The 56202-nt window shown below is 63.7% G+C and carries 55 protein-coding genes (1 of these 55 cut by a window edge); 31 read left to right on the top strand and 24 right to left on the bottom strand.

The features are described from left to right. A protein-coding gene (locus FJV77_RS16190) for a TetR/AcrR family transcriptional regulator C-terminal domain-containing protein (RefSeq protein WP_246691279.1) crosses the window boundary here: on the bottom strand, positions 1 to 125 show its start. It extends 484 nt beyond the left edge of the window; 125 of the gene's 609 nt are visible here — the first part of the coding sequence; it begins with the start codon at positions 123 to 125; its stop codon lies beyond the left edge, outside the window. A 282-nt stretch (positions 126 to 407) separates the two neighbouring features. Between FJV77_RS16190 and FJV77_RS16185 the strand changes: the two genes are divergently transcribed. The 3 genes from FJV77_RS16185 to FJV77_RS16175 all read left to right on the top strand — a co-directional run bounded on the left by FJV77_RS16185 (position 408) and on the right by FJV77_RS16175 (position 2476). After that, a complete protein-coding gene (locus tag FJV77_RS16185; RefSeq protein ID WP_246691278.1) occupies positions 408 to 731 on the top strand; it encodes a carboxymuconolactone decarboxylase family protein in 324 nt (107 codons plus the stop codon). Between the two features lie 108 nt (positions 732 to 839). Continuing rightward, positions 840 to 1307: a hypothetical protein gene (locus FJV77_RS16180; RefSeq protein WP_142867781.1), complete on the top strand. Its 468-nt coding sequence runs from the start codon at positions 840 to 842 to the stop codon at positions 1305 to 1307. 5 nt (positions 1308 to 1312) lie between these two features. Next, complete coding sequence (locus tag FJV77_RS16175; RefSeq protein ID WP_142867780.1) at positions 1313 to 2476, top strand: hypothetical protein; 1164 nt, start codon at positions 1313 to 1315, stop codon at positions 2474 to 2476. Between the two features lie 21 nt (positions 2477 to 2497). Here FJV77_RS16175 and FJV77_RS16170 read toward each other — a convergent pair whose 3' ends face one another. From FJV77_RS16170 to FJV77_RS16135, 8 genes are all read right to left on the bottom strand, one after another. Next, a complete protein-coding gene (locus FJV77_RS16170) occupies positions 2498 to 3502 on the bottom strand; it encodes a Rieske (2Fe-2S) protein (protein ID WP_142867779.1) in 1005 nt (334 codons plus the stop codon). After that, positions 3499 to 4647: a GNAT family N-acetyltransferase gene (locus FJV77_RS16165; protein ID WP_246691277.1), complete on the bottom strand. Its 1149-nt coding sequence runs from the start codon at positions 4645 to 4647 to the stop codon at positions 3499 to 3501. The genes FJV77_RS16170 and FJV77_RS16165 overlap by 4 nt, the downstream gene beginning before the upstream one ends. Continuing rightward, a complete protein-coding gene (locus tag FJV77_RS16160; protein ID WP_142867777.1) occupies positions 4644 to 5900 on the bottom strand; it encodes a F390 synthetase-related protein in 1257 nt (418 codons plus the stop codon). Before FJV77_RS16160 ends, FJV77_RS16165 begins: the two co-directional genes overlap by 4 nt. Continuing rightward, positions 5897 to 6721, bottom strand: a complete 825-nt coding sequence (locus FJV77_RS16155) for an MBL fold metallo-hydrolase (RefSeq protein WP_142867776.1) — start codon at positions 6719 to 6721, stop codon at positions 5897 to 5899. The genes FJV77_RS16160 and FJV77_RS16155 overlap by 4 nt, the downstream gene beginning before the upstream one ends. Then, on the bottom strand, positions 6718 to 7710 hold the full coding sequence (locus tag FJV77_RS16150; RefSeq protein WP_142867775.1) for an NAD(P)-dependent oxidoreductase: 993 nt from the start codon (positions 7708 to 7710) through the stop codon (positions 6718 to 6720). The genes FJV77_RS16155 and FJV77_RS16150 overlap by 4 nt, the downstream gene beginning before the upstream one ends. Positions 7711 to 7712: 2 nt before the next feature. After that, complete coding sequence (locus tag FJV77_RS16145) at positions 7713 to 8702, bottom strand: 3-oxoacyl-[acyl-carrier-protein] synthase III C-terminal domain-containing protein (protein WP_142867774.1); 990 nt, start codon at positions 8700 to 8702, stop codon at positions 7713 to 7715. A 94-nt stretch (positions 8703 to 8796) separates the two neighbouring features. Further along, complete coding sequence (locus FJV77_RS16140) at positions 8797 to 9246, bottom strand: DNA polymerase III subunit chi (RefSeq protein ID WP_142867773.1); 450 nt, start codon at positions 9244 to 9246, stop codon at positions 8797 to 8799. Between the two features lie 8 nt (positions 9247 to 9254). Next, positions 9255 to 10745, bottom strand: a complete 1491-nt coding sequence (locus FJV77_RS16135) for a leucyl aminopeptidase (RefSeq protein WP_142867772.1) — start codon at positions 10743 to 10745, stop codon at positions 9255 to 9257. Between the two features lie 373 nt (positions 10746 to 11118). Between FJV77_RS16135 and lptF the strand changes: the two genes are divergently transcribed. The 8 genes from lptF to FJV77_RS16095 all read left to right on the top strand — a co-directional run bounded on the left by lptF (position 11119) and on the right by FJV77_RS16095 (position 19634). After that, positions 11119 to 12318, top strand: coding sequence for an LPS export ABC transporter permease LptF (gene lptF, locus FJV77_RS16130; RefSeq protein ID WP_142867771.1), 1200 nt, complete (start codon positions 11119 to 11121; stop codon positions 12316 to 12318). 2 nt (positions 12319 to 12320) lie between these two features. Next, complete coding sequence (lptG, locus tag FJV77_RS16125; protein WP_142867770.1) at positions 12321 to 13403, top strand: LPS export ABC transporter permease LptG; 1083 nt, start codon at positions 12321 to 12323, stop codon at positions 13401 to 13403. Beyond that, positions 13403 to 15847: an LPS-assembly protein LptD gene (locus FJV77_RS16120; protein WP_185970336.1), complete on the top strand. Its 2445-nt coding sequence runs from the start codon at positions 13403 to 13405 to the stop codon at positions 15845 to 15847. The genes lptG and FJV77_RS16120 overlap by 1 nt, the downstream gene beginning before the upstream one ends. A gap of 76 nt (positions 15848 to 15923) precedes the next feature. After that, positions 15924 to 16853, top strand: coding sequence for a peptidylprolyl isomerase (locus FJV77_RS16115; RefSeq protein ID WP_185970335.1), 930 nt, complete (start codon positions 15924 to 15926; stop codon positions 16851 to 16853). 13 nt (positions 16854 to 16866) lie between these two features. Further along, on the top strand, positions 16867 to 17895 hold the full coding sequence (gene pdxA / locus FJV77_RS16110) for a 4-hydroxythreonine-4-phosphate dehydrogenase PdxA (protein ID WP_142867767.1): 1029 nt from the start codon (positions 16867 to 16869) through the stop codon (positions 17893 to 17895). After that, complete coding sequence (gene rsmA / locus FJV77_RS16105; RefSeq protein WP_142867766.1) at positions 17892 to 18731, top strand: 16S rRNA (adenine(1518)-N(6)/adenine(1519)-N(6))-dimethyltransferase RsmA; 840 nt, start codon at positions 17892 to 17894, stop codon at positions 18729 to 18731. The genes pdxA and rsmA overlap by 4 nt, the downstream gene beginning before the upstream one ends. Before the next feature lie 112 nt (positions 18732 to 18843). After that, entirely contained in the window at positions 18844 to 19047 is a 204-nt protein-coding gene (locus tag FJV77_RS16100; RefSeq protein ID WP_142867765.1) for a hypothetical protein, read from the top strand. An 8-nt stretch (positions 19048 to 19055) separates the two neighbouring features. Continuing rightward, positions 19056 to 19634 carry a Fic family protein gene (locus tag FJV77_RS16095; RefSeq protein WP_142867764.1) on the top strand — a complete coding sequence of 193 codons (579 nt, stop codon included), beginning with the start codon at positions 19056 to 19058 and terminating at the stop codon, positions 19632 to 19634. A gap of 20 nt (positions 19635 to 19654) precedes the next feature. Here the strand turns inward: FJV77_RS16095 and gmk are convergent, their stop codons facing one another. From gmk to fabD, 7 genes are all read right to left on the bottom strand, one after another. Beyond that, positions 19655 to 20329 carry a guanylate kinase gene (gene gmk, locus FJV77_RS16090; protein ID WP_246691276.1) on the bottom strand — a complete coding sequence of 225 codons (675 nt, stop codon included), beginning with the start codon at positions 20327 to 20329 and terminating at the stop codon, positions 19655 to 19657. A gap of 6 nt (positions 20330 to 20335) precedes the next feature. Beyond that, positions 20336 to 21226 (bottom strand): YicC/YloC family endoribonuclease, encoded by an 891-nt coding sequence (locus FJV77_RS16085; RefSeq protein WP_142867763.1) that lies wholly within the window; start codon positions 21224 to 21226, stop codon positions 20336 to 20338. A 256-nt stretch (positions 21227 to 21482) separates the two neighbouring features. Beyond that, positions 21483 to 22709: an endolytic transglycosylase MltG gene (mltG, locus tag FJV77_RS16080; protein WP_142867762.1), complete on the bottom strand. Its 1227-nt coding sequence runs from the start codon at positions 22707 to 22709 to the stop codon at positions 21483 to 21485. A 202-nt stretch (positions 22710 to 22911) separates the two neighbouring features. Next, entirely contained in the window at positions 22912 to 24174 is a 1263-nt protein-coding gene (gene fabF / locus FJV77_RS16075) for a beta-ketoacyl-ACP synthase II (protein ID WP_112560796.1), read from the bottom strand. A 34-nt stretch (positions 24175 to 24208) separates the two neighbouring features. Next, positions 24209 to 24445: an acyl carrier protein gene (locus FJV77_RS16070; protein WP_006203723.1), complete on the bottom strand. Its 237-nt coding sequence runs from the start codon at positions 24443 to 24445 to the stop codon at positions 24209 to 24211. 221 nt (positions 24446 to 24666) lie between these two features. After that, complete coding sequence (gene fabG, locus FJV77_RS16065; protein WP_142867761.1) at positions 24667 to 25404, bottom strand: 3-oxoacyl-[acyl-carrier-protein] reductase; 738 nt, start codon at positions 25402 to 25404, stop codon at positions 24667 to 24669. Between the two features lie 60 nt (positions 25405 to 25464). After that, complete coding sequence (gene fabD, locus FJV77_RS16060; RefSeq protein WP_142867760.1) at positions 25465 to 26412, bottom strand: ACP S-malonyltransferase; 948 nt, start codon at positions 26410 to 26412, stop codon at positions 25465 to 25467. Positions 26413 to 26693: 281 nt separating this feature from the next. Between fabD and FJV77_RS16055 the strand changes: the two genes are divergently transcribed. The 14 genes from FJV77_RS16055 to FJV77_RS15990 all read left to right on the top strand — a co-directional run bounded on the left by FJV77_RS16055 (position 26694) and on the right by FJV77_RS15990 (position 41541). Next, positions 26694 to 28619, top strand: a complete 1926-nt coding sequence (locus FJV77_RS16055; RefSeq protein ID WP_142867759.1) for an LTA synthase family protein — start codon at positions 26694 to 26696, stop codon at positions 28617 to 28619. Between the two features lie 454 nt (positions 28620 to 29073). Next, entirely contained in the window at positions 29074 to 29574 is a 501-nt protein-coding gene (gene rpsF, locus FJV77_RS16050) for a 30S ribosomal protein S6 (protein ID WP_112560792.1), read from the top strand. Further along, a complete protein-coding gene (gene rpsR, locus FJV77_RS16045) occupies positions 29574 to 29822 on the top strand; it encodes a 30S ribosomal protein S18 (protein ID WP_006203718.1) in 249 nt (82 codons plus the stop codon). Before rpsF ends, rpsR begins: the two co-directional genes overlap by 1 nt. Positions 29823 to 30091: 269 nt before the next feature. Then, positions 30092 to 30676, top strand: a complete 585-nt coding sequence (gene rplI / locus FJV77_RS16040; protein ID WP_142867758.1) for a 50S ribosomal protein L9 — start codon at positions 30092 to 30094, stop codon at positions 30674 to 30676. Positions 30677 to 30852: 176 nt separating this feature from the next. Continuing rightward, entirely contained in the window at positions 30853 to 32202 is a 1350-nt protein-coding gene (locus FJV77_RS16035) for a cyclopropane-fatty-acyl-phospholipid synthase family protein (protein WP_142867757.1), read from the top strand. A gap of 163 nt (positions 32203 to 32365) precedes the next feature. Beyond that, positions 32366 to 33340, top strand: a complete 975-nt coding sequence (locus FJV77_RS16030) for a small ribosomal subunit Rsm22 family protein (protein ID WP_142867756.1) — start codon at positions 32366 to 32368, stop codon at positions 33338 to 33340. Continuing rightward, a complete protein-coding gene (locus FJV77_RS16025) occupies positions 33229 to 33903 on the top strand; it encodes an ATP-binding protein (RefSeq protein WP_348643824.1) in 675 nt (224 codons plus the stop codon). Before FJV77_RS16030 ends, FJV77_RS16025 begins: the two co-directional genes overlap by 112 nt. Before the next feature lie 289 nt (positions 33904 to 34192). After that, positions 34193 to 35683 carry a replicative DNA helicase gene (locus FJV77_RS16020; protein WP_142867755.1) on the top strand — a complete coding sequence of 497 codons (1491 nt, stop codon included), beginning with the start codon at positions 34193 to 34195 and terminating at the stop codon, positions 35681 to 35683. A gap of 126 nt (positions 35684 to 35809) precedes the next feature. Then, positions 35810 to 37228, top strand: coding sequence for a DNA repair protein RadA (gene radA / locus FJV77_RS16015; RefSeq protein WP_142867754.1), 1419 nt, complete (start codon positions 35810 to 35812; stop codon positions 37226 to 37228). A gap of 48 nt (positions 37229 to 37276) precedes the next feature. Then, positions 37277 to 37948 (top strand): CvpA family protein, encoded by a 672-nt coding sequence (locus tag FJV77_RS16010; RefSeq protein WP_142867753.1) that lies wholly within the window; start codon positions 37277 to 37279, stop codon positions 37946 to 37948. 130 nt (positions 37949 to 38078) lie between these two features. Continuing rightward, positions 38079 to 39560 (top strand): amidophosphoribosyltransferase, encoded by a 1482-nt coding sequence (gene purF, locus FJV77_RS16005; protein ID WP_112397309.1) that lies wholly within the window; start codon positions 38079 to 38081, stop codon positions 39558 to 39560. 30 nt (positions 39561 to 39590) lie between these two features. Then, positions 39591 to 40346: an SDR family NAD(P)-dependent oxidoreductase gene (locus FJV77_RS16000; RefSeq protein WP_142867752.1), complete on the top strand. Its 756-nt coding sequence runs from the start codon at positions 39591 to 39593 to the stop codon at positions 40344 to 40346. 79 nt (positions 40347 to 40425) lie between these two features. After that, positions 40426 to 41055 carry a hypothetical protein gene (locus tag FJV77_RS15995; protein WP_142867751.1) on the top strand — a complete coding sequence of 210 codons (630 nt, stop codon included), beginning with the start codon at positions 40426 to 40428 and terminating at the stop codon, positions 41053 to 41055. 264 nt (positions 41056 to 41319) lie between these two features. Next, a complete protein-coding gene (locus FJV77_RS15990) occupies positions 41320 to 41541 on the top strand; it encodes a hypothetical protein (protein ID WP_023689120.1) in 222 nt (73 codons plus the stop codon). Positions 41542 to 41696: 155 nt separating this feature from the next. Here FJV77_RS15990 and FJV77_RS15985 read toward each other — a convergent pair whose 3' ends face one another. Further along, the gene (locus FJV77_RS15985) at positions 41697 to 42203 is read right to left on the bottom strand and encodes an OsmC family protein (protein WP_142867750.1); all 507 of its coding nucleotides are present in this window, start codon (positions 42201 to 42203) and stop codon (positions 41697 to 41699) included. A gap of 138 nt (positions 42204 to 42341) precedes the next feature. Between FJV77_RS15985 and FJV77_RS15980 the strand changes: the two genes are divergently transcribed. Further along, positions 42342 to 43847 carry an alpha/beta hydrolase gene (locus FJV77_RS15980; RefSeq protein ID WP_142867749.1) on the top strand — a complete coding sequence of 502 codons (1506 nt, stop codon included), beginning with the start codon at positions 42342 to 42344 and terminating at the stop codon, positions 43845 to 43847. A 10-nt stretch (positions 43848 to 43857) separates the two neighbouring features. Here FJV77_RS15980 and FJV77_RS15975 read toward each other — a convergent pair whose 3' ends face one another. Then, positions 43858 to 44289: a nuclear transport factor 2 family protein gene (locus FJV77_RS15975; RefSeq protein WP_142867748.1), complete on the bottom strand. Its 432-nt coding sequence runs from the start codon at positions 44287 to 44289 to the stop codon at positions 43858 to 43860. Positions 44290 to 44672: 383 nt separating this feature from the next. Between FJV77_RS15975 and FJV77_RS15970 the strand changes: the two genes are divergently transcribed. Continuing rightward, complete coding sequence (locus FJV77_RS15970) at positions 44673 to 45563, top strand: DMT family transporter (protein WP_142867845.1); 891 nt, start codon at positions 44673 to 44675, stop codon at positions 45561 to 45563. 132 nt (positions 45564 to 45695) lie between these two features. Here FJV77_RS15970 and FJV77_RS15965 read toward each other — a convergent pair whose 3' ends face one another. Then, positions 45696 to 46559 carry a LysR substrate-binding domain-containing protein gene (locus FJV77_RS15965; RefSeq protein ID WP_142867747.1) on the bottom strand — a complete coding sequence of 288 codons (864 nt, stop codon included), beginning with the start codon at positions 46557 to 46559 and terminating at the stop codon, positions 45696 to 45698. 113 nt (positions 46560 to 46672) lie between these two features. On the opposite strand from FJV77_RS15965, the gene FJV77_RS15960 reads away from it, so the two are divergent. Both FJV77_RS15960 and FJV77_RS15955 read left to right on the top strand, forming a co-directional pair. After that, positions 46673 to 47080: a 4-oxalocrotonate tautomerase family protein gene (locus FJV77_RS15960; protein WP_142867746.1), complete on the top strand. Its 408-nt coding sequence runs from the start codon at positions 46673 to 46675 to the stop codon at positions 47078 to 47080. Between the two features lie 304 nt (positions 47081 to 47384). Further along, positions 47385 to 49607 (top strand): AMP-binding protein, encoded by a 2223-nt coding sequence (locus tag FJV77_RS15955; protein ID WP_142867745.1) that lies wholly within the window; start codon positions 47385 to 47387, stop codon positions 49605 to 49607. A 156-nt stretch (positions 49608 to 49763) separates the two neighbouring features. Here FJV77_RS15955 and FJV77_RS15950 read toward each other — a convergent pair whose 3' ends face one another. Together FJV77_RS15950 and FJV77_RS15945 are read right to left on the bottom strand one after the other, a co-directional pair. Next, on the bottom strand, positions 49764 to 50579 hold the full coding sequence (locus FJV77_RS15950; protein ID WP_142867744.1) for a phosphatidylcholine/phosphatidylserine synthase: 816 nt from the start codon (positions 50577 to 50579) through the stop codon (positions 49764 to 49766). Between the two features lie 3 nt (positions 50580 to 50582). Next, positions 50583 to 51281, bottom strand: a complete 699-nt coding sequence (locus tag FJV77_RS15945) for a phosphatidylserine decarboxylase (protein ID WP_142867743.1) — start codon at positions 51279 to 51281, stop codon at positions 50583 to 50585. Between the two features lie 203 nt (positions 51282 to 51484). Here FJV77_RS15945 and FJV77_RS15940 point away from each other — a divergent pair, with 203 nt between their 5' ends. Both FJV77_RS15940 and FJV77_RS15935 read left to right on the top strand, forming a co-directional pair. Beyond that, positions 51485 to 52225: a lysozyme inhibitor LprI family protein gene (locus FJV77_RS15940; RefSeq protein ID WP_185970334.1), complete on the top strand. Its 741-nt coding sequence runs from the start codon at positions 51485 to 51487 to the stop codon at positions 52223 to 52225. Positions 52226 to 52318: 93 nt separating this feature from the next. Further along, positions 52319 to 53173 carry an SMP-30/gluconolactonase/LRE family protein gene (locus FJV77_RS15935; RefSeq protein WP_142867741.1) on the top strand — a complete coding sequence of 285 codons (855 nt, stop codon included), beginning with the start codon at positions 52319 to 52321 and terminating at the stop codon, positions 53171 to 53173. An 86-nt stretch (positions 53174 to 53259) separates the two neighbouring features. On the opposite strand, the gene FJV77_RS15930 is transcribed toward FJV77_RS15935, so the two are convergent. From FJV77_RS15930 to FJV77_RS15920, 3 genes are all read right to left on the bottom strand, one after another. After that, a complete protein-coding gene (locus tag FJV77_RS15930; protein ID WP_142867740.1) occupies positions 53260 to 53607 on the bottom strand; it encodes an antibiotic biosynthesis monooxygenase in 348 nt (115 codons plus the stop codon). A 265-nt stretch (positions 53608 to 53872) separates the two neighbouring features. Then, positions 53873 to 55753 carry an ABC transporter ATP-binding protein/permease gene (locus tag FJV77_RS15925; RefSeq protein ID WP_142867739.1) on the bottom strand — a complete coding sequence of 627 codons (1881 nt, stop codon included), beginning with the start codon at positions 55751 to 55753 and terminating at the stop codon, positions 53873 to 53875. Positions 55754 to 55777: 24 nt separating this feature from the next. Beyond that, complete coding sequence (locus tag FJV77_RS15920) at positions 55778 to 56113, bottom strand: metalloregulator ArsR/SmtB family transcription factor (protein ID WP_142867738.1); 336 nt, start codon at positions 56111 to 56113, stop codon at positions 55778 to 55780. Between the last annotated feature and the right edge of the window lie 89 nt (positions 56114 to 56202).

The following is a 56202-nucleotide window of genomic DNA, read 5'->3' as shown; positions in this document are numbered from 1 at the left end:
GCCAGCGAGGGGAAGTGATGATAGATGCTCATCGCCTCGCAACCGAGCTCGGCAGCGAGCTTGCGCATCGAAAAACCGGCAAGCCCTTCCCGCTCGATCACTTCGAAGGCGGCGTCCTCGATCATTTCACGGGACAGCCGGCCGCGTGCTCGCTTTTTTTTTATCGATAAGTCCATGGCGCTGCTTGACAACTTACACTGTAAGGTTCACCGTCCGCATCACCTTACACCGTAAGGCTACCAAACACCAGAGGAGAAAAACATGTCTGCCTATCGCACGCTTTCATCTACCCATTCCCTCGTTCGCCCGCTGCTCGCGGCCGCCGCTGCGCGCTGACCCTGACGCTGGCCGCGGTACCCGCTCGTGCCGATGACTATGACGCGACCATCAAGGACATCCAGTCGACCATGGGCGGCGTGCCGAGCTTCGTGAAGCAATTCCCGAAGGCTGGTCTGCCCGGCGCGTGGGCCGAGGTCAAGGCCATCGAGCTCAGCGACAAGACGGCGCTGCCGCCGAAGGTCAAGTCGCTGATCTCACTTGCGGTGGCGGCGCAGATTCCGTGCACTTACTGCGTCTGGTCGGACACCCAGGACGCCAAGCGCGCCGGCGCGACCGACGAGGAGATCCAGGAAGCCGTGGCGATGGCGGCTCTGACCCGCCACTGGAGCACCATCTTTAACGGCATGCAGGTCGATTTCGATACGTTCAAGAAGGAGATGGGTGGGGAGTGATATTGACTTGGCGATGGTTCGCATCAGCGGACCATCCCCCGCGCCCGTAAGCAGCGGGCCCTCAGGCCAGCGGCACGGCAAGGTTTGACTTCATGAGACAGCAGCCACATGTTCGCGGCAGAAGCAGAGATCATTCGCAGTGCCGAACATATCCCGTCTCGTACAGAGCCTGACTGCACTCCTGTTGGCGATGTGCGGCAGCGCGGACGCCTTTGCCAGTGGCGACTTTCTCAATGTTTCCGTCACATGCCCAAGCCAAGCAGGCAACGGCGTCCTGGAAAAGATCAGCGAAAACCCCGAAGGCAACCAGTCGCGCGCCACATTCGTCTACAAGAACGGGCGGCTGGAAAAAATCACGATTGCGCATTCGGAAGACGGGACGGTTTCAAGGATCTGTTTTCGCTCGATCGCGCCTCAAGCGAGGCAACGAAAGAAGCGCCGGCTTTTCATGGCTTTGAGGGTGCCGGCAACGAGTTGTTTCGTTTCTACTGCTTGGCCGAGCCAGAAGCGAAGGCGCGCTACCGTGAACTCCTGCGCGCCAATCGCGAAATACTCCGTCAAGACAAGGGCGGCTGATACGGGTGGCGGGGGCAGACAGCACCGTGCTGGTCACCGGCGCCCGCGCGCCGGTGGCCTTGCATCTGGCGCGATTGCTTCATGGCGCCGGGCGGCGGGTGATCCTGGCCGACAGCCCGGCCCGACCGATCGCTGCGGCGAGCACGGCATGCGCCGCCTACCATCGCCTGCCGCCGCCGCGATTTGCTGGCGAAGCCTATGCACAATCCGTGGAAGCGCTTGTGAGTGCGGAAGGCATCGAACTCGTTATCCCGACTTGCGAGGAATTGTTTTATCTCGGCCAACTCTGGCGCGACCGCACCATGCCGGCCCGCCTGTTCGCGCCCGATATGGCGATGCTTTCCCGCGTCCACGACAAACATGCTTTCATCCGGCTGGCGCAAAGCCTCGGCCTCGACGTGCCGGAGACGATTCTGCTGCAAAGCGATGCCGATCTCGAAAGCGTGCACGGCCATTCGCGCGAACTGGTGTTCAAACCGGTGTGGTCGCGTTTTGCCCGTGACGTGCTGCTGCGGCCATCGCCAGACGAACTCACGGTCATACGCCCCTCGCCCGCCGCGCCCTGGGTGGCGCAGCGCTTTATCGCCGGTGAGGAGATCAGCGCCTATGCGGTGGCGATCGAAGGTAAGCTCAAGGCGCTGGCGTTCTACCGGTCGCTCTATCGCGCCGGCAAAGGTGCCGGTATCTGCTTCGAGCCGGTCGAGGATCCGGCTGCCCGGCGCTTTGTCGAGACCTTCGTCGCCGGCACGGCCTGGACAGGCCAGATCTCCTTCGACCTGATGCGCGAGAAGGACGGCACGGTGATGCCGCTGGAGTGCAATCCGCGCGCCGTGAGCGGCCTGCATTTCTTCCGCGATGCGCGGCGCTTTGCCGACGCTGTGCTGGACGACGGTCCGGAGGTGAAGCCTGATGTCGCCAGGCTGCAGACGGTGCGGCTGGCGATGTGGATCTACGGACTGCCGGCGGCGCTGCGATCGGGCGGTCTTGGCCGCTTCCGCCAAACGATGCGCGAGGCCGATGAATTGCTCGACTGGCCGGGCGACCCCGCGCCCAGAAAAGCGCAATGGCGTGCACTGGCCGAGATTGCCGGCACCGCACTGCGCCAGCGCATCAGCCTGCAGGCCGCGTCGACGCGCGACATCGAGTGGAACGGGCCGGATCAGACGTAGAAGAAGAGATCTCGTAGTTTCTTAGAGCTCGATCTGATACACCCGCGGCTCCGCTGCCGCCGACGGCATCTTGCCATCCATGATGGCCGCTATATCTCGGCGCAGGAAATCCAGCGGGCCGATCGCCGGCTGAACCTGCGGCGGTATCAGGGTATTGTCACTGGCCGATTTCAGCACCCGGCGATCCTGCTGTAGCGCAAAGGCAAAGAGCGGCCGGAAGGCCAGCGCCTTGAGCTCTCCGAACAGGCCTTGGCGCGGACCGATGAGCCAGCCGACACCCTCGACGGTCCGCTCGTCGGCCTGGCGCAAATGGAAGGTGGTCGCCAGCGCCAGACCAACCTTGCCCCAATATTCCAGTTCGACAATGCCCGGATGGCGATAACGGCCGATGGTCCTGGCGCGCTCGCCTTCCAGCAGCCGGCTGACCAGCCCCTGCTGGCGGTCCTCGCCGGTGTAACAGCTTTCGACCCAGCCCTCGCCGCCGGTCACCTCGACGCGCACGAGATGGCGTTTTGCCGTTAGACCGCGCAGTACGCCCTTGTGCGTGAAGTGGGTGTGGGTGGCGTCGAGAATGTTCTCGGCCGCGTCGAGCACCGTCGATTGCGCCGAACTGCGCACCCGCTTCACCACGACATCCTTGCCCTGCATGCAGTGGAGATAGGGCTCGACTTCGGGCGTGCCTGACGAGACGAAGACGACGCCGTCGCGTTCGATCGCGGCGTAGCGGCGGACGCGATAGTGCGGCATATCACCGACATGGCCGGGGATGGCGGTGCATCGCCCTTCCCCATTGTAGCGCCAGCCATGGTAGGGGCATTCGATCTCACCGCCAATGACCTTGCCGGTCGACAGTTCGACCAGGCGGTGAGCACAGCGGTCGAACAGGGCAGCGATCCCTTGCGCCGAGCGGAACAGCACCAGCGGCGCGCCGTCGAACAGGATGCGCTTCGGCTTGGCTTTGATGTCGGCGGACCGCATCACCGCCTGCCAATAGTCTTTGTCTTTTTGCAGCCGTGCTTCGCTCAAAGTTCAAATCTCCTGAGCAGGGGAATGCCGATCTTCGCGAGCACAAATTCCATGATCCGCACTGCCATGCGTTGGCGGCGCGGCAGATGGCCGGCATAAATGGCGTTGTATTCCACCGTCGCTACGGCGCCGCGCAAGCGTTTGAAGGCGGCCGCACCGGCGCTCATGTTGAAAAACAGGCCATGCGCGGCGGCATGGTCCTGCGCCAGCGCCATCATCATGCGGTAAAGGCCCTCACTCACCGGCAGGCCGGTGTCGTAGCCGACGATCGGCTGCGTCAGTGTGCTGCCGTTTTTCGACAGCGCGGTAACGGCGACCAGTTCACCCCCGGGACGGCGCAGACCCGCCAGCTTGAGGATGCCGCGACGGTGCATCTCGCTGATATAGTGTGCGGTGTAATGCGGGTTGAGCGGCGTGTATTTGTCGAGATAGAGCATGCGATAAAGCGCTTCGCTGCGCGCATAGTCGGCTTCGGCAAAGTCGGCAGCGCCGACCCTCTCGAACGCCGTCGTGCGCAACCGCTTGCGGTCGCGCTTCATGTCGTTGGTCATGGCCGAACCGCGGTTGGCGAAGATGTAAATCTGCCGCGCCGCCAGCATACGGAACCCTTCCGCCTTCAGCGCCGCGATGGTCGAGGGATCGGCGATCTCGTTCAGCGAACGGATGAGAACAGCGCGGTCGGGAAAACGCGCGGTGAGATCGTCGCGGATCGCAGCGACCGTCTTGCGGTCGAGCAACGGCACCGGATTGGTCGAATAGAGCCAGTTGTTGACCTGCACCTGATGGTCGAGGCCGCTGGCCCTGACCAGCGGTGCGCATAGGCCGATCAGCATCCGGATCGCCTTTTGCAGCAAAGGCGAGGAGACGAAATTGCGGGTCTCGTCGATGGCATAGTCGATATAGGCGCTGGACGGGCAGCAGATATAGCAATTCGGCGCTTCGCTTCTGTCGTTCAGCGTCAGGGGAAAGGAGCGGCCGGCGATCTCGAAGGTCTCGACCGATACCGTCAAATTGCCGATGAGATCGCGCACGGGCACCTCGTTGAAGAGCCGCACGAAGGCCTCGACCTCGCGCGGGTTGTTCTCCACCCGGTCCAGTTGCCCAAGTCCCAACAGGGTGGGCTCTGATGCGGCAGGCCGGTTCACGGCCCAGCTCCCAGCCGGGATTCAACCCGGCGCAGCTTGCGGCCTGTCTCCAGCGGCAGGTCCCTACGCATAAGGCTGACCAAAGCTGTCACCTGTCGCGCCGCCAGCAAATTGCGCACGGCCTGATGCGCGGCACCGGCGGCTTCGTCGGCAAGCCCGGGCGCAAAGCTGAGCTCGATCGTGTCGGGCGCGGTCTGCACCAGGCGGAAATCGTCGATGCGCCTGTCCGCCTTGAGCACGGCATTGCGCAGGATGTCGGGCGTCACAAGAATCTTCCCATGCGGCGACGCCAGCCGGAAAGCATCGTCCATGCGGCCGACGATCTCATCCACGGTGCGCAGCGGCGAGCCGCAGCGGCATGGTGTTTCGGAGAGCCGCAACAGATCGTTCATCCGGTAGCGCGCCATGATCTGGGTCTGGCGGCGAAAGGCGGTGACCAGCGGCATGACCAGCCCGTCGCCCGCCGGCTCGAACTCGAAGTACACTGAATCCTCTGCCAGATGCAGCCCGCCCTTTCGGCACGTGACGGCGAACAGCCCTTCCGTCGCCATGTAAATCTGATCGAGCGGTAGACGGAAGAATGTTTCGATGACCGGGCGGTCGACAGGATCGAGCGTCTCGGCGGCGCTAAAGACCCGCTGTGGCTTGAGCCGAAAGTTCTCGGCCGCGAAATGCCGCAGCATCTTTGGCGGCGCGATGATCACCGTCGGTGCAAAATCCTCAAGCGCTGCGCGCCAGCTCTCCGGCCCGCGCGTCAGGTCGAAGAAGCCGAGATCGATGCGCCGCGATTTGCGGGCGCTTTCATAAAGCCCGGTGTTTTGCGGCAAGATCACCGCCACACGCTGCCGGCGCCAGAGTAGATCGGGCACGGCCTTGGCCAGGATCGTGCCCAGCCAGCGGTATTTCTCCGCTTCCGAAATAACGAACAGGCCGCGATTGCCCGACGTGCCGGTGCTGGCGCCGACCGTCAGATCGCCGATGCGGCCATCGCCAGCCTGCGCTTTCCAGGCCTCGGCGACCGTGACGCCGCGGATGTTGAAGCGCTCGAAATTGGCCATCAGCGTCGCCTTGTCGGTCACCGGCAGGTCATCGAGATGACGTGGCGCCTTGCCGTAGAACGGGGCACGCGGCAGGTCGCGCTCGAGAAAGCGGCGCAAGGCCTGCGCCTGCCAGCGCTCGAAATTCGCGCGGCTCTTGCGCGAGACCCATTGCGTCAGCGCAAACGTACGAACCGCTTCGGCCGGCCCGTTCATGCGCCCTCTCCGGCCAGATCGTACGCCGTCATCGCCGGATCATGGCAAAGCATGACCTCGCCGCCGGTTGCCAGAAACCGGCGCAACATCGCGCTGGTCGGGTCGAGCGCGGCGGCATCTTCGGCCAGCAAGGCAGCCGGCAGACCGGGCGTCCGGTTTTCGACAAGGGCTGCGATCAGCCATTGCGCATCGACGGCGTAGAGCAGCGGCCGCTCCATATTTTGAAACAACAGTCCGAACTGGCCATCGGCATGGCCGGGCAGATCGACGGCGATAACGCTGCCGTCGCCGAACAGGTCGGCACCGCCGGGCACATCACCACGTGGCTCGACACGCCGCTTCGACGACAGTCCGTCGAGCCGTGCCTCGAAATCCGGCGGAAACAGTTCCTTGAAAACGCCGTGGCGCAGATTCTGTCGAGCTGTCTTGGCCTTGGCGCGCGCCCAGGCGGCGTCTTTGGCGATGAAGCGGGCATGGGGAAACAGCGACAGGCCCGACATGTGATCGGCATGGAAATGCGTAACAATGACGGTTCGCACATCCTGCGGCGACAGGCCGAAGCGCGCCAGAACCGGCAGCGGCTGCGCGGCTTCGTTGAGTTCGGGCCGGAGGATCGCACTGTAGAGACGCAGCGCCGTGCTGCGCTCGCTCCCTTGGGTCACATGCGGCGTGTAACCGGTGTCGATCAGCACTGGACCCGCCTGCGGATGTAGGATCAGCCCGTAGCGGACACGCAGTCTGACCTTCGCCCAGCTGCCGCCGCGCAGGATCAGGCGCTCGGCCGCACTGACCCAGGCGCTGTTTGCGAAGACGATCCTCACGCAGCCCCCTCCGCCGCCTTGCCGAATGTGCGGTCGAGCCCTTCCTCGAACGACACTTTCGGCGCCCAGCCGAGGATGCGGCGGGCCTTGGCAATGTCGAGGCTCTGGGCGTAGGCGAACAGGCCAAGACCGTAGCGCGTCACCGGCGGCTCGGGCCGGCCGGGCAGAAGTTCAGCCACCGTCTCCGCCAACCCGGCTGCCAGCATTGCGGGCAAAAGCGGCATTTTGCGCCAGCGTGGCTGCACACCGGCGCGGGCGCAGGCCGCCTCGGCAATGCGGCGCACCGGCACCACCTCGCCGCTGGAGACGTTGAAGATGTGACCCTCGGCAGTGCAGCCTGCGGACAGAGCGGCAAGCACAGCATCGACGACGTCATCGATGTAAGTGAGATCGATGCGCGCCTGGCCGTCGCGGAACAGCGGCAGCGGGCGCTGCCGCGCCACCTGCAGCAGGCGCGGCAGCAGCGTGCGGTCGCCCCGGCCGTAGAGGCCGCGAGGACGCAGCAGCACCGGGCCGATTTCAGGCGAGGCCAGAACGATTTCCTCAGCCTGTCGCTTGGTGCGTGCATAGTGATTGACCGGCGGCGGCAGGCCAGCGTCTTCGCTGACACTGAGCTGGTCGCGATAGGCGAAACAGACCGACGGACTGGAGATATGGACGAGGCGGCGCACCCCTTGCCGGCGGGCAAAATCGACGAGGTTCTGGGTAGCTGCGACATTGGCGGTCTTGAAATCCGCAAGTCGGCCAAAGGGCGCAGAAAGCGCCGCGCAATGGACGATCGCATCGAGGCCTCCGAGATCGTGTTCGGCAGCGGCATCGAACGGTTTGGACAGATCGAGGCGAATGATCTCGTGACCGGCGGCTTCGAGCGCCGCACAACGCTCGGCATCGCGGCCAAGGCCGAACGCCGGTGTGCCCATTGCCGCCAGCCGCGCCAGGACATGCGAGCCGAGGAAACCGCTGGCGCCGGTGACGAGCACGCGTCCCATGGTCAGGCTTCCAGCGCCATGCCGCCGAACGACACGCCGGCCGAGGTGCCGAGGAACAGCACTTTAGCGCTCGGCCCGACGCGCCGCTCACGGCGCGCGACATCGAGCGCGAAGGGAATGGAAGCGGCAATCTGGTTGCCGTGGCGCGCCGCGATATCGATCAGCTTCTCCGGCGCAAAGCCGGTCTGGCGGGCCATGTGGGCGAGCGCTAAGGGGCTCGCCTGATGCGGCACGACGACATCGACATCGTCCCGCCGCCAGCCGGCACGATCGAGCAATTCGGCAACGAAGCCGTTGAAATGACGCGCCGTCACGCGAAACAACTCCTTGCCGTCCATGTGGAAGAGACTGTGGCGGGCAAATTCCTCCGGCTGACGGTGAAAGTCGAAACGCGTGCCGCCGGAGGCGATGCTGCAGGCTTCATAGGCTGAGGGATAGGTGCGCATCAGATTGGCCGCCACCCTGCCCTCGCCAGGCGCTGCCTGCTGCAGCACCGCGGCCGCCGCGCCATCACCAAACAAGGCCGCGATTTCCGGCTGATCCTGCCACGGCAGAGCGCGCGAGGCGATCTCGGAAGAAAACACCAGCGCGGTGCGGCATTGCCCGGCCTCGATCAGCCGCGATGCGGTCTCGAAAGCGGTGAGGAAGCCGAGGCAGGAGCTGTTGACGTCGAAGGCGGCGGCCGATCCATCCGCCAGGCCGAGACGCTGCATGACCAGCGGCGCGGTCGATGGCAGCGGCTGGTAAGGCACGCCGCAACCGCCGATCACCAGGTCAACGTTGCTGGCATCGATGCCGGCATCGGTGAGTGCGAGGCGCGCCGCCGCACAGGCGAGATCGACCTGCGATTCGGCCTCGCAGACATAGCGCTCAATGACGCCGGTGGCAGCTTCGAGATGGCCATCGCCAAGCCCCAGCCGCGCGTCGAGACTGCGCGACGTCACGCATTGAGCGGGCACGGCTCGCCCGGTTCCGATGATCTTGACCCGCATTCTCAGCCCGCCGCGTGAGTTGCGCTTTTTTGCAATCCCTAGATTAGACCGTTCGGCTAGAACAGCGTCGTTTTCAAGACCATAGGCGAAGCGCTCAAGCCTTGCGCTCCCAGCGCCGGTCTGGCGTCTGCTGCCAATAGGTGACCGCGTGGCCGGCCTCCTTCAACATCTTCCAATGCGTGCGGGCGCCTTCGACCTGGGCCGCGTCATGGCCGTCGAACAGGAACACGGCGCGTTCGTAGCCGGCGAGATCGGCGGGTGCTGCGCCATCGACGAGGAAGCGGATCTGCGCCTGGTTCGGATTGGCTTCGCTCGTGGTCAGGAGGATCGGCTGCTCGGCCGGATAGGCTTCGCGGTCGGTCGCATGGGCCAGGAACGAATCGTCCCTGAATGTCCACAGATGCTGGTCGAGCGCGTCGCGCCGCTCCTCGGTGCCGGTCTGCACCACGGCGCGCCAACCGCGATCGACGCTGCGCTCGAGCAGGCCGGGGAGCGCATCCTCCAGCGTCGATTCGGTCAGGTGGTAGAAAAGGACGTCTGCCATATCCGGCTCTATCCCTCGTAATTGTCGCGCACCAGGCGGTCGAGCAGCCTGACGCCGAAACCCGAGCCCCAGGACTGGTTGATCTCGCTCGGCGGTGAGCCCATCGCGGTGCCGGCGATGTCGAGATGCGCCCACGGCGTTTCCTTGACGAAGCGCTGCAGGAACTGCGCCGCTATGATGGCGCCGCCATAGCGGCCGCCAATGTTCTTCATGTCGGCGCTCTTGGAATCGATCAGCTTGTCGTATTCGGGCCCAAGCGGCATGCGCCACAGCCGCTCCTGCGTCGCCTGGCCGGCCGTTGTCAACCTGTCCGACAGTTCGTCATTGTTGGAGAACAGGCCGGCATAGTGCTGGCCAAGCGCGACCATGATGGCGCCGGTCAGCGTCGCCAGATTGACCATGAATTTCGGCTGGAAACGGTCGTTGCAGTACCACAGCGCATCGGCCAGCACGAGGCGGCCTTCGGCATCGGTGTTGAGCACCTCGATGGTCTGGCCCGACATGGAGGTGACGATGTCGCCGGGGCGCTGGGCGTGGCCGTCGACGGCATTTTCCACCAGCCCGATGATGCCGACGACATTGGCCTTTGCCTTGCGCGCCGCCAACGCCTGGATGAGCCCTGTGACCGCCGCCGCACCGCCCATGTCGCCCTTCATGTCTTCCATGCCGGAAGCCGGCTTCATGGAATTGCCGCCGGTGTCGAAGGTGACGCCCTTGCCGACGAAGGCGACCGGCGCATCCTTGGCCTTGCCGCCCTTCCATTGCATGACAGCCATGCGGGCGCCGCGCGGCGAGCCTTGGGCGACACCGAGCAGCGAGCCCATGCCGAGCTTCTTCATTTCCTTCTCGGTGAGGATCTCGACCTCGACGCCAAGTGCTTCCAGTTCCTTGGCGCGGGCGGCGAATTCGACCGGGCCGAGTGCATTGGCCGGTTCGTTGACCAGATCGCGCGCGAGAAGCACGCCATCAATCACCGCCACTTCGTCGGCGAAGGCCTTTTTCGCGGCGGCCGGATCGGCGGTGTGGATGGTGACCTTGACCGGTTTCTTCGGCTCGGCGTCGTCCTTGTCCTTCCTGGTCTTGTATTTGTCGAAGGCGTAGCTGCGCAGGACGATGCCGGCAGCCAGGTTCGCCGCTTGCTTGGCGCCAATTTTTGCGCCCGGCACATCGAGAATGATGGCCACTTCGGTCGCCTTGCGCAGGGACGCCGCAATGGTGCCGCCAAGCTTCAGCCAGGCAAAGTCATCGAGACCGGCAACCTTGCCGGCGCCGATCGCCACCAGCCGGTCGAGCGATGTCCCCTGCGGCGCCAGCACTTCGACGACACCGGCAAATTTTCCGGAAAAATCCGCCACCGGAAACGCCCGCGCCAGCGTTCCATCCGGATCGCAGGCCTTTGCCGGCTCGCCAAGACCGCCATCGTCGGCCGCCAGCACGAAGACGCTGCCCTTTTTAGGCGCGGCAAATTTGGCGAAGGCGATCAATGGTCTCAAAGTCATCAGGTCCTGCTTTCGGAAACGGCTCAGATTTTCTGGGAGAATGCGTTTTCAGGGGAGATGCGCGACATTTGGTCGTTTTCCTTCATTTGGCAAGACTTTGCCGGAATCGGGGCCCATATGCGCTGTGGAATCGATGACGATTCGTCGCGGCACGGCCCCGCTCTCCTGCCGCAACCTGTTGTTAACCATCGATGTTCTCGCTTTCTTATCCATTGCCGCCGACACTCCGGCCCGCGGGACGGGCGATGTGGGACGGGAAACGGATCGATCCGCCTGAAAGAAATGGCCAAACACACCCAGTTGTACAGGCGCAGCCGGACTACTACCTTGTCTGCGGGCATGATGCCGTTCGGCAAATCGAGAAAAGCCTTACATGAAGGTCGTTGAACGCTACATCATGCGTCGCGCGCTGGCGGTGTTTCTCGCTGCGTTGATCTGGACGCTGGCCATTGTCTGGACGACGCAGGTGCTCGCCCGCATCGATCTCGTTACCGACAGCGGCCAGTCGGCGCTGACTTTCTTCGAGGTCGCGGCCCTCATCATCCCCACGATCATCCCGATCGTGGTGCCGTTCGCCCTGGTGGTGGCGGTCGCCCAGACGCTCAGCGTCATGAATTCCGATTCCGAGCTGGCCGTCATCAACGCCGCCGGCGCCTCGCGCTGGACGATCGTGCGGCCGGTCCTGCTGGTCGCGCTGGCGGCCAGCGTGTTTTCCTTCGCTGTCGACAATGGCGTCGAACCCTATGCCAGGCAGAAGAACCGCCAGCTGATCGCATCCTCGCGCGCCGATCTTTTGTCGCTGATCATCCAGGAAGGCACGTTCCGCAAGATCGACGACGGGCTGTTCCTGCAGGTCGGCGAGCGGCTGCCGGACAACCGGCTTGGCGGCATCTTCGTCGCCGATTCGCGCGAGGAAGGCGCCAATCTGATCTATTATGCCAAGAGCGGCAGCATCGTCGAAAAGGGTGACGAGAAGGTGCTGATGATGAATGACGGCGTCATTCATCGCAAGACGCTGACCGGCGACCTCTCGGTCATCCGCTTCACCTCCTACGCCTTCGATCTGTCAGCCTTCATGTCGGCGGCGAACGATATCCTGCTCCTGCCCAAGGACCGAACGACGCAGTACCTGCTCAACCCGGACGCCAACGACAAGATCTTCCAGCGCAGGCCCGGCGCCTACAAGGCCGAGCTCGACCAGCGCTTTTCCGAATGGTCGTACTCGCTGGTTTTCGCGCTGATCGCGTTGGCCGTGGCAGGCGACGCCCGCTCACACCGCGAGGCGCGCATCCATCCGCTGATCACAGCCATTGCCATTGCGCTGTTCGTGCGCTGGTTGGGCTTTTTTGCCGCCGGGAAAGCCGACAAGATCCCGCAATATGCCTACATGGTCTATGGCGTGCCGATCGTCGCCTCGGCGGTCGCCATCTGGTTCATCGTCACCTCGCGAAGCATGGAACTGCCCGGCAGCTGGGCCGACTGGCTGACGAATTTCGCCGGCCGCGTCAGCGATGGCTGGACGGCGCTGAAGCTGCGCCTCACCCGGCGCTACACATCCGGCCAGGGAGCCTGACGATGGGCTGGACCTTGGGCCGCTACTTCTTCTTTCGCTACGTGTCGATCACGATCTGGTTCTTCGTCGGCCTTCTGGCGCTGGTGTTCCTGATCGACTTCACCGAACTGTCCGGCCGCATCACCGGCCTGCCGGGCTTTACCTACGGCACGGCGGTCGCCATCTCGGCGCTGAGGATGCCGATGATCATGCTGCAGACGGTGCCGTTTGTCGGCCTGTTTTCGGCGATGGCGACGCTGGTGTCGCTCAACCGCAAGTATGAGCTGGTGATTGCGCGTTCGGCCGGCGTGTCGGCCTGGCAGTTCCTGTTGCCCTGCTGCATCGGTGCGTTGTTATTCGGCGCGCTGTCGGTCGGCGTGCTCAATCCGATCGCCGCGCACGGCTTTTCCTGGTCGGAGCAGATGGAAAACCAGCTGCGGTCCGGCAATTCGAACGCCGTGGCGGCCGATGCCACGCCGTGGATCCGCCAGAAAACCGCCGCCGGTGACACCATCATCGGCGCCCGCGCCATCCTCAACCAGGGCCTGGAAATGGCCGACGCGGTGTTCTTCGTTCTCGATCCGAAAGGCAATATCGTCGAGCGCAAGGACGCGGCGCGGGCTTTCCTGCGCGACGGCTACTGGGAATTGCAGGACGTCAAGGTGTTCAAGGACGGCAACATCCGCTCGGAAACGACGGACCAGTTGCCGACCAACCTCAAGCCGGAGTTCGTGCAGGAAAGGCTGGCGCGCCCCGAAACCATCCCGTTTTACGAGCTTCCCGGCAAGATTGAGGTTGCCCGCTCCTTCGGCCTCAAGGCAAATGCCTTCGCCATGCAGTTCGATTCGCTGGTGGCGTTACCGTTCCTGCTTGTGGCCATGACGCTGATTGCGGCAACAGTTTCAATGCGATTTGCGAGGATGGGGCAGTCGGCAACGATGATTCTGGGTGGCGTCCTCGCCGGGTTTCTGCTTTATGTCGTTTCGGTATTGGTCAAGGCATTCGGCGTGGCGGGATTCGTGCCCACAGCCGTGGCTGCATGGGTTCCGGTTGTCGTGGCTATGTTCTTTGGGGTGACATTCCTGCTGTACAAGGAAGACGGCTAGTGAGGGAGGCGGCTTTGCGCAGCCATAGGCAGGCCGGTTTGGCGCGTCTTTATTCGGCGAGCGCCTTGGCATGCCTGCTCGCTTGCGGCGTGCCAATGGCTCCTGCGCTGGCGCAGGACGTCACCGACGTGGCAACGAAGGTTCCCTCCGGCACCCAGATGCTGTTGGCGGCCGACACGCTCGTCTATAACAACGACAACCAGACGGTCACCGCCATCGGCGGCGTGCAGATCGACTATGGCGGCAACAAGCTCGTCGCCCAGCGCGTCGTGTATGATCGCAACACCAAGCGGCTCGTCGCCAGCGGCAATGTCGAGATCGTCAACAGCGACGGCACCAAGATCAACTCGCAGCATATCGATATTACCGACGATTTCGCCGACGGTTTCGTCAACGCGTTGCGCGTCGAAACCCCTGAAAAGGCCTATTTCGCCGCCGAAAGCGCTGAACGCATGGGCGGCGTGCTGACGACGTTCCACAACGGCGTCTATACCGCCTGCGAGCCTTGCGAGGACAAACCGGACAAGGCGCCGACCTGGCGGATCAAAGCCAGGAAGATCATCTGGAACGGCGAAAAGAAGACGGTTCGCTTCGAGAACGCGAATTTCGAATTCTTCGGCTTCCCGCTGGCCTATCTGCCGGCATTCGAGATCGCCGACCCGACGGTCAAACGCAAAAGCGGCTTCCTGATCCCCAGCATCGCCTTCAACAACGATCTCGGCGTTGGCGTCAAAGTCCCCTACTATTTCGCACTGTCGCCAACCTACGACCTCACCGTCACCGGCAGCGGCTATACCAAGCAGGGTTTCCTCGGCGAGGCCGAGTGGCGCCAGCGCTTCAACAATGGCCAGTACACGCTGAAGATCGCCGGCATCCGTCAGGAGAATCCGGACGAATTCATCGATGCCTCCGCCTTCCCCACAAGCGCTGGCCACAATGTCAATTCGGGCGATGTCGGCGATCCCAACAAGTTCCGCGGCATGATGGGCACCAAAGGCCAGTTCGCCATCAATCCGCGCTGGGACTTCGGTTGGGACATCCTGCTGCAGAGCGACAAGAATTTCTCGCGTACCTATACGATCGAGGGCTACAATGACGCCGTGCATCAATCGTCGGTCTACCTGACCGGCCTCAACGGTCGCAATTATTTCGATGTGCGCGCCATGCGCTTCCAGGTTCAGGAAAACGCACTGGACAACAACATCGCGTCGCGCAGCGACAAGCAGCCCTGGGTGCTGCCGTCGCTCGACTATGCCTATATCCCCGACATGTCGGTAGCCGGCGGCCAGCTGTCGTTCAACGTCAATGCGCGGGTGATCCGCCGTGACGATCTCGATCAGGCCTATTTTACCCCCTACGTGCCGGCCTCGGGCGTCCAGCGCGTGCGCGGCATCGAGGGCGAATCCGGTCGCGTCACCGCCGAGGCCGAATGGAAGCGTACCTTCACCACCGATGGTGGATTGCAGCTGACGCCGCTTCTGGCTCTGCAGGGCGACGTCGACTATCTCAATGCATCCTCAGGTTCGCTCGCTGCCATTAATGCGATGGCCGCCGATCCTCGAATAGACACCACCGCCGACATGCGGTCTTCCTTTGCCCGTTACATGGCGACTGCCGGACTTGAAATGCGCTGGCCGGTGCTGTTTTCGATGACCGGTTCCAGCCATATCGTCGAGCCGATGGCGCAGGTCTTCATGCGCCCGAACGAGCAATATGTCGGCGGCCTGGCCGTTCCCAACGAGGATGCACAGAGCTTCGTCTTCGACGCCACGACGCTGTTCGAGCGCGACAAGTTCTCCGGCTACGACCGCGTCGAAGGCGGCAGCCGCGCCAATGTCGGGTTCCGCTATTCGGGCGCCTATGACAATGGCTGGGGCACCAACGCCATCTTTGGCCAATCCTACCAGCTGGGCGGACGCAATTCGTTCGATTCACCGGATCTGGTCAATGCGGGTGCCGAATCCGGGCTCGATACCTCGACCTCCGACTATGTCGGTCTTATCGGGTTCAGCAGCCCGAGCGGCTTCTCCGGTTCGTTCAGCGGCCGCTTCGACGAGCAGAGCTTCGAAGTTCGCCGCGCCGAGGTGAAGGCCGCCTATTCCGGCCTGCCGGTTTCGCTGAGCGCCAAATACGCCTTCATCCAGGCGCAGCCGCTCTACGGTTTCACCACCGATCGCCACGAAGTCACGCTCGGCGCCTCGACGCACCTGGCCGAAAACTGGCGCGTCTTCGGCACAGGCACCTACGACCTGCAGCAAAGCGTGCTGGTCAAGGACGGCGTCGGCTTTGCCTACAACGATTCCTGCTTCACCTATCTGATGACGTTCTCGGAATCGCGCGACATCAACACCAGGGAAGTGTCGCAGAATGTCGGCTTCAACCTGTCGTTCCGCACGCTCGGCGATTTCGGCTCGTCACAAAGCTCGATCGACACCATCCAGTAGAGCCGGCTGACGACATCGTTTTGCCGCATAAAGCGGGCACGGGTTTCGGTCATCCAAAACCGGGCTTAGAATTGGGATGCTTTCGATGAGGAAATACCTGTTTTCGGCAGGATTCGCGCTCCTGATAGCGGCGACCTCGATCTCAGTCACCATGATGACGCCGCCGGCCTTCGCCAGTGAAATCAAGTATGTCGTCAACAACATACCGATCACCAGCGGCGACATTGCGCACCGGGCTGCCTTCCTGAAACTGCAGCGCAAGAAGGGCGACGCAGGCCAGGAGATGATCGACCAGACGCTGCGCACGGCCGAGGCCAGGCGCCTCGGCATCCGCATCACCGACGCCCAGGTCGAGGCCGCCTATCAGCGCTTTGCCTCGACCAACAAGATGCAGCTTAAGCAGCTCGACGGTGTCATGGCCCAGTCCGGCGTGACCAAGGAGCATTTCAAGGAATTCATCCGCGCCCAGATGGCGTGGAACCAGGCGCTGAGCGCACGCTATAGCGGCGGTGGCGGACAGATGAGCGAACAGGACCTGGTCAAGCACATGCTCGAAAAAGGCGGCGCCAAGCCGAGCGCCACCGAGTATATGCTGCAGCAGGTGATCTTCGTGGTGCCGAAGGCCGAGCGCGGCGCCACACTCGCCAAGCGCAAGCGTGAGGCCGAGGCCATGCGCGCCCGCTTCAACGGCTGCGCCACCACGCGTGAATTCGCCAAGGGCCTCATTGACGTCACCGTTCGCGATCTCCCCCGGGTGCTGGCGCCGCAACTGCCGCCGGACTGGGCCGAGCAGATCAAGGCCACCAAGCTGGGCGGCGCCACCGCTGTGCGCGAGACCGATCGCGGCATCGAATTCATCGGAATCTGCTCGTCACGCGAGGTTTCCGACGACAAGGCTGCCCAGATGGTGTTCCAGAGCGAAAGCACCGGCGACAAGAACGCCGACGAACTCTCGGCCAAATATGTCGAGGAACTGAAGGCGAAAGCCAAGATCGTCACGCGCTGAAACCGGCCTGGCCGTGCGTGAGACAGAGCTTCCGCTGGCACTGAGCGTCGGCGATCCGTCCGGCGTCGGGCCGGAAATCGCGATTGCCGCGTGGCAGAGCGCCCACGAGTCGGGTGCAGCACCTTTCTATCTTCTCGCCGACCCGGCGCTGATCGCCGCGCGAGCGCGCCGGATCGGCGCCGAGGTGACAATCGCGGAGACGGTGCCGGCGCAAGCAGCTGATGTCTTTCAACACGCTTTGCCCGTGGCGCCGCTGGCGGCCCGCTTCACCGACGATCCCGGCCGGCCTAACCCGGCCAATGCCGTCGGCACCATCGAGGCCATCGACCGCGCCGTCGCCGACTGCCTTGCCGGCCATGCGGCCGCGGTCGTCACCTGTCCGATCGCCAAAAAGCCGCTTTACGATGCCGGCTTCGGCTTCCCCGGCCACACTGAATATCTGGCGCATCTGGCCTCTCTCCATACCGGTGGCGCGGTGACGCCGGTGATGCTGCTCGCCGGCCCCGAATTGCGCACCGTTCCGGTCACCATCCACATTGCGCTTGCCGAGGTGCCGAAGGCGCTGACGACGGAGCTGATCGTTGCGATCTCGCGCATCACCGCTGCCGATCTTGCAAGCCGCTTCGGCATCGCCAGGCCGAGGCTGGCGCTAGCCGGGCTCAATCCGCATGCCGGCGAAGCCGGGGCTATGGGGACAGAAGACGAGCGCATCATCCGCCCGGCGGTCGAGATCCTGTGCGCGCAAGGCATCGACGCTTTCGGGCCTCTGCCGGCCGATACGATGTTTCATGCGCGCGCCCGTGCCGGCTACGACGTGGCGATCTGCATGTATCACGATCAGGCGTTGATCCCGGCCAAGGCGCTGGCCTTCGACGAGGCGGTCAACGTCACGCTTGGCCTGCCGTTCATCCGCACTTCGCCCGATCACGGCACAGCCTTCGACATCGCCGGCAAAGGCATCGCACGTCCCGACAGCCTGATCGCGGCGCTGAAGCTGGCCCGCCGGCTGGCCGATACCGGGACAAAGGTCGCAGCCGCATGAGCATCGATGGGCTGCCGCCGCTGCGTGAGGTGATCGAGCGCCATGGGCTGCAGGCGAAGAAAGCGCTTGGCCAGAATTTCCTGCTAGACCTCAATCTGACCGGCAAGATCGCGCGCGCCGCCGGCAACCTTGGCGACAGCACGGTGATCGAGGTCGGCCCCGGCCCCGGCGGGCTGACCAGGGCGCTGCTCTCTGCCGGTGCCCGGCGCGTCATCGCCATCGAACGCGACGAACGCTGCCTGGCGGCGCTTGCCGAGGTCTCCAACCACTATCCGGGCCGACTTGAGGTGATCAGCGGTGACGCGTTGAAGACGGATTTTGCCACTCTTGCCAGCGCCGCGTCGCAAGGCGGCGGCCCGGTGAGGATTGCCGCCAACCTGCCCTACAATATCGGCACCGAGCTGTTGATCCGTTGGCTGACCGTCACCGACTGGCCGCCCTTCTATCAATCGATGACGCTGATGTTCCAGCGCGAGGTGGCCGAGCGCATTGTCGCCGGCGCCGGCAGCGACGCCTATGGCCGGCTCGGCGTGCTGGCGGGCTGGCGAACCGAAGCGAGGATTGCCTTCGACGTGCCACCGCAAGCGTTCACGCCACCGCCCAAGGTGACCTCCTCGGTGGTGCATCTGGTGCCGCGTGCCAGTCCGCTGGCGGCCGACGTGAAAAAACTCGGCCGCGTCACCGAAGCCGCCTTCGGCCAGCGCCGGAAGATGCTGCGGCAGAGCGTGAAGAGCCTGGGGGGTGAGGCACTGCTTATGCGCGCCAACATCGATCCGACCCGGCGGGCGGAGACGCTCAGCGTCGAGGAATTCGTGCGGCTGACGAACGCGGTGTGAAGCGGTGGCGTTGGCCGCAACTACAGCGCTGGCGACATAAAAGCTCTCCCTCTCCGAAGGAGCGTTGAGCGTCGGCATTGCCCCAAAATGGTCGACCTGATAGAGTGATCGCATGAAAAAGAGCCCTGCAGTCGCCCGCTCGACCGAGATTGGCCAGTTCGTCCTGACCAGCGACAAAGGCGAAAAAATAAGCGCCGTCGAAGGCCTCAAATTATCGCAACGCATGGGTGCCATTCTAAGGGATAGCCGCGCTCGTGGCCTGAGCGGCGATGAGCGTAGGACACTGATCAGGGAACAGGCGTCCAGCAAGAAATAGGGATCGCAGTGGTCTATGCCGCTGAAAATGATCCGCTGTGCTACCCAGGAACCACCGTTCTCCGCAACAGGCTAAATATCGAGGATCAAGCCGAACTCGATGAATTCGAGTTGGCGCTCTTCCTCACCAGAGCCGATGAACGCATTCCAGCTGGCAGGCTGGACTACGCGCATTATAGAGCCGTCCATCGCCACCTGTTCCAGGATATCTACGATTGGGCGGGCGAGGTCCGCGCCATTCGTATCGGCAAGGGTGGAAACTGGTTCTGCTACCCCGAATACATCGATCAGGAGATGGCCAGGATCTTCAAAGAGCTTGCCGATGCCAATTGTCTTCGCGGACTCGGCATCGAAGACTTCGCCGTTCGTGCGGCGCATGTCTTGGCCGAGATCAATGCCGTGCACCCGTTCCGCGAAGGCAACGGCCGCACGCAACTTACCTTCCTGGCAATGTTGACTGAAAATGCGGGATTCTCATTCGATGCGGATGTGCTCGAGCGCGAGCGTGTGCTGAACGCCATGATCGGGAGCTTTGCAGGCGACGAAGCGCCGCTGGCCAGACTCATAGAAGATATCGCCCGTGGGTGATGGATTCCCGCGATCGTGTTTCACACCGTCTTCTCGTCCAGCAGCCCCGATACGAAGTCGAACAGACCAGGCCGACGGTCGCGCCTTAGCCGCTCTGCCGTGACGATACCGCGCACTTCGGCGAAGGCGCGGTCCAAGTCGTCGTTGACGATGACGAAGTCGTATTCCTTCCAGTGCTCGATCTCGTTGCGGGCGTTCTTGAGCCTGGTCTCGATCACCTGCTCCTGGTCCTCGGCGCGGCGCTTCAGCCGCGCCTTCAATTCCTTCATCGACGGCGGCAGGATGAAGATCGAGACGATGTCGGCGCGCATTTTCTCCTTGAGCTGCTGGGCGCCTTGCCAGTCGATGTCAAACAGCATGTCGCGCCCTTGCGCCAACGCCAGTTCGGCCGGCTCGCGCGGCGTGGCGTAGCAATTGCCGTGCACCTCGGCCCATTCCAGCAGCGCGTCGGAATCGCGCAGCCGCTCGAACTCGCGCATGGTGCGGAAGTGGTAGTGGACGCCTTCGATCTCCGAGCCGCGGCGTGGCCTGGTGGTGACCGAGACCGACAGTTCCAGGCTGCCGTCGCTTTCCAGCAGGTTGCGCGCGATCGTCGACTTGCCGGCGCCGGACGGCGACGACAGGACCAGCATCAGCCCGCGTCGGCGAATGCGGGACCCCAGATCCCTGGCAACCATCGGCTCCTTGGCACCCATTTTGGGTTACTCCAGATTCTGGACCTGTTCGCGAAATTGGTCGACCACCGCCTTGAGCTCCAGCCCGATGGCGGTGACAGTGGCTGCGTTCGACTTCGAACACAGCGTATTCGATTCGCGGTTGAATTCCTGCGCCAGAAAATCGAGCTTGCGGCCGATGGCGCCGCCATTTGCCAGCAGCGCCCGGCCCGACGCTACATGTGTCTTCAGCCGGTCTATTTCTTCGCGGATATCAGCCTTGGTGGCCAGAAACGCCGCTTCCATGTGCAGCCGGGTGGCATCGAGATTGGCCGACGCATCCATCAGCAGCCGCACCTGTTCGGCGATCCGTTCGCGGATCGCCGCCGGTTCGCGCGACGGATCGGCTTCGGCCTTGAGCGTCAGCGTCTGGATGGCGTCGATATGGCCGGAAAGCAGCGAGCGCAGCGCTTCGCCTTCGCTTTGGCGCGCCTGCTCGAGACCGGTAAGCACCGCCCCGAGCGCCGCCAGGATCGCCGTGTCGAGCGCTGCTCGAACCTCCTCGGTTTCGCTGGTTTCGGGGACATCGAGCACGCCGCGCAGGGAAAGCAGGCCGTCGGCAGTCGCCGGGGCAACACCGAACTGCTCCTGCAGCCGCTTGGCCAACCCGGCCAGATCCCGGAGGAAGACTTCGTTGACCACCGGCTGCACTTGCTGGCCGGCAGCGCGGCCGACGGTCAGCGTCGCCTGGAAATTGCCGCGCGAAAACCGCTTCTGCAGCGTCTGCCGCACCGCCGGCTCGAGCCGCTCGAAACCTTGCGGCAGCCGCAGCCTGACCTCGACGCTCTTGCCGTTGACCGACTTGACCTCCCAGGCGATCGAGGCGCCATCGTGCTCGGCGACGGCGCGTGCAAATCCCGTCATGCTCTGCAAATTCATGATGCGGCTCGTGTCTCCCTGGTGTTCCGATTCTGAAATCCCACTCGCGTTCGATATCACGGGCAGCGCGAATGTCAGAATCGCAATACCGGCAAGGTGTTGATTTCCGGTGTCGTTTTGATCTCGCAGTGCTGAAATCTGCAGAGCCATCGAAGCAAGGCCAAAGACGCTTCGAACCGCGCTGGGCGCTCAAAGCATCAGCGCGTCGCCCATGTCCGCAAGGCGCAAGGTCACTCCGCCAAAAAGCGCCGGCCTGCTACTGGGCGGCACCCGCATCGCCACTGGCGTCACCGCTGTCGTCGCCATCCGCCGGCGCATCGGTCTGGCCCGGGGTCTTGGCGCCCTTGGCGGCGTCTTCAGCCTGCTTTTTCTGCATCGCCCGGTAGCGGGCAACGTTCTCATTGTGCTCGGCAAGCGTCGTGGCAAAGACATGGCCACCCGTGCCGTCGGCGACAAAGTAGAGATCGTCGGTCTTCGACGGGTTGGCGACGGCTTCGAGTGCGGCGCGGCCCGGATTGGCGATCGGCGTCGGCGGCAGGCCGTTGATCAGATAGGTGTTGTAAGGCGTCTGCTTCTCAATGTCCGACTGGTAGATCGGCCGGTCGGCGGGTTTGCCCTTGCCGCCGAACAGGCCATAAATGATCGTCGGATCCGATTGCAGCCGCATGCCCTTGGCCAGACGGTTGAGGAAGACGGCGGCAACGCGCGAGCGCTCGTCACCCCGGCCGGTTTCCTTTTCGACGATCGAGGCCAAGGTGACGAAGTCGTCGACATTGGCCAGAGGCAAGTCGGGCGCGCGCCGCTGCCAGACTTCGTCGACCAGCTCTTTCTGGTCGGCGAGCAGCTTGTCGACCATCTGCTGACGCGTGGCGCCGCGGGTGAAGCGCAACGTATCGGTGGCAAGGCTGCCCTCGGCCGGCGTGGTCGCCGGCATGTCGCCGGTCAGCGCATCCTGCTCGGCGACGCGCTGCAGCGCCTGCTCGACCGTCAGGCCCTCGGGAATGGTCAGCGAATACATCACCGACTTGCCGCTCTTCAGAAGCTCCATGATGTCGCGCATGGAGGCGTGCGGCTTGACTTCGTATTCGCCGGCCTTCAGCGCTGAATCATTGCCATAGACGCGCACGCCAATGCGGAAGATGCGGGCGTCGCTGATCAATCCACGCCGTTCAAGCTGGTCGGCGATATCCTGGACGCCGGTGCTTGGTTTGACCAGGAAGGTGTCGCCAGCGACCGACGGGCCTGGTTCGTTGAAGGCCTGCTTGCCGAAATAGAGCGAGACGCCGGCGGCGAGGATCATCAACATCACCGCGGAGATGACGAAGTTCATGAACACCACGACCTGGCTGCGCGAGGCGCGCGAGCGCTTCGGCGGCGGTGTGCCGGCTTCCGGCCGCAAGGCCTCAGCCGCAGTCTTCGGCACGATCGGGCCGGTCTGCTGGTTTTGTCCGAATTGTCCGCTGCCGCCCGGATTGGTGTTCATAAGCGCCCTACCATCTGATCTCTTAGAGCGACCACGCGTCCGGTTGGACGCACAGCGTGCCCTAACATTTCAAGCCTACGCATCGTGCTTTTGAAAAAAGCGCCTTCGGATTCAGGCCGATGCGACGAATCCCCAGCGGCAGAGTAGGCTCGAATATGGCAAAATTGACGACAGACCGCTGGCGCGCCGGTCGATACCGCAATCAGCCTATATAGCGCTGGAAGACCAGCGAAGCGTTGGTGCCGCCGAAGCCGAAGGAGTTGGACAGCGCCACGTCGACCTGGCGATGCCGTGGCGTGTTGGGTACAAGATCGATCGCGGTTTCGCGTTCCGGGTTATCTAGATTGATGGTGGCGGGAGCGATGTTGTCGCGGATGGCGAGGATCGAAAAGATCGCCTCAGCGGCCCCCGCGGCGCCCAGGAGATGGCCGATCGACGACTTGGTCGACGACATCGAGATCTTGGAGGCGGCGTTGCCGACCAGCCGCTCGACGGCGCCGAGCTCGATCGTATCGGCCATGGTCGAGGTGCCGTGCGCATTGATGTAGTCGATATCGGCGGGCGTCAGCTTGGCCCGGTTCAGCGCCGCCGTCATGCAGCGGAAGGCACCGTCGCCATCTTCGGCAGGTGCGGTGATGTGATAGGCGTCGCCGGTCAGGCCGTAGCCGGTGACCTCGGCATAGATCTTGGCGCCGCGCGCCTTGGCGTGTTCGAGCTCTTCCAGCACGACCACGCCGGCGCCCTCGCCCATGACGAAGCCGTCACGGTCGCGGTCATAGGGACGCGAGGCCTTTTCAGGCGTATCGTTGCGGTCGGTGGACAGCGCCCGGCAAGCGGCGAAGCCGGCAAGCGAAAGCCTGGTCACCGGCGATTCGGCACCGCCGGCCAGCATCACGTCGGCATCGCCGAAGATGATCAGCCGGGCGGCATCGCCAATGGCGTGCGCGCCGGTCGAGCAGGCGGTGACGACGGCGTGATTGGGACCCTTCAGCCCGTGCCGGATCGACACCTGACCGGACACCAGGTTGATGATGTTTCCAGGAATGAAGAACGGGCTGATGCGGCGCGGGCCGCGCTCGTGCAAGATCAGCGCGTTTTCGGCGATGCCTTCGAGGCCGCCAATGCCGGAGCCGATCATGACTCCTGTGGCGCATCGCTCGGCTTCTGTGCCGGGCTCCCAGCCGGAATCCTTCAACGCTTCGTCGGCGGCCGCAATCCCGTAAAGGATGAAGTCGCCGATCTTGCGCAGCTCCTTGGGTTCAAGCACGGCTTCGGGATTGAGCGTGCCGTTGGTGCCGTCACCGCGCGGAATGACGTGGGCGATCTTGCAGGCAAGATCTTCCACTTCAAACTCGGTGACGCGCTTGGCGGCGCTGCGGCCGGTCAGCAGTTCCTTCCAGCTGTGCTCGAAGCCCATACCGAACGGCGAAACCAGGCCAAGGCCCGTGACGACGACACGCCTCATCGCAGGTCCTCCCCGGTGATGACTGCGGATAGCGTCAGGCCGAAGCCTTGTCGATGTACTTCACCGCATCGCCGACGGTCAGGATGGTCTCGGCCGCATCGTCCGGAATCTCGACGCCAAACTCTTCTTCGAACGCCATGACGAGTTCGACCGTGTCGAGGCTGTCCGCGCCCAGATCATCGATGAAGCTCGCCTGCTCGGTCACCTTGTCGGCATCGACGCCAAGATGTTCGATGACGATCTTCTTGACGCGCTCTGCGGTGTCACTCATTTGGGGCATCCTCGTCTTTTGTTTGTCTGTCTTCGTTAGCGGGCAGAATGCCGCTAATCAAGCTGAAAGATGGTCCTGCCGGAAACGCAACGGCGCCGGACCGGTTTTTGCCCGAACCGCCGGGTTGCGGGCCGCATTACACGAAAATTGGCTAAGGTCCAAGGCGAAATGGTCTCTTTTCACAAGCCGGCCACGTCTTCTTATTACCCGGCCATGTCCCGTCAAATCATCGCCATGCCGCCGTTGACATGGATGGTCTGGCCGGTGACGTAGCCGGCTTCATTGGAGGCGAGGTAGGCGACGGCGGAGGCCACTTCAACACTCGTGCCCATGCGGCGTGTCGGAATCGCCGCCATGATCGCGTCTTTCTGCTTGTCGTTGAGTTTGTCGGTCATCGCCGATTCGATGAAGCCCGGGGCGACGCAGTTGACGGTGATGTTGCGGGTGGCGATCTCCTGCGCCAAGGACTTGGAAAAGCCGATCATGCCGGCCTTGGAGGCGCAATAATTGGTCTGGCCTGGGTTGCCGGTAACGCCGACCACCGAGGTGATGTTGATGATGCGGCCATGGCGGCGGCGCATCATCGGATGGGTGAGTTCGCGGGTCAGCCGGAACACCGCGGTGAGGTTGACCTCGAGCACACTATCCCAATCGGCATCCGACATGCGCACGAACAGGCCGTCCTTGGTAATGCCGGCATTGTTGACCAGGATATCGACGCCTTCGAGCTCGGCTTCCGCCTTCTGGCCAAGCGCCTTGACCTCGTCGCGGTTCGACAAATTTGCTGGAAACAGTTTTACCCGGTCGCCGAGCTCGGCTGCCAAGGTCTCCAATTTCTCGATGCGGGTGCCGTGCAGGCCGACAATGGCGCCTTGCGCGTGCAGCACCCGGGCGATCGCCTCGCCAATGCCTCCCGATGCGCCAGTGACGAGCGCCTTGCGGCCGGTCAGTTCGAACATTTTTGTCTCCTGATCTTAAGAGAACACCCTTCCCACGGGAGGGGTCAAATCGCCAGTGGATTATGAAAGCGCGGCCAACGCCGCCTCGACGTCGGCCGGGGTACCGACGGCTGATGTGGCGATGTCGCGGTTGATGCGCCGCGCCAGGCCCGACAGCACCTTGCCGGCGCCGATCTCGTAGAGTGTGGCGACGCCGTTGGCGCCGGACCACTCCACCGTTTCGCGCCAACGCACACGGCCGGTGATCTGCTCGACCAAGCGCCGTGTGATCTCGTCGGGATCGCTGGTCGGGGTCACGGTGACGTTGGAAACGACTGGAACCACCGGCGCATGCTTGGCTACCCCGGCCAGCGCCTCGCGCATGACATTGGCCGCCGGCGCCATCAGCGCCGAGTGGAAGGGGGCGGAGACCTGCAGCATCAGCGCCCGTTTGGCGCCCTTCTCGGTGCACAGTTTTGCGGCGAGTTCCACCGCCGCCTTGGCGCCGGAGATCACCAGCTGGCCACCGCCGTTGTCGTTGGCGATCTGGCAGACCTTGCCGGAGCCTGTTGCGGCCGCGGTGCAAGCGGCTTCGACATCGGGCTGTTCCAGTCCGATGATCGCCGCCATCGCACCCTCGCCGGCCGGCACCGCCGCCTGCATGGCATTGCCGCGAATGCGCAGCAGCCGGGCGGCATCGGCGACCGAGACGAAGCCGGCGGCGGCAAGGGCGGAATATTCGCCGAGCGAATGGCCGGCGACATAGGCGACCTTGTCCTTCAACGAAAAACCGCGCGCTTCCAGCGCCCGCACCGCAGCCAGCGACACTGCCATCAGTGCCGGTTGGGCATTGGCGGTCAAGGTCAGCGTCTCTTCAGGGCCTTCCCAGATCAATGTCGACAGCTTTTCGCCCAGCGCGTCATCGACTTCCTCGAAGACCCTGCGCGCCTCGGGGAAGGCGTCGGCGAGGTCCTTGCCCATGCCGACAGCCTGGCTGCCTTGTCCCGGAAAGGTGAATGCAACGGCCATTTGGGCTCTCTCCAGCGGCTGATTTTTCCTGCCTGTGACGCAAGGCGGACCGCCAAGTCAAGCCCGCGAGCAGCATTTCGGCCCTCGTTCCACCCGGAAGCTGACCCCGAGTCCCTGTTCTGAAAGGCTTTTTGCCGATCACTCCTGATGAAAACCGCTCACGAATCGTTTGCTGGCTCTTCTTATTTCCGCCACAGGCGCTAGCTTTTGCATGACAGTTCTATGACAGAACGGTGACGCGAGTGGAAAAACGCGTTGCTTGGGCCGGGGGAAGAAGAGAAGTGGCAAGGATCAGGAAGGGCGCGGCAGTACCCGCGCCACAGTTCTTGGAAGACGATCCGTCCACCGGCTACCTGCCGGGGCGCAGATGGCCTGTCATCCGCTACGGTCTGGTCACGCTGCTTGCCTCCGCCGTCCTGGTGTTCGCCATCGAATGGATCGTGCGCGGCGACTTTTTCGGCACGGTCGACTTCTTCCTGCAACCCTTCAAGCCGGGCTGGACCACCATCATCGTCTTTGCGCTGGTGCTGATCGGACTGGACGCCGTGCTTGGCCGCAGCCACCAAAGCCTGATGATCGTGGCGCCGCTGACGCTGGCGCTGGCCTTTGTCGGGCACCAGAAGTCGCATTATCTCGGCGATCCGCTCTACCCGACCGATTTCCTCTATTCGCGCCAGATCATGGCATTGATGCCGCTGCTGGTGCGCGAGCGCCCCTGGACGGCGCTCGCCATGGCGGTCGGCATCGTCGCCGGCCTGTCGTTGCTGGTCTATGGCTGGCGGCGGTGGCGCCGCAAGGTGCCGATCCTCAGCCGCAAGGGGCGCCTGGCGCGGTTGACGCTGGCAGTGCCGCTGCTCGCCTTCTTCGTCTCGATCATGGATTACGCCACCTTCTCGTGGACCCGCGACCGGCTGCAGATCATCCCGATCATGTGGGACCAGAAGGAGAACTACGCCTCCAACGGGTTTGCGCTGGCTTTCGCGCTCAACGTGCCGATGGCGCATGTCTCTGCACCGGCCGGCTATTCCGACAAGGCGATCGATGCGATCGACAGACCTGATGTGACGGCCTCGGTGCCGGATGAGAAACCCGACATCATCGTGGTGATGAGCGAATCCTTCTGGGATCCGACCAAGCTGCCCGGCGTCACCATCACGCCGGACCCGATCCCCAATGTGCGGGCTTTGCGCTCCGGCTATATGTTCTCGCCGGAATTCGGCGGCATGACCGCCAACATCGAATTCGAGGCGCTGACCGGCTTTTCCAATGCCTTCCTGCCGGCGGGCTCGATCCCCTATCAGCAATATGTGCGCACGCCGACGCCGTCGCTGGCGACCTTCCTGAAAAGCGAAGGCTACCGCGCGCGCGCCATCCATCCCGGCACCAACTGGTTCTGGAACCGCGGCGCGGTCTATGCCGATTTCGGCTTCAACGATTTCCGCTCGGAAGAGACGCTGCCACCGTTGGAAAAGCGCGGGCCGCTGGCCTCCGACGCGGCAATGACCGACGAGATCATCGCAGAGGCCGACGCCAGCGAGGACCCGGTGTTCTTCTTCGCCGTCAGCCTGCAGAACCACGGCCCCTACGAGCCGTACCGCTATTACAACCCGACCCACAAGGTCGCGGCTCCCATCAGCACATGGGCGCGGGAATCGCTGCTCAGCTACGCCGAGGGTTCGGCCGATGCCGACCGTGGCCTCGAACGGCTGATCGAATGGGCGAAGAAGCGCGAGCGGCCGACGGTCATTGCCTTTTTCGGCGACCATCTGCCGCCGCTCGGTCCCGTCTATGTCGAGACCGGCTTCCTCAAAGACAATGTCGCGCCGCGCAGGGAGGCTACGCCGGAGGCAGCACTCGAGCACCACCAGACGCCGCTGATCATCTGGTCGAACCGCACCGGTCCGGCGCAGGATATGGGCGCGGTCAGCCCAGCCTTCCTGCCCTATCACATCCTGACCACGGCCGGGATCACGCACCCCTACTACACCGGCTTCCTCGGCGCGCTGCGCGAACGCTATCGCGTCGTCGACCGCAATCTTCTGCTGACGCCGTCAGGCGAAGCGACGCCCGACTGGGCGCGGCAGAAGGACGTCGATCCGGCGATCAACGATTTCCGCCTGCTCCAATACGACATGATGTTCGGCAAGCGAAAGGCCGCGCCCGACTTCTTCCCCGAAACGGTGGACAAGGTCGCCCATACAAGTTGATCCCGGGTGCTTTTCAACCCTCGACAAATCGCCGCCATTCCAGCTGACCAAAACACCCCGTACTTCTGCATTCGCCGGCCCTGTAGCCATGCTGTCCGTTTCATTCGCAGCCTCCATCGGACTGCTCATAAAACCGGACAACTCATGTGCTACCTAACCCGGACAACTCATGTGCTTACGACACAACGGCGTCCTACCCTTGCCTTCCAGCCAAATTGCTGTATAGACGCCCGCAATCTGCCGGTCCTTGCTGGGGGCTGAACGGAGGGCCGTTGTTTTCCTTGGGAAAGCGGCGTGTGAAGCCAGAAGCGCTTCCGCCTCCCGTGTCTCCGCTCTCGACCGTCTCGAAATGCTCCTTTCTTCCCCGCCCCTTTGGGACCAGCGGGTCAGAGAAGTTGCAGAGGCTTTTGCCGCGAGGATCCGGGAGAGAAACGAAGAAAGGCACTGAACCACTATGGCTCTATACGAACATGTGTTCCTTGCCCGGCAGGACCTCTCGCAGCAGCAGGTCGATGCGCTTGTCGAACAGTACAAGGGCGTCATCTCCGCAAATGGCGGGTCCGTCGGCCGGGTCGAGAACTGGGGACTGAAGTCCCTCACCTACCGGGTCAACAAGAACCGGAAGGCTTATTACACGCTTATGGACCTCACCTGCCCGCCGGCAGCGCTCAACGAGATGGAGCGCCAGATGGGTCTGTCCGAAGACGTGCTGCGTTTCCTGACCGTCAAGGTCGAAGCGCATGAGGAAGGCCCGTCGGCCATGATGCAGAAGCGCGAAGAGCGTTCGGAACGCGGTGGCTTCGGCGACCGCGACCGTGGCGATCGTGGTCCGCGCTCGTTTGGCGATCGTGATCGCGGCGATCGTGGCGATCGTCCGCCGCGCTCATTTGGCGACGCCGGTGGCGATCGTGGTCCGCGCCGTCCGCGCGAAGGCGTTGAAGGGGGTGCAGAATAATGGTCGACATCAATCAGATCCCGACCCGGCGCCCATTCCATCGCCGCCGCAAGACCTGCCCGTTCTCCGGCGCCAACGCGCCCAAGATCGACTACAAGGACGTGCGTCTGCTGCAGCGCTACATTTCCGAGCGCGGCAAGATCGTGCCGTCGCGCATCACCGCCGTCAGCCAGAAGAAGCAGCGCGAACTCGCCAAGGCGATCAAGCGCGCCCGCTTCCTCGGCCTGCTGCCCTACGTGGTTCGCTAAGACTTTCGAGCGGGCGGTTCGCCGCCCGCTCTATTCTCCCACGGCGACGGGCGCCGCAGGGAGTATTTTGATGATGGATGTCGTTGTCCCAAAACCGGGACCCACTTTTGGGCGACATGCATTGAAATCCCGAGTTGAGGTGAAAAGCCTCTAACTGCCGCGACAGGCAGGACAGCGACACCGGCGCCAAGGCGCTCAGAGCTTCCTGACCTGTTCCACTCAATTCGGCGCCGACCTTGTGATCGGTGCCCAGACGAAGGAACAAAACCATGGAAGTCATTCTTCTCGAACGCGTTTCCCGCCTCGGCCAGATGGGCGATACCGTCAAGGTCAAGGACGGCTTTGCCCGCAACTTCCTCTTGCCGCAGGGCAAGGCGCTGCGCGCCAACGAAGCCAACAAGAAGAAGTTCGAAGGCCAGCGCGCCCAGCTCGAAGCCCGCAACCTCGAGCGCAAGTCGGAAGCCAGCCAGGTTGCCGAAAAGCTCGACGGCAAGAGCTTCATCGCCGTGCGTTCGGCCGGCGAGACCGGCCAGCTCTACGGTTCGGTGTCGACCCGCGACATCGCCGATCTGCTGACGGCGGAAGGCTTCTCGGTCAACCGCAACCAAATCCAGCTCAACCAGCCGATCAAGACCATCGGCGTCACCAATGTGGCGATCGCGCTGCATCCGGAAGTCGAGGTCACCATCAGCCTCAACATCGCCCGCACAGCCGATGAAGCCGAGCGTCAGGCCAAGGGCGAAACGCTGACCACCGCCGAAGCCATCTATGGCGACGACATCAACGACAATGCGCGGCCGGAGAACTTCTTCGACCCGAATACCGAGTTCGAAGGCGGCGAAGACAACGCCTGATCGCCTAGCGACAAGCGAAGGAGCAGCGCTCCCAATCACATTGTCGTCATCCAGCCTTTGTGGACCAATGCCCGGGCCTCTCGCCCGGGCATTTTTGTACCAAATGGAACTTTTCGAACCCCTATATATTGTTGCAGAGTTAACCCGCCAGTCTGACCGTGAGGGGACATTTGGTGATGAATATTCTGTTGAAGCGCGTTCTCGACCGCCTGGTGCGTACGGGCAATCTCAAGGTCAGCGGGCCGAAGGGCTCGACCGTGGTTTTCGGCGACGGCAGCGGCGAGCCGGTGCACATGCACATCAAGACCAGGCACGCCGAACGCGCCATCACCTTCGATCCGATGCTGGCGGTGCCGGAAGCCTACATGGACGGCGAACTCGATGTCCTCGAGGGCGGCGTGCTGGGCGTCATGCGCATCGCCTTCCAGAATATGGGCAGCGGCGGCATCGACGCCACCTGGTCGAAGGCGATCGAAGGCCTGCGCCACGCCTTCCGCCGCTTGCAGCAGATCAACACCGCCTCGCGCTCGCGCCGCAACGTACAGCGCCACTATGACCTGTCGGGCGATCTCTATCGCCTCTTCCTGGACGAGGACATGCAGTATTCCTGCGCCTATTTCGAACAGCCGGACATGACGCTTGAAGAAGCGCAGGCCGCCAAGAAGCGTCACATCGCCGCCAAGCTCAGGCTGAAGGCCGGCCAGACCGTGCTCGATATCGGCTCGGGCTGGGGCGGGCTTGGCCTCTACCTCGCCAGGGCCTTCGATGTCGACGTTCAGGGCGTCACGCTGTCGACCGAGCAACACGGCGTCGCCACGGACCGGGCCCATGCGCTGGGCCTGCAGGACCGGGTGCATTTCGACCTGAAGGACTACCGCGAACTCAACGAGCGTTTCGACCGCATCGTCTCGGTCGGCATGTTCGAGCATGTCGGCGTCAACCACTTCCGCACCTTCTTCGAGAAGTCGGCGACGCTGCTGAAGCCGGATGGCGTCATGCTCTTGCACACGATCGGCCGCTCCGGCGTGCCGTGGGCGACCAGCGCCTTCGTCCGCAAATACATCTTCCCTGGCGGCTACATCCCGTCGCTGTCGGAAGTGATGCCGGCGATCGAGAAGTCGGGGCTGGTGGTTACCGACGTCGAGATCCTGCGGTTGCACTACGCCGATACGCTGAAGCATTGGGGCCAGCGCTTTGCCGCCAACCGCGACAAGGCCAAGGCGATCTATGACGAGCGCTTCTGCCGCATGTGGGAGTTCTATCTCGCCGCCTCGGAAGCCGCCTTCCGCTGGCAGGATCTGGTGATCTTCCAGATCCAGATCGCCAAGAAGAACGACACGCTGCCGATGACGCGCGACTACATGGCCAAATGCGAGAAGGCGCTGGAAATGCGCGATATGGGACATCGCAAGGAAACCGCAGCCGCCGAGCCTGCCGTTGCCAAGCCTGTCGCCGCCAAGTCCGTTGCTGTCAGGTCCGCTGCCGCCAAACCGGCACGCCGCCGCAAGGTGTCGGATCGGGAATAACGCCTCGATTGCGCATTGCCGCTTGCCATTGCCGGCTCCGGCACTGAAAAAGGTCTCGTTTTCGCGAGACCTTTTTCATGACCTCTATCCTCACTATCGCAGCCGCCGTTGCCGGGGTCGCCGGCGCCTCGGTCATACTGCTCGCGCCGCGCGGAGCCTGAGCGTGGAACTGCCATCACCGCTCAGACAAGGCGTCGAGCGCCTGCTCGAAACGATACCGCTGCCGGCGTTGCGCCAGGCGGCGAAGACGCTATCCGACCGCTACCGTGCCGAACTGCGCGACGGCCGCCTGCACATGGCCGAGGAGATGGCGGTAAAAGCCTATCTGGCGACGCGGCTGCCGGCGACCTATGCGGTCGCGCGCGCCAGCCTCGACGCGCTCGCCGACGCACGACCCGATTTCCAGCCAAAAACCCTGCTCGATGTCGGCGCCGGCCCTGGCACGGTGCTTTGGGCCACCACGGACCTCTGGCCAGACCTCGAACAGGCGGTACTGTTTGAGGCCAGCGCCGCGGTGCGCAAGGTCGGCCAGTCGCTCGCTCTTGATACCATTGTCGCGAGCACCGACTGGCGCGCCGGCGACGTCACCATCGACCTTGCCGATCTCCAGCCTGCCGATCTCGTCACCTGCGCCTATGTGCTGGACGAGATCGCGCCTGCATCGCTTCCGAAGCTTGTCGGCCGGCTCTGGCAGTTGACCGCCGACACGCTGCTGATTGTCGAGCCGGGCACGCCGGCCGGCTGGCAGCGCATTCTTGCGGTGCGCCGGCGATTGCTGGAGGCCGGCGCGCATGTGCTGGCGCCTTGCCCGCATGAAGCGCCCTGCCCACTTGAGCCGCCCGACTGGTGCCATTTTTCGCGCCGCGTCGCCCGCTCGCGCCTGCATCGCCTGGCCAAGGATGCCGAAGTGCCCTGGGAGGACGAGAAGTTCATCTACGTCGCGGCGTCGCGGCAGCCCGGGGCCTCCCGCGCCGCGCGCGTCATTGCGCCGCCGAAAGCCAGCTCCGGCAAGGTGCTGCTCAAATTGTGCCGGCCGGACGGCAGCGCCAGCGAGACGCTTTTCACCAAGCGCGACGGCGAGCTGTTCAAGGCTGCGCGGCGTCTGGACTGGGGCGATACATTTGGCACAGCCGACTGACCCCAGCGGACAAAATCACCGACCTGTCGCGCTGGCAGGGAAACACCGGGCCGGATATTCTCCTTGATATGGATCAGGGTCCGCCACCGGTTTTGCATCTTCTTTGCGGAAAGATCGCCGCGGGGAAGTCGACACTTGCCAAGCGCATTGCAGCGCGGCCGGCGACTTTGCTCATCAGCGAAGATCACTGGACCTCGCATCTGTTTTCCGATGAGCTGAAGACAATCGACGACTACGACCGCCTTTCAACGAAGCTGCGCGCTGCGATGGCGCCGCACATTGTCGATATCCTGCGGCAGAACCTTTCGGTCGTTCTGGACTTTCCGGCGAACACAGTCGGCCAGCGCGACTGGATGCGTTCGCTCATTGCCCAGGCCGGCGTGGCCCACGAGCTGCATCTGCTCGATCTGCCCGATACGGTCTGCAAGCAAAGGCTTCTGGAGCGAAACAGGCGTGGTGAACACCCGTTCCAGGTCAGCGAAGCGGACTACGATCTGTTCACGAGCTATTTCGTTCCTCCGGAACCCAACGAAGGCTTCAACATCGTTGTCCACACATCCTGACCGAGCAATCGAGTGCGGCCGGTTTCACAGATCTGATCAACCGAACGGCAGGAATCCTCCGCGCACCAGGCTCAGCCGATTGTTCTTGCTCCGTTCCCTTCACTCCCGTAGAATCATCGCTTGTCGAGTCAATCGGAATCAGAGCACGGGAATTCTGTCCTGTGGACGGTTTGCCGTACCCTGTGGACAGCGGGCATCAACGCCGATTGGACGCAACTGATGCATATAAGTCAGCATCGGATCTTTCGCGTTCTGGTATCGAGAAGCCGGGATCGAAATCGGGGACATCATGGCAGAGGCAGCACGAAAATTCGGCGTGGCGGAGCAACCGCTTTATCGTGAGGCGCCGAACAACATCGAGGCCGAGCAGGCGCTGCTAGGCGCCATCCTCGTCAACAACGATGCCTTCTACCGCGTCTCCGACTTCCTCAAGGCCGGCCATTTCTATGAGCCGCTGCACAGGAAGATCTTCGAGGTCGCGGCCGAACTCATCCGCATGGGCAAGGTGGCGACGCCGATCACGCTGAAAACCTTCCTGCCGGCCGACGAGAAGGTCGGCGACATGACGGTGGCGCAATATGTGGTTCGGCTGGCGGTCGAAGCCGTCACCGTCGTCAACGCCACCGACTATGGCCGTGCCATCTATGATCTGGCCACGCGCCGCGCGCTGATCACCGTCGGCGAAGACATGGTCAACATCGCCTATGACGCGCCGGTCGACATGGCGCCGTCCGAGCAGATCGAGGATGCCGAGCGGCGGCTGTTCGAGCTGGCCGAAACCGGCCGTTACGACGGCGGCTTCGAGAGCTTCACCGACGCCGTCAAGACCGCCGTCGACATGGCCAACGCCGCCTATATGCGCGACGGCCATCTGTCGGGCCTCGCCACAGGCATGCGCGATCTCGACCGCCGCATGGGTGGCCTGCAGGCGTCGGATCTGATCATCATTGCCGGCCGTCCGGGCATGGGCAAGACATCGCTCGCCACCAACATCGCCTTCAACATTGCCGAGATGTATGTGCCGGCGCAGCAGGCTGACGGCTCGTTCAAGGCAGCCAATGGCGGCGTCGTCGGCTTCTTCTCGCTGGAAATGTCGTCTGAACAGCTGGCTACCCGTATCATTTCCGAGCAGACGGAAATTTCGTCGTCAAAAATCCGCCGCGGCGAGATTTCGGAGATGGATTTCGAGAAACTGGTCGCCTGCTCGCAGACCATGCAGAAAATCCCGCTGTTCATCGACCAGACTGGCGGTATTTCCATTGCCCAGCTGTCCGCTCGCGCGCGCCGCCTAAAACGCCAGCGCGGCCTCGACCTCATCGTCATCGACTATATCCAGCTGATGCAGGGTTCATCCGCCAAGGCCTCGCAGAACCGCGTGCAGGAAATCACCGAGATCACCACCGGCCTCAAGGCGCTGGCCAAGGAACTCTCAGTGCCGATCATCGCGCTGTCGCAGCTGTCGCGTCAGGTCGAAAGCCGCGAAGACAAGCGCCCGCAGCTCTCCGACCTGCGTGAATCCGGCTCGATCGAGCAGGATGCCGACGTGGTGATCTTCGTCTATCGCGAGGAATATTATCTGAAGAACCGCGAACCCAAGCCCGGCACCGACGAATACATCAAGTGGGAACACGACATGAACGAGATGCGCGGCAAGGCAGAAGTCATCGTCGCCAAGCAGCGCCACGGCCCGACGGGCTCGGTCAGCCTTGCCTTCCATGGCGAATTCACCCGCTTCTCCGACCTCGCCGAAGAGCACCATATTGCGGAGAGGTTTGAGTAGCCGCTTGTCAGAAGTCGCATCAAAGATCTGGAAGGGCAGCTCTCCACGGCGCCCCCCTCTGTCCTGCCAGACAGAGGGGGGCGCTGTCCCGCTAACCTGTCTTTCTTTGATCGCCGGCCGCGCCTGATGGCTAAATCCCGCGTCCAGTTCATCTGCCAGAATTGCGGATCGGTGCATCAGCGCTGGGCCGGCAAATGCGATGCTTGCGGCGAGTGGAATACCCTCGTCGAGGAAGGCACGTCGGGCGGCATTGGTTCGGGGCCGGCCAACACGCGCAATGCCCGCAAGGGTCGCGCCGTGGTGCTGACCAGTCTGTCCGGCGACATTGAGGATGCGCCGCGCATCATTTCGGGCATTGGCGAGCTCGATCGCGCCACCGGCGGCGGGTTCGTGCGCGGCTCGGCGCTGCTGGTCGGCGGCGATCCGGGCATCGGCAAATCGACGCTGCTCACCCAGGCCGCAGCAGCACTGGCGTCAAAAGGCCACCGCATCGTCTATGTCTCGGGCGAAGAGGCCGTCGCCCAGATCAGGCTGCGCGCGCAACGGCTTGGGGTCGCCGACACACCCGTCGAACTTGCCGCCGAGACCAATGTCGAGGACATCCTGGCAACAATCGCCGACGGCAGAAGGCCGGACCTCGTCATCCTCGATTCCATCCAGACGCTGTGGACCGACATGGCCGATTCGGCGCCCGGCACCGTCACCCAGGTGCGCGCCGCCGCCCAGGCGATGATCCGCTATGCCAAATCCACGGGTGCAGCCATCGTGCTGGTCGGCCATGTCACCAAAGAAGGCCAGATCGCGGGCCCGCGCGTCGTCGAGCACATGGTCGACGCCGTGCTCTATTTCGAAGGCGAAGGCGGCCATCATTACCGCATCCTGCGCACGGTGAAGAACCGCTTTGGGCCGACCGACGAGATCGGCGTCTTCGAAATGTCGGACAAAGGCCTGCGCGAAGTCGCCAATCCGTCGGAGCTGTTTCTTGGCGAACGCCATGCGAAGTCACCGGGCGCCGCTGTTTTCGCCGGGATGGAAGGCACGCGGCCGGTGCTGGTCGAGATCCAGGCGCTGGTGGCGCCGTCCTCGCTGGGCACGCCGCGCCGCGCCGTCGTCGGTTGGGACGGCGCGCGGCTGTCGATGATTTTGGCCGTGCTCGAAGCCCATTGCGGCGTCCGCTTTGGCACCCACGATGTCTATCTCAACGTCGCCGGCGGCTACCGGATTTCCGAGCCGGCTGCAGATCTGGCGGTCGCCGCTGCACTGGTTTCGTCGCTCACCGGTCTTGCCCTTCCCGCCGATTGCGTCTATTTCGGCGAAATCAGCCTGTCGGGCGCAGTGAGGCCGGTTGCGCATGCGCAACAGCGCCTTAAGGAGGCCGAAAAGCTGGGTTTTGGAAGTGCGGTTCTGCCCTTGGGCAGCGAGGAGGTTGCCAATGGTACTGGTCCCGGGGGGATCGGGGCCGGCGCTTTCCAGCCAACCGAACTTGCCGATCTCGTGGCGCGCATAGCCGGCTCACGTCGCAGCCGTGTCGACGAGGAAGACTAACGCGGCTCGGCCGAGCCGTGAAAAGACAATCGGAGTGGGGCGAACAACATGCCGATTACGCTGCTTGACGGAATTCTCGTCGGCTTCACCCTGGTCTCGGCGATGCTCGCCATGGTTCGCGGCTTGTCTCGCGAGATCCTGTCCGTCGTCTCCTGGGCCGCTGCCGCCGCGGCGGCATTCTTCTTCTACAAGCCGGTGCTGCCTTACGTTCAGCCCTATGTCGAAAGTGACAAGATCGCCATGGCGGCGTCCGCCGGCATCGTCTTCGTCATCGCGCTGATCGTCGTTTCCGTCATCACCATGAAGCTTGCCGACTGGATCATCGATTCCCGGATCGGCGCGCTCGACCGTACGCTCGGCTTCCTCTACGGCGCGGCGCGCGGCATCCTCGTCGTTGCGGTGGCGCTCTTGTTCTTCAACTGGCTGGCCGGCGCCAAGGCTCCTGCCTGGATCGCCAACGCCAAGTCGAGGCCGCTGCTCGAAACCATCGGCGCCAAGCTGGAAAGCCTGCTGCCCGAGGATCCGGAAAACGCCATCCTGAAGAAGCTCAATCCGAATCAGCCGGCAGCACCCGAAACGCCCCCGGCAGCCGATGCACCGGCCGCGGATGCGCCGGCAACAGGCGAGGATGCGCCGGCGCCCGACGACGAGACCGATGCTCCGGCCGACAATGCACCGGCACAGCCCGCTGCTCCGGCCCCGGCCGCGCCGGCAAACTGACCTGGAACGGTATGGCGCCCACTAGGCGGGCGCCATTTATGAGCTGACTATGGGTGTGAACGGCGCACGGCGTGCGTTGCTTTCGCGGCGCTCTCGCCTTATATGGCCATTTTAGCGGAGCTTGAGCCCCATGGCAGTTTCGAAGGCAGACGCAGACGACGTGCTTTCCGCCGAAGCAGACGATCATTTTCACGACGAATGCGGCGTGTTCGGCATTTTCGGCCGGCAGGACGCCGCAGCCATCGTCACACTTGGCCTGCATGCACTGCAGCATCGCGGCCAGGAAGCGGCCGGCATTGTCTCCTATGACGGCACGCAGTTCCATGTCGAACGCCATGTCGGGCTGATCGGCGACACCTTCACCAAGCAGCACGTCATCGACAGCCTGCAAGGCAATCGCGCCATCGGCCACACGCGCTACGCCACCACCGGCGGCGCCGGCATGCGCAACATCCAGCCCTTCTTCGCCGAACTCGCCGATGGCGGCTTTGCCGTCGCTCACAACGGCAACCTCACCAACGCCATGACCGTGCAGCGCGCGCTGCAGAAACAGGGCGCGATCTTCTCGTCGACCTCCGACACCGAAACGCTCTTGCATTTGGTCGCGACCAGCAAGGAACGCGATCTCAACTCGCGCTTCATCGACGCCGTGCGCCAGGTCGAAGGCGCCTTCTCTCTGGTGGCGATGACCTCCAAGAAGATGATCGGCTGTCGCGATCCGCTCGGCATTCGCCCGCTTGTGCTGGGCGACCTCGACGGCGCCTGGATCCTGGCCTCCGAAACCTGCGCGCTCGACATTATCGGCGCCCGCTTCGTGCGCGACCTGAAGCCGGGCGAGATGGTCGTCGTGACCTCGAAAGGCATCGAGAGCCTGTTCCCCTTCGAGCCACAGAAGACCCGCTTCTGCATCTTCGAATATGTCTATTTCGCCCGACCGGACTCCTCGGTTGAAGGCCGCAATGTCTATGAAGTGCGCAAGCGGATCGGCGCCGAACTGGCGCAGGAAAGCCCGGTCGAGGCCGATATCGTCGTGCCGGTGCCGGATTCCGGCACGCCGGCGGCGATCGGCTTTAGCCAGGCTGCGGGCATCCCCTTCGAGCTCGGCATTATCCGCAACCACTATGTCGGCCGCACCTTCATCCAGCCCGGCGATTCCATCCGCCACATGGGCGTCAAGCTAAAGCACAACGCCAACCGCCGCATGATCGAGGGCAAGCGCGTGGTGCTGGTCGACGATTCCATCGTGCGCGGCACCACCAGCCAGAAGATCGTGCAGATGGTGCGCGACGCCGGCGCCCGGGAAGTGCATATGCGCATCGCCTCGCCGCCGACCAGTGCGTCGTGCTTCTACGGCGTCGACACGCCGGAGAAGTCGAAGCTTTTGGCGTCGCGCATGTCGATCGAGGAAATGGCCGAATTCATCCGTGTCGATTCGCTTGGCTTCCTCACCATTGACGGGCTCTACCGCGCCGTCGGCGAAGCCGGTCGTGATAATGAGCAACCGCAATTCTGCGACGCCTGCTTCACCGGTCAGTACCCGACCCGCCTGCTCGACTTCGAAGGCCACGACAATGTGCGCACGCTGTCGCTGCTGGCGAACAACGGGGCCTAAAGCCCAACTGCCATCCTTGAAAGCGCTCGCATGACCCTCGACCTCTCCGGCCGCATCGCGGTCGTTACCGGCGCCTCGCGCGGCATCGGCTATTTCATCGCCAAGGAACTTGCCGCCGCCGGCGCGCACGTCATTGCGGTCGCCCGCACCGTCGGCGGGCTGGAAGAGCTCGACGACCAGATCAAGGCCGAGCGCGCCAAAACCGGCAAGGGCGAAGCGACGCTGGTGCCGCTCGATCTTGCCGACATGGCCGGCATCGACCGGCTGGGCGGCGCCATTCATGAGCGCTGGGGCAAGCTCGACATACTGGTCGCCAATGCCGGCGTGCTCGGCGTCATCTCGCCGATCGGCCATATCGAGGCGAAGACCTTCGAGAAGGTGATGACCATCAACGTCACTTCGACCTGGCGGCTGATCCGCTCGGTCGACCCGCTGCTCAGGCTCTCCGACGCCGGCCGCGCCATCCTCATGTCCTCGGGGGCCGCGCATTCGGCCCGCGCCTTCTGGGCGCCCTATGCGGCATCGAAGGCGGCGGTGGAAGCCATGATGCGCTCCTGGGCGCATGAGACGCAAAGCCTGGCGCTGCGCGTCAATGCCGTCGACCCAGGCGCCACGCGCACCGCCATGCGCGCGCAGGCCGCGCCCGGCGAGGATCCAGAGACGCTGCCGCACCCCTCAGAAATTGCGAAGCGCATCGTGCCGCTGGCGAGCCCTGAGCTGAAAGAGACAGGGCTGATCTTCCAAGCCAGGAACCAGCGCTTCGTCGCCTACCGGCAGCCGGAATAAAAGCTGGGCTGAAGCGGGATTAAACAGGCCTCCAGTTACGTTTCTTCTGACGTAGGGCATTCGAAACCGGAGGACCGACATGCGTAGACTTCTTCTCGTTGTCGCCGCTGCGATTGCCGCCACGGTTGGCGCAGCCTTCGCGCAAGACGCCAAGATGAGCTTCTTCGTCACCAGTGTCGGGTCCGGCAAGGGCGCCGATCTCGGCGGTCTCAAGGGTGCGGACGCCCACTGCGCGTCCCTGGCGGAAGCGGCCCGGGTTACCGGCAAGGAATGGCACGCCTATCTCTCGACCGCCGATGTCGATGCGCGCGACCGCATCGGCAAGGGTCCCTGGGTCAACGCCAAGGGTCAAAAGATCGCCGATGACGTCGCCTCGCTGCACGGCGACGCCAACGCCATCACCAAGCAGACGGCACTGAACGAGAAGGGCGAAGTGGTCAACGGCCGCGGCGACAAGCCGAACCGGCACGACATACTGACCGGCTCGAAGCCCGACGGCACCAGGATCGCCGACCAGACCTGCGGCGACTGGACCTTGAGCGGGGCGGAAGGGGCGGCAATGATGGGCCATCACGACCGCACCGGCCTTGATGAGTCGGCGGCGGCGAAATCCTGGAACTCCTCGCACGCCTCGCGCGGCGGCTGCAGCCAGGAGGCGCTGAAAGGCACCGGCGGCGACGGCCTGTTCTACTGCTTTGCGGTGAACTGAGCGCAAGCTAGAGCAATTCCAGGAAATGTGTGTGCGGATTTCCCGGGAGAAGCGCGTAGCGCTTCCCCTTGAGAATTGCGTGAAAACAAAGAGATAGAGCGGTTCGCCGTTTCTGTGAAATGGTGAAACGCTCTAGAGGGCGTGGTTCGTTCACGGGTCTGTGATGCTCCGGCGGGCCGCTCCCTCTTCGCCCTGCTTTCGCCATCAGCCGGGAGTTGCTAGGGTTCGATCCGAATCCGACATCCAGCAAAGTGAGGAATTCCCATGGCTGCTCCCAGCGTAGCATTGGTCTGGTACCTGGTGATCGCCGGCCCGCAAGGCGGCATGGTGGTGCTGCCCAGCACCTTCGACACCCGCGAACAGTGCACCAACGCCATCACCGAGTACCAGAAGCAGCCGACGCCGGCCGGCTGGGCGGTCAACTGCGTGCCGAGCGCCTCGCCGTTTACGGATGAGGGCGATGCGGAAGAGCCCGCGGCGCAATAATTGGGTATCTCCCCCCTTGAGGGGGAGATGGCCGGCAGGCCAGAGGAGGCGTCTCGCGTAGAGTGCCAACCTCCTTCTGCACAAAGGGCGTCGCGTCCAGTCGGCCGGCCCCCCCTCTGTCGCCTTCGGCGACATCTCCCCCTCAAGGGGGGAGATCAACGCTGCGCTGAAACCCTCAGCTCCGGCTTGCTGTTGATCGTCTGGAACACCACGCAGTAGCGCTCCGTCAGCTTGATCAGCGAATCGATGCGCTCCTGCGGCTCGTCGGTGTCGAGGTTGAAATTCAACCGGATGGCGCGGAAGCCGACCGGGGCATCCTTGGCCACACCCAGCGTGCCGCGAAAGTCGAGATCGCCTTCGGCCTCGACGGTCGCAGCACCCAGCCTGAACTCCAGCGCCGTCGCCACCGCCTTCAGCGTCACGCCGGCGCAGGCGACCAGCGCCTCGAGCAGCATATCGCCCGAACAAAGTTCGAGCCCGGAGCCGCCGGTTGCCGGATGCAGCCCGGCCACCGCCAGCGCCCTGCCCGTCTCGACCTTGCAGGCGATCGACTGGTCGTCGATCGTACCCCTGGCGCGAAGCGTGATCAGCGCCTGCGCGGCATCGCCGCGATAAGCCTCCTTGAGCGGCGCTTGCATGGCTTTGAGTGCGGTGGCGTCCATGGTCTGTCCTTTCGAGTCCTTCACGCTTTGATAGCACTGATATGCCGGCGGGACAGAGGGGCCACGACGTTCGCGAATAGTTACTTTGACTTCGACCGCCTAGATCATACCTATGCGGGAGCCATTCCCGGAGGTGTCATGCGTGCCAAGCTGAAGCTTATTCCCGCAATTCTCCTGGTGCTTGTCGCCTTCGCGCAGCCCGGCCTCGCCGAAACGCCCGAGCGCCCTGCCCCTGCCGGCGGTGTGCTTTCGCTGCTGCCGGCGCCGCAGATCACCAGCCATTCGATCACCATTGCCGGGCGCAAACTCGACTACCAGGCAAAGGCCGGGACGCTGTCGCTGCTTTCCGGCAAGGGCGAGGTCACGGCGGAAATCTTCTATGTCGCCTACACGCTGCCGCCATCGGCGGGCGCGGAGAAGGCTCGTCCCATCACGTTTGTCTTCAATGGCGGCCCCGGCGCGGCGTCCGCCTATCTGCATCTCGGTGCACTCGGCCCGCGCGTCATCGCGACTGGGGCCGACGGGCAATTCCTGCCGCCGCCGCAAAAGCTGATCGACAATCCCGACAGCTGGCTCGATATGACCGATCTCGTCTTTGTCGATCCGGTCGGCACCGGCTACAGCCGCGAGGCGCCCGGCCAGGACACGAAAGATTTCTGGGGCGTCAGCCAGGATGCCAGTTCGATCGGCGCCTTCATCCGGCTCTATCTCGCCCAGAATGGCCGCACCGGATCGCCACTCTTCCTTGCCGGCGAAAGCTATGGCGGATTCCGGGCAGCATTGCTGGCCAGAACCCTGCAGGAAGATATCGGCCTGAGTCCGAACGGCATCGTGCTGATCTCGCCGGCGCTGGAATTCACGCTGGTGCTGCCGGACGAATTCCAGCCGCTGCATTGGGCGCTGGAACTGCCCTCGCTGGCGGCGGTGCGGCTGCGCAGCGAAGGCGTCAGCGGCGAGGCGCTGCGCGAGAAACTCGCCGAGATCGAGCACTATGCGTTGGGTGACTACCTCACCGCTCTGACCAGCGGGCTGGAACAGGGCGGGCGGCTGGCCAGCCAGCGCGTGGCCGACATCACCGGCCTGCCACTCGACCTCGTGCAGCGCAATTTCGCTCGCATCCCGACCAGCCTTTTCGCGCGCGAATTCCAGCGCACCAGTGGCAACGTGCTCAGCCCCTATGACGGCATGATCGCCACCAGCGATATCGCGCCGGAGAGCGCTCGCAGCGCCGGCCCGGATCCGGTGCTCGACCGCAGCGTGCCGGCACTGACCTCGGCCTTTGTCTCCTATGCACGCGACGAGCTGAATTTTCGCACCGACGTCAGCTACCGGTTGCTCAACGGCGACGTCACCCACAATTGGGACTATGGCGGCTCCCGGCAAGGCTATGTCGGGGTGATGGACGATCTACAGCGCGCACGTTCGCTGAACCCGGCGCTCGGCGTGGTGATCGTCAATGGCGAAACCGACCTGGTCACGCCCTATCTCGCCTCGCGCTATCTGGTCAACCAGGTCCCGACGCTCGCCAACGCCAAGCCTATCCGTCTCGACGTCATCGAGGGCGGCCACATGATGTATTTCAGGCCCGACGGCCGGCGCGCGCTGAAGGAGGCCGCTTCGGAGCTATACCAGGCGACGCAGTGAGGTGGCGAGGTCACGAACCGGTTCCACTGCTGGCCGTTGGCGGACGGCGCCCGGAGAGGGCTTCAACCGCGTCCTCGATGCCGACAACCTGGCGCTCGACGTCCTCCAGATACAATCGCCCGGCCACAATCTGACCGTCGATGATCTCGAACAGCGTGACCCCGCGCACCTCGAAGGGTTGCCCGTCGCTGCGAGTCCCTGACCAATGCCATTCGGTCCAGGTCGTGTCACCGTCTTGGACCGAGCGCGTGACCGCCGCGTGGAAGTCAGGTATTCCCGTGAACATGGCCTCCCAGTTGGCGCGCATCTGGTCACGCCCAACGAAGGCTCTGCCCGGGTGCGCCGGCTGTACGCTCCGATAGTTCTCGTGGATGAGAGCGGTGAGAGCGTCGAGATGATGCGCGTTCATCGCCGTCACCAGTCGATCGATCACTTCGGTCATCGAAACTCCCGGACTTATGCAGCGCACGCATTGGCGCGCCCTCTCCGTAGTCCGCTGCCGGGGTGAGCCACGCCGATCAATCCGCGAGCCTCAAAATTACCTGATTGGGCTGGGGCCGTCCAGCATTGCAAGACGCCGAACATGCGCGTCCGCCGCCGCGCGCAATAGCGTCAGCGACCACTGTTAAGTGACTTTTGTCCGCGTAAAAGCCCTTTGTAAGCATCAGCGAATGCCGCCGGCTCCTGCCCCAACGTAAGCCCGAAGCTGGCGCAGAGGCGCGCCGGCTGTGCCATGGGATGATGCCCCCTGCTGACAGCAAGGTGCCAGGACAGCAAGCGTAGTCTGATGACATGACGGATTCCCTCGACAAGCCCGACACGCTCATGAACAGCGCGGCCAGCATCGCCGCCGAGCGCACGCTCGGCATCGCCCTGGTCTCGGCGTCGGCCGTCGCATTCGGCCTCACCGGAGTGCTCACCAAATCGATCCATGCCGACCCGCTGACCATCACTTGTTGGCGCGGCTTTGTCGGCTCGATCCTGATCACCCTTTATGTGTTATGGCGCCGCCGCCGCTCCGGCGGGCGGGAGAGCCTGCGACTCGGCTGGCGCGGCTGGTTGCTGGCGGTCGAGGGCGCCGCGGCCAGCATCGCCTTCATCTCGGCGTTCAAGTTCACCTATGTCGCCAATGTCGCGGTCATCTATGCCACAGCGCCGTTCATCACCGCGCTGCTAGCCTTCGTGCTGGTGCGCGAGCCGTTCCGGGCGCAGACGCTGGCCGCCGCAGCCGTCTCGCTATGCGGCGTGGCAATTATGGTCGGCTCCGGCTTCGGCAGCGGCCATTTGTTCGGCGACGGGCTCGCTCTGCTGATGACCACCGGCAGCGCGCTCTACATGATCATGGTACGCGCCTTCCGCGACACGCCCGTGGTGTGGGCGGGCGCGGTGTCGGCGTTCCTTTTGTTCGTCTTCGGCTGGTTCGTCACCGACCCGCTGGCGGTTTCAGCCCGCGACGCGGTGCTGCTCGTTGCCTTCGGAGGATCGTTTGCAGCAGCGTCGATCCTATGGACGGAAGGCTCGCGGCAGATCCCGGCGCCCGAATCCGGCCTGCTCGGCGCAGCCGAAGTGCCGTTCGCGATCCTGTTCGCTTTCCTGTTCCTGGGCGAGATCGCGCCGGTCGCCAGCCTGATCGGCGGCGCCATCGTGCTGTGCGCGGTTTTTGCCCATGCCGGGCGCGATTGGCTGGTGGCGAGAAAAAGGATGGCAACCCCATAATTATTTTCGGAGTCATGGAACCATCATTCGGCTCAGGCATTATTGATGCGACGGGTCACCCCCCAAGTCCCCCCAAACCCCTCGACCCGTCCTCCTTAAAGCCGATCGTAAGGTCGGCTTTTTCTTTGAAAATCAGCTCGGAGTGCCGGGCAAAGCGAGATTGTCGCTGAGCAATGCGGCAAGGTCGCGCGCCGGCCGTTCGGCGTCCTGGCGGAGCCTTATGGCGAATTGCGCGATCGGCACCGACGGCAGGCCGAGTTCGCGCGGCGCTTCGACGATGCCGGAATGGGCAAAGCGGGCGGTGCGCAAGGTCAGCGCTATGCCGGCTTTGACCGCGGTTCGCAGGCCCGCAAGGCTGGCGCTGCCCGCGGCGATGCGATAGCGGCGGCTGGCTGCATCGAGGGCTGCGAGTGCCGCTTCGCGAAAGCCGCAATAGGGGTCGAGCAGCGCCAGGGGCAATTCCTCTTCCCGCACTGCAAGCCCCTTTTGCGAGCACAGCCACAGCATCGGCTCGCTGAACAGCCCGACTTCGTCATTGGCCGGGGTTTTGCGCATGATGATGGCCAGATCGAGCTGCCCGGTCTGGAGCGCGTCGCCAAGCTCAGCCGAACGGCCGACGCGCAGTTCGATCCTGACGCGCGGATGGCTGGTCGCAAAGGCCCTGAGCAGCTCCGGAAGGCCGCTGTCGGCGAAATCCTGCGTGGTGCCGATGGCAACGCGGCCGGCGGCGCGCGCGCCTTTCAGCGCCAGCCAGGCCTCGGTGTGCACGGCAAGGATGCGACGGGCATGGCCGATCAGATCCTCGCCTGCCGGCGTCAGCCCGCGGCCACGGCCCTGCGCCACCAGCAACGGCTCGCCGACGACCTCCTCCAGCCGCTGCATCTGGGCGGTCACCGCAGAGGGCGAGCGGCTGACAGCCGACGCCGCATGGGCCAGCGAGCCGCCATCGACAAAGGCGAGGAAGGTTTTGAGCAGATCGGGATCGAGTGCTTGCATACTTCGGTAATATAGAACCTTTCATTCAAAACAATTCGATTTTTTTGATCCGACCATCATTGCATGGTCTCTCCAACGGCAAAACAGACGCCGCTCAACCAATGGAGAGAAAAATGCCGATCATCAACATCAGCGTCACCGGCAAGCCAGACGCCAAGCTGTCCGCCGCTATTGCCAGGGAAATCACCGGCCTGACCGCAACCCATCTGCGCAAGGATCCGACGATCACCGCCGTCGCTGTCAGCTATGTCGACCCGCAGCACTGGTTCGCCGGCGGCAAGTCGCTGGCCGAGCACGGCGCCAACACCTTCTGGCTCGACATCAAGGTGGTCGACGGCACCAACACCAAGCTGGAGCTGGAAGCCTATCTGAAGGCAATCTTCGCCGCTTTTGGGCAGTTGCTGGGTGGCGTGCATGAGGAGAGCTATGCTTTCGTGCACGAGGTGCCAGCGGCTGCCTACGGTTATGGCGGCAAGAGCCAGGAGTTCCGGTTCATCAGCGGGCGGCTGAAGGCGGCTTAGCGCGCGGCAGCCCTTGCCTTCTCTCCCTGTGGGCGAAGGTGGCCTCGCGAAGCGAGGTCGGATGAGGGGTGTTGGAAGGATCGTGACCTCGAAGAACTTAGCGCTTGAGAGGTCTTGATTTTCCAACGCCTCACTCCGCTGGAACAACCCTCATCCGTCTCGGCGCTGCGCGCCGATCCACCTTCTCCCACAGGGGAGAAGGAAGAGCGCATTTCCTCTACATTGACGTTGCCCCCCATTGCGCTACCCTCTGCTGCGAAGCGGACGAAGAGCCGCGATACCGGAACGTTGGGAGAGACGCGGCATGATCCTGACACTGGCGCTGCTTGCAGGCCTCGCGCTGGCCTGGCTGTTTATTGCCGCGATCGAGACCTTTCGCCTCGACCTGCGCTTCACCCAGGCGCTGCTCTATGTGCCGTTCAAGCTTGCCTACCGGATCGAGGACGGGCGCATTCGTATTGCCCGCAACGCGCCGACGCCGGTGATCTATGTGGTCTCGCACCAGTCGCGCTTCGAGCCGGCGCTGATGCTGTCGCTGCTGCCTGACGACACGCTGCACATCTTGGACGAGGCCTCGGCGCGCTCGCCCTGGCTGGAGCCGTGGCGCGAGCTTGGCCGCACCATCGCCTTCAATGCCGAGCATCTCTTCGTCAGCCGCCGGCTGGTCAGGGTGCTGAAGGGCAAGGGCCGGCTTGCCGTCTATCTGCCCGACGACGTCGAGCCCGATGTGAAGTCATTCCGCCTCTTCCGTGCCGTCACCCGCATTGCCATGCAGGCCGACGCCGCCATAGTGCCGATCTTCGTCGCCGGCGCGCGCGACCTGCCGGTGTCCTTGACGCCAAAGGACCGGGCACCCCACCACTGGTTCCCACAACTGTCGATCAGCGTGCTGGAGCCGATGACGATTGCCGAACTGGTGGCGCGCAATCCCGACCAGGCTTCCAACACCAATGCGCTGTTTGACCGTATCGCCGAGGCCAGACTTTATGGCAGCAACCTCGATCGCGGCCTATTCCTGGCCATGCGCGATTCAGCCGATCGCACCGGCGCCTCGCATCCGATCATCGAGGACGTGATCAGCGGCTCGCTCAGCTATCGAAAAATGTTCATCGGCGCGCGCGTGCTCGGCCGCCGTTTCGAGGCGACGACCGCGCCCGGCGAAGCGGTCGGGGTGTTGCTGCCCAACGCCAATGGCGTGGTGCTGTCCTTTGTCGGCCTGCTATCAGCCGGCCGGGTAGCGGCGTTGATCAACTACACCGCCGGGCCGGCGAGCGTCACCGCCGCGGTGCGCACGGCAGTGATCCGAACGGTGATTTCCTCCCACGCGTTCGTCGAGAAGGCCGGGCTTGCCGACATCATTGCCGCGGTCGAGGCCGGCGGCGCCAAAATGCTGTGGCTGGAGGATGTACGCGCAAGCGTCACCGCGCTGGAAAAGCTCACAGCCGCCGTGCTGTGGCGGTTCCCGCTGCAACGGCAGGACCCCGCCAAGCCGGCGGTGGTCCTGTTCACCTCAGGCTCGGAAGGCACGCCCAAGGCCGTGGTGCTGTCGCACCGCAATCTCCACGCCAATGCCATGCAGGCCGAGGCGCGCATCACGATTTCGCCGTCCGACATCCTGCTCAACGTGCTGCCGGTTTTTCACTCTTTCGGCCTGACCGGCGGCACCATCCTGCCTTTGGTGACCGGGGTAAAGCTGTTCCTCTACCCCTCGCCGCTGCACTACAAGATCATCCCGGAGATCGCGCGCAAGGTAAAGCCGACCATCATGTTCGGCACCGACACTTTCCTCGCCAATTATGCCCGCACCGCCAAGGACGGCGATTTCTCCAGCCTGCGTTTTGTCGTCGCCGGCGCCGAGGCGGTGAAGCCGGAGACGCGGCGCGTCTACCGCGAGCGCTTCGATGCCTCGATCATCGAGGGTTTCGGGCTGACAGAGGCAGCTCCCGTGGTTGCCGTCAACACCGCCATCCATGGCCGCGATGGCACGGTCGGGCGGCCGTTGCCGGCGATACGCATGAAGCTGGAACCGGTCGAGGGCATCGAAGACGCCGGCAGGCTGTGGCTCGACGGGCCGAATTTGATGATGGGCTACATGACGGCGGACCGCCCCGGCGAATTGCAGCCGCTGGACGGCTGGCATGACACCGGCGACATCGTCTCGGTCGACCGCGAGGGCTTCATCACCATTCGCGGCCGGGCCAAACGCTTCGCCAAGATCGCCGGTGAGATGGTGTCGCTCGGCGCAGTCGAGATGCTGGTGCAGTCGCTGTGGCCGGAAGAGCGCCACGCCGCGGTTGCAGTGCCCGACAAGAGGCGCGGCGAGCGCATCGTGCTGGTCACCACCGCCGACGACGCCGATCCGGAAGAGCTGCGCAAGTTCGGCAAGCAGGCGGGTGCGGCCGAGCTGATGGTGCCCAACGACATCGTCAAGGTCGAGGAGATTCCGGTGCTGGGCTCCGGCAAGACCGACTACGTCTCGACGCGAAAGTTGGCAATCGAAAAGCTGGGGCTGGGCGTGGCGGCGTAATCTCCCCCCGCGAGGGGGAGATGGCCGGCAGGCCAGAGGGGGTCGCATCGCGTGAAGCGCTAACCTTCTCTTCGCTGCAAACGAGGTCGCGTCCGGATGTGCCGACCCCCTCTGTCGCCTTCGGCGACATCTCCCCTCAAGGGGGGAGATCAGTGCTTACCCGATATCCGAAGGCGGCACCTTTTCGCCCTCGCGCTTGGCGCGCTTGGAATAGGCGCGCACGCTGAAGGGCAGGAAGATGAGATAGCCGGCGACCGAGGCGGTCAGCGTGTACCAGGGATACGTCATCAACAGCAGCACGTAGAGCACCACCGCGAGGATGATCGGCAGCACCTTGTCGCCCGGCACTTTCAGGCTTTTGCCGGAATAGACCGGCAGCCGGCTGACCAGCAGGAAGGCGACCAGGATGGTGAAGCCGCTGGCGACGAAGGCGGCGGTACGGCTGGGCTCAACGCCAACGCGCAGGAACGACAGATAGAGCGGCAGCATAACCAGAACGGCGCCCGCCGGCGCCGGCACGCCGACGAAATATTCGCTCTGCCAGATCGGGCGATCATTGTCCTCGTCGAGAACGTTGAAGCGCGCGAGCCTTAAGCCGCAGGCGATGGCGAACAGCAGCACCGCGATCCAGCCCGGCGATCCCGCGCGGTCGAGCAGGAAGGCGTAGAGCACTAGCGCCGGCGCGACACCGAAATTGACGATGTCGGCCAGCGAATCCATCTGCGCGCCGAATTTGGATGTCGCCTTCAGCATGCGCGCCAGGCGGCCGTCTATGCCGTCGAGGAAAGCGGCGAGCAGCACCATCACCACTGCCGGCTCGAAACGGCCCTCGAAGCCGAAGCGGATGCCGGACAGGCCTGCGCAAATGGCAAGCACGGTGACCAGATTGGGCAGCACCATGCGCATCGGGATTTCGCGGATGCGCGGGCCGCCGCTGCCGTGTGCCTCGAATTTCTTGAACGGCGCGCCCACCGCTTACGAAATCCTGACGAGCGGGGTTGCGGCGATGCCGCCGAATTCGGCAAGCACGGTTTCGCCGCCGACAGCCGTCTGGCCGACGGCAACGCGCGGCACGGCGGTCGAAGGCAGGAAGACGTCGACACGCGAGCCGAAACGGATCAGCCCAAAACGTTCGCCGATGGCAATCGAGCCGCCGGTCTCGGCCCAGCAGACGATGCGGCGCGCCACCAGGCCGGCGATCTGTACGGCGGCAACGGTGCCGTTGGGGCTGTCGATGACCAACCCGTTGCGCTCGTTCTCCGAGCTTGCCTTGTCCAGTTCGGCATTGAGGAATTTGCCTGGCCGGTGCTCGATCTTGGAAATGCGGCCGCGCACGGGGGCGCGGTTCACATGGCAGGAAAAGACGTTCATGAACACCGAGATGCGGGTCATTTCGGTGTTTCCGAAGCCGAGCTCGCGCGGCGGCACCGCCGGCCCGACCGCCGAGATGATGCCGTCGGCCGGACTGACCACCAACCGGTCGTCGACCGGCGTGACGCGCTCGGGATCGCGGAAGAAATACACGCACCAGGCGGTCAGGATCAGGCCGATCCAGAACAGCACCGAGGAGAAATAGCCGAGGAACAGCGTGCCCGCGCCAAAGGCGGCGATGAACGGATAGCCCTCGCGATGGATCGGAACGAAGGCATTCTTGACCGAGTCGACGAGGCTCATCGGATGGGGCTCATAGGATGGGGGCGGTCCCTGTTTCAGGTCCGGCCTCAATACCGGAAAGGCTCCGTCGTCGCAACGCAACATTGGGCAAGGCTGCATTGGCCGCGGCCGGCAGGAGCGGCGACGTCCTTGCCTGTCGGCGGCTTTGCCGCCAGAATTCAAGCCACCGCTGGCTCAGTGCGCGGCGAAAAGGCCGACCATCCATGATGCCGAAATCAGGGAAACCGCACCTTACAGTCTTCCGATTGGCGTTCATCGGCGGTGTTCTGAGCGCATTGCTGGCTGCCGATGGCAACGCAATGGCGCAAGGCAAGCCATCCTTCGACTGCGCCAAGGCCGCCAGTGTCGCGGAAAAGGCAATCTGCGCCAATCCGGCCCTGGCGCAGGCCGATGCCGATATAGCGAAGAATTATGCCGCGCTGCTGAAGACGCTCGATGCTCCTGCCGGCAAGGCGCTGCGGGACGACCAGGCCGATTTCATCGTGTATCGCGACCAGATCGCCGGCTTCAACGAGAACACGCCCAAGGAGCAGCAGACTTTCGATCTCGGCGAATTCCTGCGCGACCGAGCGGCTTTCCTGGCCGGCACCCGCAAGCCGGCGGACGCCAGTCTCATCGGCAGATGGAGCAGCGTGCGTGGAAGCGTCGACATCAAGGCTGTTGGCGGAGCCAAGGTCGAGATTTCGGAAGACGTGGTCATCAATCCCGTCTCAGGAAGCGGGTCGTGCGAGATCGACGGCACCGTCGCAAACCGCAAGGTCTTGCGACTTGAGGATACCGACGACAACGACCAACCGACCGGGTTTGTCGTCACTTTCCGACGCAACGGCGATGCGCTCGTCGTCGAGCAGAGCGGCACCGGCAAAGACGACAGATCCGAGCCGCCATCATGCGGCGCCAACGGTCATGCGGACGGCACATTCTTCCTGAGCGAAAAACCGTAAACCTGCTGTCGGGGAACCAGCGCCTCGCCCGTCCTTGGTGAGACGGCGCCAATCATGGTCCTCATTACGGCGCTCAACAAGGAGTTTCCCCAAATGCAGAACCAAACGCGTCTCGTTACCGCCGGCCTCGCTTTCGGGGAGTCGCCGCGCTGGCATGATGGACGGCTGTGGGTCTGCAACTGGGGAACTGGCGAGATCGTCGCGGTGGATGAGGACGGCAAGAGCGAGGTGATGCTCACCGTGCCGGCGATCCTGCCTTATTCCATCGACTGGTTGCCGGATGGCCGGCTGCTCATCATATCTGGCCGCGAAGGGCTGCTGTTGCGACAAGAGGCGGATGGCAGGCTTGCCACCCATGCCGACCTTCGATCGCTGTCGAACAGCCCGTGGAACGAGATCGTCGTCGACGGGCGCGGCAACATCTATGTCAACGGCGGCGGGCCGGCGCCGGCACCGGGAGAGCATTTCGGGCCGGGCACCATCGTGCTGATCACGCCGGACGGCTCGGTCCGGCAAGTGGCCGAGAACATCGCCTTCGCCAATGGCATGGCGGTGACGCCGGACAACAGGACACTGATCATCGCGGAATCGCATGCCAACCGGCTGACCGCTTTCGACGTCGCTGCCGATGGCAGCCTTGCCAACCGCCGTGTCTGGGCCGATCTCGATGGGTTTCCCGACGGCATCTGCCTCGATGCCGAAGGTGCTGCCTGGTATGCGGATGTTCCCAACAAGCGTTGCGTGCGGGTGCGCGAAGGTGGCGAGGTGCTGGAGACGATCGATGTCGATCGCGGCTGTTTTGCCTGCATGCTCGGCGGCCCGGATGGCAAAACGCTGTTCATCACCGCCGCCGAATGGCGCGGCTTCGAGCATATGGTCAGTGACGCCCGCACCGGTCAGGTGCTGAGCGCCGAAGCGCCAGCACCTGGAGTCGGCTGGCCGTCTTAGAGCGGTTCAGTTTTCTGAACCGCTCTAATTTGTCTTTGCGCAATTCCGGACGGAAAACCGCTTGCGCACTTTTCCTGGAATTGCTCCTACATCTCAGGCAAGCGCTGATAGTTGGCGATGTCGGCCTTCACCCCCAGCCGGGCGATCGTCTCCTGCGGGTTGAAGCCCGCCCGCTCATGGGCCGCCTTGACGATCGGCACGACATTGTCGACGGCCGCCTGGTTTTCCCATTCGACAATGGTGACGAGGTTGAATTCGCCCGGCCCCGAGAATTGCTCGAGCACGAAGTCCTGCACGAAGCCTTGTTGCACGCGCAGTAATTCATGCGTCGCCCTGACCTTGCGAAGGATTTCTTCGCGCGCCTCGGCGGGGACGACGAACTTGTCGACCCTGAACACGGCTTCACCGGCAAACTGTTGATTGAGTTGATCCATTTCAATTGTCTCCGTTCTTGAACGACTTGGGTTCGGTGGCTCAGGAACGGGTTTGCGATCTCAACTTAGGTTGAGGTCAAGGGGAGATTTTCGGTGATGCCGCAAATCTCCCCCCTTGAGGGGGAGATGGCCGGCAGGCCAGAGGGGGGTCGGTTCGACGGGACGCGACGTTCTTGCGGCCGATGAAGGTTAGCATTCCACGCGCGGCGACCCCCTCTGTCGCCTTCGGCGACATCTCCCCTTCAAGGGGGGAGATTACCTGCGCCTAGTTCACCTCCGAAGTGCGCCTCCGCACGATCACACCCAACTCGTCGCTCTCGCGCGCAATGCGCAGGCGCTCCTCGGCTTCCGTCGCCTCGCGCTGGCGGTCCCACATCGAGGCGTAGAGGCCGTGTTGGCGCATCAGCTCGGCATGGGTGCCGCGTTCGGCGATCTGGCCGTCCTTGAGCACGATGATCTCGTCGGCGGTGATCACCGTCGACAGGCGGTGGGCAATCACAATGGTGGTGCGCCCCTTGCTGACCAGGTCGAGCGCCGCCTGGATTTCCTGTTCGGTGTGGCTGTCCAGCGCCGAGGTCGCCTCGTCGAGCATCAGGATCGGCGGCGCCTTCAAAATGGTGCGGGCGATCGCCACACGCTGCTTTTCGCCGCCCGACAGTTTTAGCCCGCGCTCGCCGACCATCGAGCGGTAACCTTCCGGCAGGCGTTGGATGAACGGACCGATCTGGGCAAGCTCGGCCGCCTTCTGGACGTCCTCCTCGCTGGCGCCGACGCGGCCATAGCGGATGTTGTAGGCAATGGTGTCGTTGAACAGCACGGTGTCTTGCGGCACCATACCGATCGCGCCGCGCAGGCTCTGCTGCGTCACATCACGGACATCCTGGCCGTCGATCAGCACCTGGCCGCCCTGAACGTCGTAGAAGCGGAACAAAAGCCTGGAGATGGTCGACTTGCCGGCACCGGACGGGCCGACAATGGCCACCGTCTTGCCGGCCGGCACTTCGAAGGAGACGCCCTTCAGGATCTTGCGGGTTGGATCATAGGCAAAGTGCACGTCGCGGAACTCGACCTTGCCGGCCGAGACGGCGAGCGGCCTGGCATCGGGCTTGTCGGTAATTTCCTGCGGCACGTCTAGCAAGTCGAACATCTGCTCGATGTCGGTCAGCCCTTGGCGGATTTCGCGGTAGATGAAGCCGATGAAATTCAGCGGCACCGACAGCTGGACCAACATGGCATTGATGAAGACGAAATCGCCAACGCTCTGCGTACCGGCCTGCACCTCGAGCGCCGACATGCACATGACGATGACGGTGCCGAGACCGAAGATAATGCCCTGGCCGAAGTTCAGCCAGCCGAGCGAGGTCCAGATCCTGGTCGCCGCCATCTCATAGCGCGCCATCGAACGGTCGAAGCGCTCGGCCTCCATACTCTCGTTGTTGAAGTATTTGACGGTCTCGAAATTGAGCAGCGAGTCGATCGCCTTGGTGTTGGCGTCGGTGTCACTGTCGTTCATGTCGCGGCGGATCGAGATGCGCCAGTCGCTGGCGCGGACCGTGAACCAGACGTAGAGCCAGACGGTGAGCGCCACCACGGCCACATATTTCCAGCCATAGGTGTAGGCGAAGATGCCGGTGGTCAGCGCGAATTCGAGGATGGTCGGCGCCGTGTTGAGCATGATGAAGCGAACGATCGTCTCGATGCCCTTGGTGCCGCGCTCGATGATGCGCGACAGGCCGCCGGTGCGGCGCTCAAGGTGAAAGCGCAGCGACAGCTGGTGCATGTGGACGAAGGTGCGGAAAGCGAGCTGGCGCACCGCATATTGGCCGACGCGGGCAAACAGCGCGTCGCGCAGCTGGTTGAAGCCGAGCTGCACCAGCCGCACGACATTGTAGGCGACGACCAGCATGACCGGCGCCAGCAGGAAGGACGGCAACGGTGGCGGCGATTTGGCGTCGCCGGCCAGTGCATCGGTCGCCCATTTGAAGAAATACGGACCGGCAACCAGCGTCAGCTTGGCAACGACCAGAAGCAGCGTCGCCCAGGTGACGCGTGCCCTCAGATCGGAGCGATCGGCCGGCCACATATACGGCCACAGATTGCGCAAGGTGCTGAAGGTCGAGCTATCGGAAACGGTTTTTTCTGCCACTTGTCTTGCCTTTAGGGTGGGAGTTCAGCGGCCGGAGCAGCAGGAATTGATGAGCGCGGTCAGCGATGCGGAAACGTCTGCCAGCGCTGCGCGGTCGACCTCATAGCGCGAGCGCTGGCGGTCGGGCTGGAAGCGGACCAAGCCGGCCTCGACCAAGATCTTCAGATGCTGGGAAACGGTGGACTGCGCGAGGTCGAGATGATCGACCACCTCGCGGCAGCAGCAGGAATTGCTGGCCGACAAATGTTTCAGGATCTCGATGCGCGCCGGGTGTGAGAGTGCTGCAAAGCGAGCGGCAACCGCGTGGCTTTCGGGCGGTGCGCGGTTTGCGTGGTCTGGTTCGGCCAGAGAGTCAGTCATCGTTCATCGGCGATAGACGATGAACGGATGGGAGGCAAGCTAACCCGATGGATAGCAGCGACCAATCTCCCCCCTTGAGGGGGAGATGT

Source organism: Mesorhizobium sp. WSM4306, assembly GCF_007003975.1.
Lineage (GTDB): Bacteria > Pseudomonadota > Alphaproteobacteria > Rhizobiales > Rhizobiaceae > Mesorhizobium.
The sequence above is the reverse complement of the archived record's forward strand: the minus strand, read 5'-3'. Positions and strand labels throughout refer to the sequence as shown.

Excerpts from the sequence above, each read along its gene's own strand:
- FJV77_RS16185 (WP_246691278.1), top strand. The coding sequence starts at position 408 with ATGGGCGGCGTGCCGAGCTTCGTGAAGCAATTCCCGAAGGCTGGTCTG.
- FJV77_RS16180 (WP_142867781.1), top strand. The coding sequence starts at position 840 with ATGTTCGCGGCAGAAGCAGAGATCATTCGCAGTGCCGAACATATCCCG.
- FJV77_RS16160 (WP_142867777.1), bottom strand. The coding sequence starts at position 5,900 with ATGAACGGGCCGGCCGAAGCGGTTCGTACGTTTGCGCTGACGCAATGG.
- FJV77_RS16150 (WP_142867775.1), bottom strand. The coding sequence starts at position 7,710 with ATGGGACGCGTGCTCGTCACCGGCGCCAGCGGTTTCCTCGGCTCGCAT.
- FJV77_RS16145 (WP_142867774.1), bottom strand. The coding sequence starts at position 8,702 with ATGCGGGTCAAGATCATCGGAACCGGGCGAGCCGTGCCCGCTCAATGC.
- FJV77_RS16140 (WP_142867773.1), bottom strand. The coding sequence starts at position 9,246 with ATGGCAGACGTCCTTTTCTACCACCTGACCGAATCGACGCTGGAGGAT.
- FJV77_RS16135 (WP_142867772.1), bottom strand. The coding sequence starts at position 10,745 with ATGACTTTGAGACCATTGATCGCCTTCGCCAAATTTGCCGCGCCTAAA.
- lptF (WP_142867771.1), top strand. The coding sequence starts at position 11,119 with ATGAAGGTCGTTGAACGCTACATCATGCGTCGCGCGCTGGCGGTGTTT.
- lptG (WP_142867770.1), top strand. The coding sequence starts at position 12,321 with ATGGGCTGGACCTTGGGCCGCTACTTCTTCTTTCGCTACGTGTCGATC.
- FJV77_RS16115 (WP_185970335.1), top strand. The coding sequence starts at position 15,924 with ATGCTTTCGATGAGGAAATACCTGTTTTCGGCAGGATTCGCGCTCCTG.
- rsmA (WP_142867766.1), top strand. The coding sequence starts at position 17,892 with ATGAGCATCGATGGGCTGCCGCCGCTGCGTGAGGTGATCGAGCGCCAT.
- FJV77_RS16100 (WP_142867765.1), top strand. The coding sequence starts at position 18,844 with ATGAAAAAGAGCCCTGCAGTCGCCCGCTCGACCGAGATTGGCCAGTTC.
- gmk (WP_246691276.1), bottom strand. The coding sequence starts at position 20,329 with ATGGGTGCCAAGGAGCCGATGGTTGCCAGGGATCTGGGGTCCCGCATT.
- FJV77_RS16085 (WP_142867763.1), bottom strand. The coding sequence starts at position 21,226 with ATGAATTTGCAGAGCATGACGGGATTTGCACGCGCCGTCGCCGAGCAC.
- mltG (WP_142867762.1), bottom strand. The coding sequence starts at position 22,709 with ATGAACACCAATCCGGGCGGCAGCGGACAATTCGGACAAAACCAGCAG.
- fabF (WP_112560796.1), bottom strand. The coding sequence starts at position 24,174 with ATGAGGCGTGTCGTCGTCACGGGCCTTGGCCTGGTTTCGCCGTTCGGT.
- FJV77_RS16070 (WP_006203723.1), bottom strand. The coding sequence starts at position 24,445 with ATGAGTGACACCGCAGAGCGCGTCAAGAAGATCGTCATCGAACATCTT.
- fabG (WP_142867761.1), bottom strand. The coding sequence starts at position 25,404 with ATGTTCGAACTGACCGGCCGCAAGGCGCTCGTCACTGGCGCATCGGGA.
- fabD (WP_142867760.1), bottom strand. The coding sequence starts at position 26,412 with ATGGCCGTTGCATTCACCTTTCCGGGACAAGGCAGCCAGGCTGTCGGC.
- rpsF (WP_112560792.1), top strand. The coding sequence starts at position 29,074 with ATGGCTCTATACGAACATGTGTTCCTTGCCCGGCAGGACCTCTCGCAG.
- rpsR (WP_006203718.1), top strand. The coding sequence starts at position 29,574 with ATGGTCGACATCAATCAGATCCCGACCCGGCGCCCATTCCATCGCCGC.
- rplI (WP_142867758.1), top strand. The coding sequence starts at position 30,092 with ATGGAAGTCATTCTTCTCGAACGCGTTTCCCGCCTCGGCCAGATGGGC.
- FJV77_RS16035 (WP_142867757.1), top strand. The coding sequence starts at position 30,853 with ATGAATATTCTGTTGAAGCGCGTTCTCGACCGCCTGGTGCGTACGGGC.
- FJV77_RS16020 (WP_142867755.1), top strand. The coding sequence starts at position 34,193 with ATGGCAGAGGCAGCACGAAAATTCGGCGTGGCGGAGCAACCGCTTTAT.
- radA (WP_142867754.1), top strand. The coding sequence starts at position 35,810 with ATGGCTAAATCCCGCGTCCAGTTCATCTGCCAGAATTGCGGATCGGTG.
- FJV77_RS16010 (WP_142867753.1), top strand. The coding sequence starts at position 37,277 with ATGCCGATTACGCTGCTTGACGGAATTCTCGTCGGCTTCACCCTGGTC.
- purF (WP_112397309.1), top strand. The coding sequence starts at position 38,079 with ATGGCAGTTTCGAAGGCAGACGCAGACGACGTGCTTTCCGCCGAAGCA.
- FJV77_RS16000 (WP_142867752.1), top strand. The coding sequence starts at position 39,591 with ATGACCCTCGACCTCTCCGGCCGCATCGCGGTCGTTACCGGCGCCTCG.
- FJV77_RS15995 (WP_142867751.1), top strand. The coding sequence starts at position 40,426 with ATGCGTAGACTTCTTCTCGTTGTCGCCGCTGCGATTGCCGCCACGGTT.
- FJV77_RS15990 (WP_023689120.1), top strand. The coding sequence starts at position 41,320 with ATGGCTGCTCCCAGCGTAGCATTGGTCTGGTACCTGGTGATCGCCGGC.
- FJV77_RS15985 (WP_142867750.1), bottom strand. The coding sequence starts at position 42,203 with ATGGACGCCACCGCACTCAAAGCCATGCAAGCGCCGCTCAAGGAGGCT.
- FJV77_RS15980 (WP_142867749.1), top strand. The coding sequence starts at position 42,342 with ATGCGTGCCAAGCTGAAGCTTATTCCCGCAATTCTCCTGGTGCTTGTC.
- FJV77_RS15975 (WP_142867748.1), bottom strand. The coding sequence starts at position 44,289 with ATGACCGAAGTGATCGATCGACTGGTGACGGCGATGAACGCGCATCAT.
- FJV77_RS15970 (WP_142867845.1), top strand. The coding sequence starts at position 44,673 with ATGAACAGCGCGGCCAGCATCGCCGCCGAGCGCACGCTCGGCATCGCC.
- FJV77_RS15965 (WP_142867747.1), bottom strand. The coding sequence starts at position 46,559 with ATGCAAGCACTCGATCCCGATCTGCTCAAAACCTTCCTCGCCTTTGTC.
- FJV77_RS15960 (WP_142867746.1), top strand. The coding sequence starts at position 46,673 with ATGCCGATCATCAACATCAGCGTCACCGGCAAGCCAGACGCCAAGCTG.
- FJV77_RS15955 (WP_142867745.1), top strand. The coding sequence starts at position 47,385 with ATGATCCTGACACTGGCGCTGCTTGCAGGCCTCGCGCTGGCCTGGCTG.
- FJV77_RS15945 (WP_142867743.1), bottom strand. The coding sequence starts at position 51,281 with ATGAGCCTCGTCGACTCGGTCAAGAATGCCTTCGTTCCGATCCATCGC.
- FJV77_RS15940 (WP_185970334.1), top strand. The coding sequence starts at position 51,485 with ATGATGCCGAAATCAGGGAAACCGCACCTTACAGTCTTCCGATTGGCG.
- FJV77_RS15935 (WP_142867741.1), top strand. The coding sequence starts at position 52,319 with ATGCAGAACCAAACGCGTCTCGTTACCGCCGGCCTCGCTTTCGGGGAG.
- FJV77_RS15930 (WP_142867740.1), bottom strand. The coding sequence starts at position 53,607 with ATGGATCAACTCAATCAACAGTTTGCCGGTGAAGCCGTGTTCAGGGTC.
- FJV77_RS15920 (WP_142867738.1), bottom strand. The coding sequence starts at position 56,113 with ATGACTGACTCTCTGGCCGAACCAGACCACGCAAACCGCGCACCGCCC.